The 56,260-nt window shown below is 62.7% G+C and carries 52 protein-coding genes and 1 pseudogene (1 of these 53 cut by a window edge); 27 read left to right on the top strand and 26 right to left on the bottom strand.

Going from position 1 to position 56,260, the window contains the following annotated elements; translation table 11 throughout:
- On the top strand, positions 1-6,588 hold the 3' portion of the coding sequence (locus MNBBLIKP_RS14520) for a LysM peptidoglycan-binding domain-containing protein (protein ID WP_088310984.1). The gene continues 5,898 nt to the left of window position 1, outside the view; only the last 6,588 of its 12,486 coding nucleotides appear in the window; its start codon lies off the left edge, out of view; it ends in the stop codon at positions 6,586-6,588.
- Between the two features lie 5 nt (positions 6,589-6,593).
- Positions 6,594-7,103 carry a hypothetical protein gene (locus MNBBLIKP_RS17805; protein ID WP_140420616.1) on the top strand — a complete coding sequence of 170 codons (510 nt, stop codon included), beginning with the start codon at positions 6,594-6,596 and terminating at the stop codon, positions 7,101-7,103.
- A 333-nt stretch (positions 7,104-7,436) separates the two neighbouring features.
- Here MNBBLIKP_RS17805 and MNBBLIKP_RS14515 read toward each other — a convergent pair whose 3' ends face one another.
- From MNBBLIKP_RS14515 to wecB, 5 genes are all read right to left on the bottom strand, one after another.
- Complete coding sequence (locus MNBBLIKP_RS14515; RefSeq protein WP_088310983.1) at positions 7,437-7,775, bottom strand: hypothetical protein; 339 nt, start codon at positions 7,773-7,775, stop codon at positions 7,437-7,439.
- Between the two features lie 22 nt (positions 7,776-7,797).
- On the bottom strand, positions 7,798-8,109 hold the full coding sequence (locus tag MNBBLIKP_RS14510) for an REDY-like protein HapK (protein WP_088310982.1): 312 nt from the start codon (positions 8,107-8,109) through the stop codon (positions 7,798-7,800).
- A 72-nt stretch (positions 8,110-8,181) separates the two neighbouring features.
- Complete coding sequence (locus tag MNBBLIKP_RS14505) at positions 8,182-8,571, bottom strand: DUF3592 domain-containing protein (RefSeq protein WP_088310981.1); 390 nt, start codon at positions 8,569-8,571, stop codon at positions 8,182-8,184.
- Positions 8,572-8,582: 11 nt separating this feature from the next.
- Positions 8,583-9,884 (bottom strand): UDP-N-acetyl-D-mannosamine dehydrogenase, encoded by a 1,302-nt coding sequence (gene wecC / locus MNBBLIKP_RS14500; protein WP_088310980.1) that lies wholly within the window; start codon positions 9,882-9,884, stop codon positions 8,583-8,585.
- Entirely contained in the window at positions 9,868-11,016 is a 1,149-nt protein-coding gene (wecB, locus tag MNBBLIKP_RS14495) for a non-hydrolyzing UDP-N-acetylglucosamine 2-epimerase (RefSeq protein WP_441339284.1), read from the bottom strand. Before wecB ends, wecC begins: the two co-directional genes overlap by 17 nt.
- An 80-nt stretch (positions 11,017-11,096) precedes the next feature.
- Here wecB and MNBBLIKP_RS14490 point away from each other — a divergent pair, with 80 nt between their 5' ends.
- The 6 genes from MNBBLIKP_RS14490 to MNBBLIKP_RS14465 all read left to right on the top strand — a co-directional run bounded on the left by MNBBLIKP_RS14490 (position 11,097) and on the right by MNBBLIKP_RS14465 (position 17,179).
- Positions 11,097-12,095 (top strand): GDP-mannose 4,6-dehydratase, encoded by a 999-nt coding sequence (locus MNBBLIKP_RS14490; protein ID WP_088310979.1) that lies wholly within the window; start codon positions 11,097-11,099, stop codon positions 12,093-12,095.
- 38 nt (positions 12,096-12,133) lie between these two features.
- The gene (gene dcd / locus MNBBLIKP_RS14485) at positions 12,134-12,688 is read left to right on the top strand and encodes a dCTP deaminase (RefSeq protein ID WP_088310978.1); all 555 of its coding nucleotides are present in this window, start codon (positions 12,134-12,136) and stop codon (positions 12,686-12,688) included.
- Between the two features lie 172 nt (positions 12,689-12,860).
- Positions 12,861-14,033, top strand: coding sequence for an acyl-CoA dehydrogenase family protein (locus MNBBLIKP_RS14480; protein ID WP_088310977.1), 1,173 nt, complete (start codon positions 12,861-12,863; stop codon positions 14,031-14,033).
- 354 nt (positions 14,034-14,387) lie between these two features.
- Positions 14,388-15,563 (top strand): saccharopine dehydrogenase family protein, encoded by a 1,176-nt coding sequence (locus MNBBLIKP_RS14475; RefSeq protein ID WP_088310976.1) that lies wholly within the window; start codon positions 14,388-14,390, stop codon positions 15,561-15,563.
- Between the two features lie 4 nt (positions 15,564-15,567).
- The gene (locus tag MNBBLIKP_RS14470; RefSeq protein WP_088310975.1) at positions 15,568-15,939 is read left to right on the top strand and encodes a nuclear transport factor 2 family protein; all 372 of its coding nucleotides are present in this window, start codon (positions 15,568-15,570) and stop codon (positions 15,937-15,939) included.
- Between the two features lie 4 nt (positions 15,940-15,943).
- Positions 15,944-17,179 (top strand): MFS transporter, encoded by a 1,236-nt coding sequence (locus tag MNBBLIKP_RS14465; RefSeq protein WP_088310974.1) that lies wholly within the window; start codon positions 15,944-15,946, stop codon positions 17,177-17,179.
- On the opposite strand, the gene MNBBLIKP_RS14460 is transcribed toward MNBBLIKP_RS14465, so the two are convergent.
- On the bottom strand, positions 17,139-17,795 hold the full coding sequence (locus tag MNBBLIKP_RS14460; RefSeq protein ID WP_088310973.1) for a TetR/AcrR family transcriptional regulator: 657 nt from the start codon (positions 17,793-17,795) through the stop codon (positions 17,139-17,141). The genes MNBBLIKP_RS14465 and MNBBLIKP_RS14460 overlap by 41 nt on opposite strands.
- A gap of 90 nt (positions 17,796-17,885) precedes the next feature.
- Here MNBBLIKP_RS14460 and MNBBLIKP_RS14455 point away from each other — a divergent pair, with 90 nt between their 5' ends.
- From MNBBLIKP_RS14455 to mhpA, 4 genes are read left to right on the top strand one after another with little or no spacing between them, the layout of a single operon-like run.
- On the top strand, positions 17,886-18,905 hold the full coding sequence (locus MNBBLIKP_RS14455; RefSeq protein ID WP_088310990.1) for a VOC family protein: 1,020 nt from the start codon (positions 17,886-17,888) through the stop codon (positions 18,903-18,905).
- A complete protein-coding gene (locus MNBBLIKP_RS14450) occupies positions 18,902-19,741 on the top strand; it encodes a fumarylacetoacetate hydrolase family protein (RefSeq protein ID WP_088310972.1) in 840 nt (279 codons plus the stop codon). Before MNBBLIKP_RS14455 ends, MNBBLIKP_RS14450 begins: the two co-directional genes overlap by 4 nt.
- 3 nt (positions 19,742-19,744) lie before the next feature.
- Positions 19,745-20,836 (top strand): NAD(P)/FAD-dependent oxidoreductase, encoded by a 1,092-nt coding sequence (locus MNBBLIKP_RS14445; protein ID WP_088310971.1) that lies wholly within the window; start codon positions 19,745-19,747, stop codon positions 20,834-20,836.
- Entirely contained in the window at positions 20,833-22,272 is a 1,440-nt protein-coding gene (gene mhpA, locus MNBBLIKP_RS14440) for a bifunctional 3-(3-hydroxy-phenyl)propionate/3-hydroxycinnamic acid hydroxylase MhpA (protein ID WP_088310970.1), read from the top strand. The genes MNBBLIKP_RS14445 and mhpA overlap by 4 nt, the downstream gene beginning before the upstream one ends.
- Here the strand turns inward: mhpA and MNBBLIKP_RS14435 are convergent.
- Complete coding sequence (locus MNBBLIKP_RS14435; RefSeq protein WP_088310969.1) at positions 22,269-23,051, bottom strand: SDR family oxidoreductase; 783 nt, start codon at positions 23,049-23,051, stop codon at positions 22,269-22,271. The two genes, mhpA and MNBBLIKP_RS14435, sit on opposite strands and share 4 nt — an antisense overlap.
- Positions 23,052-23,138: 87 nt before the next feature.
- Here MNBBLIKP_RS14435 and MNBBLIKP_RS14430 point away from each other — a divergent pair, with 87 nt between their 5' ends.
- A complete protein-coding gene (locus MNBBLIKP_RS14430; protein ID WP_088310968.1) occupies positions 23,139-23,882 on the top strand; it encodes an SDR family NAD(P)-dependent oxidoreductase in 744 nt (247 codons plus the stop codon).
- Here the strand turns inward: MNBBLIKP_RS14430 and MNBBLIKP_RS14425 are convergent.
- The 4 genes from MNBBLIKP_RS14425 to MNBBLIKP_RS14410 form a co-directional block, all read right to left on the bottom strand.
- Positions 23,879-24,766 (bottom strand): SMP-30/gluconolactonase/LRE family protein, encoded by an 888-nt coding sequence (locus tag MNBBLIKP_RS14425; protein ID WP_088310967.1) that lies wholly within the window; start codon positions 24,764-24,766, stop codon positions 23,879-23,881. The genes MNBBLIKP_RS14430 and MNBBLIKP_RS14425 overlap by 4 nt on opposite strands.
- Positions 24,767-24,781: 15 nt before the next feature.
- Entirely contained in the window at positions 24,782-25,597 is an 816-nt protein-coding gene (locus MNBBLIKP_RS14420) for an SDR family NAD(P)-dependent oxidoreductase (protein ID WP_088310966.1), read from the bottom strand.
- Between the two features lie 63 nt (positions 25,598-25,660).
- The gene (locus MNBBLIKP_RS14415; RefSeq protein ID WP_088310965.1) at positions 25,661-26,800 is read right to left on the bottom strand and encodes an acyl-CoA dehydrogenase family protein; all 1,140 of its coding nucleotides are present in this window, start codon (positions 26,798-26,800) and stop codon (positions 25,661-25,663) included.
- 3 nt (positions 26,801-26,803) lie between these two features.
- On the bottom strand, positions 26,804-27,964 hold the full coding sequence (locus MNBBLIKP_RS14410) for an acyl-CoA dehydrogenase family protein (RefSeq protein ID WP_088310964.1): 1,161 nt from the start codon (positions 27,962-27,964) through the stop codon (positions 26,804-26,806).
- Positions 27,965-28,134: 170 nt separating this feature from the next.
- Between MNBBLIKP_RS14410 and MNBBLIKP_RS14405 the strand changes: the two genes are divergently transcribed.
- The 5 genes from MNBBLIKP_RS14405 to MNBBLIKP_RS14385 all read left to right on the top strand — a co-directional run bounded on the left by MNBBLIKP_RS14405 (position 28,135) and on the right by MNBBLIKP_RS14385 (position 34,102).
- Positions 28,135-28,986 (top strand): SDR family NAD(P)-dependent oxidoreductase, encoded by an 852-nt coding sequence (locus tag MNBBLIKP_RS14405; RefSeq protein WP_088310963.1) that lies wholly within the window; start codon positions 28,135-28,137, stop codon positions 28,984-28,986.
- Positions 28,986-30,425, top strand: a complete 1,440-nt coding sequence (locus MNBBLIKP_RS14400) for an MFS transporter (protein ID WP_088310962.1) — start codon at positions 28,986-28,988, stop codon at positions 30,423-30,425. Before MNBBLIKP_RS14405 ends, MNBBLIKP_RS14400 begins: the two co-directional genes overlap by 1 nt.
- Before the next feature lie 83 nt (positions 30,426-30,508).
- The gene (locus tag MNBBLIKP_RS14395) at positions 30,509-31,792 is read left to right on the top strand and encodes an acyl-CoA dehydrogenase family protein (protein ID WP_088310961.1); all 1,284 of its coding nucleotides are present in this window, start codon (positions 30,509-30,511) and stop codon (positions 31,790-31,792) included.
- A 132-nt stretch (positions 31,793-31,924) separates the two neighbouring features.
- Complete coding sequence (locus MNBBLIKP_RS14390) at positions 31,925-33,013, top strand: Zn-dependent alcohol dehydrogenase (RefSeq protein WP_088310960.1); 1,089 nt, start codon at positions 31,925-31,927, stop codon at positions 33,011-33,013.
- 12 nt (positions 33,014-33,025) lie between these two features.
- The gene (locus MNBBLIKP_RS14385; RefSeq protein WP_088310959.1) at positions 33,026-34,102 is read left to right on the top strand and encodes a phosphotransferase family protein; all 1,077 of its coding nucleotides are present in this window, start codon (positions 33,026-33,028) and stop codon (positions 34,100-34,102) included.
- A 23-nt stretch (positions 34,103-34,125) separates the two neighbouring features.
- Here the strand turns inward: MNBBLIKP_RS14385 and MNBBLIKP_RS14380 are convergent, their stop codons facing one another.
- Positions 34,126-36,525 carry a S8 family peptidase gene (locus tag MNBBLIKP_RS14380; protein ID WP_140420615.1) on the bottom strand — a complete coding sequence of 800 codons (2,400 nt, stop codon included), beginning with the start codon at positions 36,523-36,525 and terminating at the stop codon, positions 34,126-34,128.
- 154 nt (positions 36,526-36,679) lie between these two features.
- Between MNBBLIKP_RS14380 and dapD the strand changes: the two genes are divergently transcribed.
- From dapD to MNBBLIKP_RS14365, 3 genes are read left to right on the top strand one after another with little or no spacing between them, the layout of a single operon-like run.
- On the top strand, positions 36,680-37,519 hold the full coding sequence (dapD, locus tag MNBBLIKP_RS14375) for a 2,3,4,5-tetrahydropyridine-2,6-dicarboxylate N-succinyltransferase (RefSeq protein WP_088310957.1): 840 nt from the start codon (positions 36,680-36,682) through the stop codon (positions 37,517-37,519).
- Positions 37,520-37,573: 54 nt separating this feature from the next.
- Positions 37,574-37,972, top strand: coding sequence for an ion channel (locus MNBBLIKP_RS14370; protein ID WP_088310956.1), 399 nt, complete (start codon positions 37,574-37,576; stop codon positions 37,970-37,972).
- 16 nt (positions 37,973-37,988) lie between these two features.
- Positions 37,989-39,239: an esterase-like activity of phytase family protein gene (locus tag MNBBLIKP_RS14365; protein ID WP_176399783.1), complete on the top strand. Its 1,251-nt coding sequence runs from the start codon at positions 37,989-37,991 to the stop codon at positions 39,237-39,239.
- Here MNBBLIKP_RS14365 and MNBBLIKP_RS14360 read toward each other — a convergent pair.
- From MNBBLIKP_RS14360 to MNBBLIKP_RS14335, 6 genes are all read right to left on the bottom strand, one after another.
- Positions 39,236-39,955 (bottom strand): sulfotransferase, encoded by a 720-nt coding sequence (locus MNBBLIKP_RS14360; RefSeq protein ID WP_217896695.1) that lies wholly within the window; start codon positions 39,953-39,955, stop codon positions 39,236-39,238. The genes MNBBLIKP_RS14365 and MNBBLIKP_RS14360 overlap by 4 nt on opposite strands.
- Positions 39,952-40,881 (bottom strand): aminotransferase class IV, encoded by a 930-nt coding sequence (locus tag MNBBLIKP_RS14355; RefSeq protein ID WP_088310954.1) that lies wholly within the window; start codon positions 40,879-40,881, stop codon positions 39,952-39,954. Before MNBBLIKP_RS14355 ends, MNBBLIKP_RS14360 begins: the two co-directional genes overlap by 4 nt.
- Positions 40,881-42,146: a dipeptidase gene (locus MNBBLIKP_RS14350; RefSeq protein WP_441339283.1), complete on the bottom strand. Its 1,266-nt coding sequence runs from the start codon at positions 42,144-42,146 to the stop codon at positions 40,881-40,883. Before MNBBLIKP_RS14350 ends, MNBBLIKP_RS14355 begins: the two co-directional genes overlap by 1 nt.
- Entirely contained in the window at positions 42,143-42,994 is an 852-nt protein-coding gene (locus MNBBLIKP_RS14345) for a hypothetical protein (protein ID WP_088310953.1), read from the bottom strand. Before MNBBLIKP_RS14345 ends, MNBBLIKP_RS14350 begins: the two co-directional genes overlap by 4 nt.
- Positions 42,995-43,076: 82 nt before the next feature.
- Positions 43,077-44,213 carry a hypothetical protein gene (locus MNBBLIKP_RS14340; RefSeq protein WP_140420614.1) on the bottom strand — a complete coding sequence of 379 codons (1,137 nt, stop codon included), beginning with the start codon at positions 44,211-44,213 and terminating at the stop codon, positions 43,077-43,079.
- 66 nt (positions 44,214-44,279) lie between these two features.
- Entirely contained in the window at positions 44,280-44,534 is a 255-nt protein-coding gene (locus tag MNBBLIKP_RS14335; protein ID WP_088310951.1) for a DUF5654 family protein, read from the bottom strand.
- A 116-nt stretch (positions 44,535-44,650) separates the two neighbouring features.
- Here MNBBLIKP_RS14335 and MNBBLIKP_RS14330 point away from each other — a divergent pair, with 116 nt between their 5' ends.
- Positions 44,651-45,406 (top strand): sulfite exporter TauE/SafE family protein, encoded by a 756-nt coding sequence (locus MNBBLIKP_RS14330; RefSeq protein WP_088310987.1) that lies wholly within the window; start codon positions 44,651-44,653, stop codon positions 45,404-45,406.
- Here MNBBLIKP_RS14330 and MNBBLIKP_RS14325 read toward each other — a convergent pair.
- From MNBBLIKP_RS14325 to MNBBLIKP_RS14310, 4 genes are read right to left on the bottom strand one after another with little or no spacing between them, the layout of a single operon-like run.
- Complete coding sequence (locus MNBBLIKP_RS14325) at positions 45,403-45,690, bottom strand: hypothetical protein (RefSeq protein ID WP_140420613.1); 288 nt, start codon at positions 45,688-45,690, stop codon at positions 45,403-45,405. The two genes, MNBBLIKP_RS14330 and MNBBLIKP_RS14325, sit on opposite strands and share 4 nt — an antisense overlap.
- A gap of 46 nt (positions 45,691-45,736) precedes the next feature.
- Positions 45,737-46,363 (bottom strand): hypothetical protein, encoded by a 627-nt coding sequence (locus tag MNBBLIKP_RS14320; protein WP_088310949.1) that lies wholly within the window; start codon positions 46,361-46,363, stop codon positions 45,737-45,739.
- 58 nt (positions 46,364-46,421) lie between these two features.
- Positions 46,422-47,627 carry an MFS transporter gene (locus MNBBLIKP_RS14315; RefSeq protein WP_088310948.1) on the bottom strand — a complete coding sequence of 402 codons (1,206 nt, stop codon included), beginning with the start codon at positions 47,625-47,627 and terminating at the stop codon, positions 46,422-46,424.
- Complete coding sequence (locus tag MNBBLIKP_RS14310) at positions 47,624-48,247, bottom strand: GNAT family N-acetyltransferase (protein ID WP_088310947.1); 624 nt, start codon at positions 48,245-48,247, stop codon at positions 47,624-47,626. The genes MNBBLIKP_RS14315 and MNBBLIKP_RS14310 overlap by 4 nt, the downstream gene beginning before the upstream one ends.
- A 55-nt stretch (positions 48,248-48,302) precedes the next feature.
- Here MNBBLIKP_RS14310 and MNBBLIKP_RS14305 point away from each other — a divergent pair, with 55 nt between their 5' ends.
- From MNBBLIKP_RS14305 to MNBBLIKP_RS14290, 4 genes are all read left to right on the top strand, one after another.
- Positions 48,303-48,797 (top strand): hypothetical protein, encoded by a 495-nt coding sequence (locus MNBBLIKP_RS14305; protein ID WP_088310946.1) that lies wholly within the window; start codon positions 48,303-48,305, stop codon positions 48,795-48,797.
- A 57-nt stretch (positions 48,798-48,854) separates the two neighbouring features.
- Positions 48,855-49,997, top strand: a complete 1,143-nt coding sequence (locus tag MNBBLIKP_RS14300) for a GGDEF domain-containing protein (RefSeq protein WP_088310945.1) — start codon at positions 48,855-48,857, stop codon at positions 49,995-49,997.
- 42 nt (positions 49,998-50,039) lie between these two features.
- Positions 50,040-50,345 carry an alkylphosphonate utilization protein gene (locus tag MNBBLIKP_RS14295; protein ID WP_088310986.1) on the top strand — a complete coding sequence of 102 codons (306 nt, stop codon included), beginning with the start codon at positions 50,040-50,042 and terminating at the stop codon, positions 50,343-50,345.
- A gap of 103 nt (positions 50,346-50,448) precedes the next feature.
- Positions 50,449-50,826, top strand: a complete 378-nt coding sequence (locus MNBBLIKP_RS14290) for a hypothetical protein (protein ID WP_088310944.1) — start codon at positions 50,449-50,451, stop codon at positions 50,824-50,826.
- A 1-nt stretch (position 50,827) separates the two neighbouring features.
- Here the strand turns inward: MNBBLIKP_RS14290 and MNBBLIKP_RS14285 are convergent, their stop codons facing one another.
- A complete protein-coding gene (locus MNBBLIKP_RS14285; protein WP_088310985.1) occupies positions 50,828-51,235 on the bottom strand; it encodes a RidA family protein in 408 nt (135 codons plus the stop codon).
- Between the two features lie 234 nt (positions 51,236-51,469).
- Here MNBBLIKP_RS14285 and MNBBLIKP_RS14280 point away from each other — a divergent pair, with 234 nt between their 5' ends.
- Positions 51,470-52,480, top strand: a complete 1,011-nt coding sequence (locus MNBBLIKP_RS14280) for a PAN domain-containing protein (RefSeq protein WP_176399782.1) — start codon at positions 51,470-51,472, stop codon at positions 52,478-52,480.
- On the opposite strand, the gene MNBBLIKP_RS14275 is transcribed toward MNBBLIKP_RS14280, so the two are convergent.
- From MNBBLIKP_RS14275 to MNBBLIKP_RS18095, 3 genes and pseudogenes are all read right to left on the bottom strand, one after another.
- Entirely contained in the window at positions 52,477-52,821 is a 345-nt protein-coding gene (locus MNBBLIKP_RS14275; RefSeq protein ID WP_088310942.1) for a hypothetical protein, read from the bottom strand. The two genes, MNBBLIKP_RS14280 and MNBBLIKP_RS14275, sit on opposite strands and share 4 nt — an antisense overlap.
- 48 nt (positions 52,822-52,869) lie before the next feature.
- Positions 52,870-55,296 carry an alkaline phosphatase family protein gene (locus tag MNBBLIKP_RS14270; RefSeq protein ID WP_088310941.1) on the bottom strand — a complete coding sequence of 809 codons (2,427 nt, stop codon included), beginning with the start codon at positions 55,294-55,296 and terminating at the stop codon, positions 52,870-52,872.
- 410 nt (positions 55,297-55,706) lie between these two features.
- Positions 55,707-56,260 (bottom strand): annotated as a pseudogene (locus tag MNBBLIKP_RS18095) (hypothetical protein); the annotation flags it as partial.

Raw genomic sequence — 56,260 nt, 5'->3', positions numbered from 1 at the left:
CAGGTCGATCCGGAAGGCTATGTCGTCAAGACCGAATACGGGCTGAATTCGGAAGTTGCCAAAGTCACCCGCTATGCCAATGCGGCGACCAATCTGGCCAGCATTTCGGCCACGGTCCTGCCCACCTGGGCCGCAAATGCGGCGGCCGATGCGGTTACCGAATTCACTTATGACAAAGTGGGCCGCGTCAAGACCGCGAAGGACGCTGAACTCTTCACCGAAAGCTTCAGCTATGACGCGCTGGGCAATCGCACCAGCGTGACCAACAAGCTGGGCGGGGTCACCAGCTATGCGTATGACAAGCGCGGGCTGATGACGTCGGAAACGCGCAACCAGTCGGTCTATGACTATGCCGGAACCCTGGTGCTGTCGCAGGTCGTCACCACCTACAGCTACGATTCGCGCGGCAATCTGGTGCAGAAGTTCGAAGGTTCGAACATCCCGGTCAGCGGCACCAACATCACCTATGGCCGGCTGATCACCGCCTATGAATATGACAAGCTCGACCGGCTGACCAAGCAGACCGACCCGGCCTTCATGGGTCAGACCCCCGTTACCCAGTGGCAGTATGACCGGCGCGGCAACGTGGTGCTGCAAACCGCGGCGGACGGCGGCAAGACCTATAGCTATTACGATCGCAACAACCGCAAGATCGCAGAGATCAACCCGGTCCTCACGCAGACCGCCTGGGCCTATGATGGCAACGGCAACGTCACGTCGCAAAAGGTCTATTCCGGACAGGCCGCCGCGCCGACAGCGGCAGGCGGCACCGCAGCGACGGGGATTGGCACTTTCCGCGAAACCCAGCTGAGCTATGACCGCAGCAATCGTCTGGTGCAGACCAGCGTGATCGGGGTGCGCACCGGGGCCTACAACGGCACCGCCTATGCCACCAGCGCCGGGCAGAACCTCAACAGCTACAACCAGTATGACGCCGCCGGGAACCTGATCAAGGAAACCGACGCCAACGGCAACGCGATCTACCACTGGTACGACAAGCGCGGCAAGGAAGTGGCCAAGGTTGACCAGGAAGGCTACCTCACCACCTGGACGCGTGATGCGGATGGCAATGTGCTGTGGGATCAGCGCTATGCCACCAAGGTGGCGGGCACGCCCAATCCGCTGGGCGCATCGCCGGGCGTGGCAGCTTCGGCCGATGATCGCCACACCAGCTTCACCTATGACAAGATGGGCCGCCGCCTGACCGAGACTCGTCACAATGTGGCCATGGCCACGGTGGGCGCGGCCGGTGCGCTGACCACCGGGACCGGCGCCGCCAATATCGTCTACACCTACAACGGCCTGGGCGAAGTCAAGAGCAAGGTCGAAGCGACCGGCGACAAGATCGAATACCAGTATGACAACCAGGGCCGGCTTGAACGCCAGCTCGATGCCGTCACGCTGGATGTCGGCACCAATGGCACCGCGCAGGTCCGCCACGTCAGCTATTTCTATTACGACGCCAACAACAACCTGGCCCGCACCGTCGAACGCGCCGAAGCAGGCACCTCGGTCGGCGGCGCGGCGGGCACCATCGGCAGCTATGCCGCGGGCTATTCCGCCGCCGATGACCGTGTGAACATGTTCGGCTATAACGGCAACAAGCTGCAGTGGACGCAGGATCCGCTGGGGAACCAGCGCAACTCCTGGTACGACATCATGGGCCGCAAGACCCATGACTATTACCAGCGCGCCAATTCCGCAGGCGTGGTCGATACGGCCAATGCCAGTTACGAAGGCAGCCTGACCAGCTATGACACCGCGGGCCGCGTCGTGTCGCAATGGCAGGCCACCCAGACCAACACCGGGGTGTGGAACACCCAGGGCCCGGTCACCCAGTTCACCTACAACACCTATGGCGAAGTCACCACGCGCGTGGTCGGCGGCTATACCCAGGAATCGTTCGGCTATGACAATGCCGGCCGCGTGGTCAAAACCACCGGCGGCGATGGCGTGGCGAAATTCGTGGTCTATGATGCCAACGGCAACGCCACCTTGATGATCCAGTCAAACGGCAAGGATCTGACCGGCGACAGCGTCGATACCGTGCTGACCTATATCGGCGCGATCGATACGATGAGCGTGACCGATGTGGTCGCCACCGTGACCACTTATGACAAGCGCAACATGGCGCTCGCCACGCGCGAACCCAGCCGCACCATCGCCAATTCGGCCGATGTCGCGCTGACCACCACCGCAACCCTGGTCCGCAGCCGCAGCTACACCGCATTCGGCGAAGTCGCGAGCGAGACCGATGCGCGCGGCAACACCACCAATTATGCCTACAACACCATGGGCCGCCTGACGCAAAAGATGGCCCCCACGGTCAACGTGACCAACGAAGCGGGCGTCACCTCGGCCCTGCGGCCGACCGAAAACTACGTCTATGACCTGTCCGGCCGCGCGGTCGGATCGCAGAACGCCAATGGCTTCTGGACCACCCGCACCCTGCAGGCCGGGACCGGCTATGGCGGGAACGAGGCGGTGGCGCTCAAGGAATTCCGGCCCGACAATTCGGTGTGGGAAGCCCGCTTCAACGCCTTCGGCAACACCGTGGAAACCTATGACGGCCTGGGCCGCAAGACCACCAATGTCTATGACAAGGCCAACCGTCTGACCCAGGTGACCAAGGCTTCGGGCCTGGTCGAAAACTTCGGCTACGACATTCTCGGCCAGCGCGTGACGCACTGGAACAACGTGTTCCAGACCCCGATCTATGGCACCCCGGTGTGGGTCGTGGATGGGTACTGGGATTACGGCGAGCCGCAATCTGAGTGGCAAGAAATTTCGCCCGATGCGGTCTGGATCGATACCTCACATTGGGAATATCCGATAATCGGGTACACCCCGATCAAGGAAACCACCGATTACGACGTGCAGGGCCGCGTGACCAAGCAGGTCAATTTCGCGGGCGATATCACCACCTACACCTACAGCTGGACCGGGGTGGCCAATGCCGCGCTGGGGCTGAACGGCGGGTGGACCAAGGCGGGCAGCTATGCCAACGGCCACACCACCAGCGAAACGACCGATTTCTTCGGCCGCATGCTCAGCCGCACCGATCTGGGCGGGCACGTCTATACCTATACCTACAACAAGGCAGGGCAGCTGATCACGCAGACCTCGGTCGCACCGGTGACCGGCGCCGCACTGCAATCGCTCAGCTACACCTATTTCAACACCGGCCGCATGGCCGCGATGAATGACAATTCGGCCGCGATCAACGGCTATTCCAACGCCAATATCGACGCCACCTATACCTATGACGCCGATGGCAACCGCACCTATGAAAAGCTCGCGGGGACCTATTACTACTACTATTACGGCGGTTACGCCGGCAGCTACACCCAGACCATGCAGGAAGGGCGCGGCACCTATGATGCGCTGAACCGGCTGCTGACCTTCACCGATCCGGGCACGTCGGGCAACGGCGGTGCCAGCATCACCAATTCTTATGACGCGGCAGGCAACGTCCGCCGCACCGTGGCCACCCACGCCACTTATACCGCCAATCAGGCACTCGGCGCCAATGTGACCGAAGATTACTGGTACAAGTATGACAGCTTGAACCGGATGACCACGGTCAAGGGCGTGCTGCTGAACGGGGCAATCACCACCACCACCGTGCAAGGGCTGGAGATTACCTACAACCTCGCCAGCGAACGCGCGACGCAAAGCCGCAAGGTCTATGTCCAGTCCGGCTATACCGGCTACGAAAGCACCAGCCAGGAGGTTTACACCTATAACGCCGATGGCCTCGTCGCCACGGTCAGCATCAACCAGGGTTACGGCAACCTGCTGCGCGCGCAGAACACCTATGACCTGCTCGGCCGCGTGACTGACTACCGCGAATTCGCGACCGACGGCACCACGGTGCAGTTCAACCGCTATGGCATCAGTTACGACTATCGCAACGCCGTACTCTATGAAACCACGTCGCTGCGCCGCGTCGAAAGTGACAATATCCTCTATGTCACAGTCGCCAGCGTGACCAACAACTACCTTGCTGGAGGCGTCCTTAACTCGGTAACTTCCGCAAACTACCGGATGAAATACGGGACCACCTACAACGATACCCCCGATACCTTCACCCAGTATTCCTACACCTGGTGGGACAGCGCGCAGCAGGCCGGGGTCAGCTTTGATTCCGATACCGGTTCCGCGACGAACACCATATTCACCAACCAGTTCCAGTATGACGTCAACGGCCACCTCACCTCGGTCAACATCAGCGATGGCCGCCCGCGCAACGTGACCTATATCACCGATGCATCGGGCCAGATCATCAAGCGGACCGAGGCGGACAACATCGCCTACAACGCCTCCACCCAAAAGGGCGGCGATCCGATCCAGGCCTGGTGGTTCTTCGATGGCAAGCAGGTCGGCACCACCGGCAACAACGGCAACGACGATCCCGAATACGAAACCGCGCTGACCGAACGCGTAGCGACCCCGACCACGGCCACCAACACGCCGTTCCGGATGAGCAGCGAATTCGCCAGCCAGTATTCGGACTTCGATCAGGCCTACAACAGCCTCAGCCCCGGCGAAGGTGGCGGTGCGGGCTTTGCCTATACGGTGCGGGGCGGTGATACGCTGGAAGGAATTGCCCAAGCGATCTACGGCGATTCCAGCCTGTGGTACCTGATCGCCGATGCCAACAGTCTCGGGGCCAGCTCGCAGCTGGTAGCGGGCCAGGTTCTGCGTGTACCCAGCAACCTTGCGAACGTGCACAACACCAGCAGCACCTTCCGCACTTATGATCAGGGACGTGGCATTGGCGACGTCCAGCCGACCACTCCGCAGCCCCCCAAGAATTCCAACAACAAGAAGTGCGGCGTCTTCGGCTCGATCATGCGGTGGATCATTTCCACTGTTGTGAACGCATTCTTCCGCGTGATCCTTGCGCCGATCTACGGCATTCCGATCATTGGCAAGGCCATCGTCAACGGCATTTCGAATGTTGTGTCGCAGGGGATCAGCACGCTGGTTGGCCTGCAAGACCACATCGACTGGAAGGAAATCGGCAGAAGCTTCGTTTCTGACGTTGTCAGCGGATTCTTCGATTATGCCAAGCTTGGCGGCAAGAGCATTGTCGGCAAGGCCATCAGCAAGGTCGCGCAGAATACCATAACTCAGGGCATCAACGTTGCCACCGGGCTCCAGGATAAAATGAACTGGGGCGGTGTTGCGGCCGCTGGTGTGACGAGCGTTGTTGGTGACAAGCTGAATATCGGCGGCAAGTTTGGCGACCTGGCCGAAAAGGTCGTCAAGCGGATCGCGGGCATTGCGGCTGAAAGTCTGGTCAATGGAACCGATTTCGGGGACAATATCATCTCCTCGCTACCGGGATTCCTCGATGATGCAATCGGCGAAAAAATTGAAGATGCTATTACGCGGTTTGCAGAGAAGATTGTACCACCACAACCGCCCGAGGAGACAGTTGAAATAATCGGAATGGCTGCGGTGCCCGCCCCTGGAGGAACTTTGCCACCTGCTGCACCAGGAACTGCTACTACACCGGCTGCAGGCACCTCTGCGGCTGTGCCAGGAACAACACCAGCAGCAGGTACCTCTGCGCCAGTTCCACCAGTCACAGCAGCTGAAATTCAGGATTGGAAGTCGCACGATCTGGTTGCAATTCGGGATAGAGATCTCCCCCAAGCTCAGTTCAGATTGCAGCAAGAAGAAGCAAGAACAGCAAAGGAGATGAAGAAGGCAGACGAACGAGTGGCCAAGGCAGAGCGGAAGCTCGCTGATGCACAGGCCAAGGGCGCTAAGCCAGAGAAGATTGCCAAACTCGAAGCCGCTGCAGTCCAAGCAAGAGACCAGCGCGAGCAAACTAGGGCAACTCGCGCGAGCGTTGAGACAACTGCTCGAACTAATGTAAAGGATCTTTCCGATTCAGTTACCCGCCTTAGTGATATTGATCAGAGAATGCGCGTACAACTGCGTGGGCAAGCGGTCGACCTAACAATAAAAACTACGACTCCTAGTGGAGTAGTTACAACCTCAACTGTAAGAATCACACTTCAAACAGAGGACTATGAGTTTGCTAATTTGCGGGATGCGCAACTTAATGCTGTAGCTTTTGGATTTGCTCATAAAAACGCGTTTGGCGATAACCGCGAACGAGCTGGGGTAATCAATGAAACTACCCCAGGTAGCGGAAAATTCGTATACACCATGAACGTCGGGTCGGTGGGGCTAAATGGTAAAGATCGTTATGAGCTTGTCGGTAAAAAGTTAATTGGCTACGATGTTGCTGAAGACAAACAGCCTTATGTCCCTTCACCAGATATCGATCACACGCGAATCAAGAGCTATTGGCATATTCATCCACAAGGAAATAGCGCCGATGATATAAACTTTTCCAAAGGAAGCCCCTCAGACGAAGCGGCTTTCAAGCAAATAAATGAATACCGTGTAAAACATGGAATGCAGCCAATCTCATTTGTTCTTGGTGGGATTGACGGAAGTTTTGATACGATGTCGTACATCAATCAAAACGCGAGTAATCCAAGTAAAAAACCGAAATGGAAAGTTTCAACTGATGATGGTTATCGAGGATTTTTTCCTCATCCATAATGTGATTGGGTGCATTTATGAAATTTAGCGCTATACTTTGCGTTATAATTGCGTATGCATCAGTTATGTCATGCGGTACAAATGCACTCATATCATTGCCAAACCACCTAGATTCGAATTATATTGAAACTACATTTCAAGAAATTGAAAAAAATCCGTCAATTTATGATAAAAATGATATTGCATTAAATTCATGTATATCCATTGCCAATACAAAGAACTTTGTCTTAGAATTGACCGACGGAAATTACCCCACCGAGCCAAAAACTAAAAAAAATAACGACAGATGCCAAACATATCAAAAGTATAAAATTGCAGCAATGTCAAATAATGTTAAGCATTCAAGGGAATATAGGGATATTTTAGAGAATAGCTATTGCACTTATGATGCCGTTATTATTGGGACTTTTTATAATCGAAAATTCAATTCTCCAAATTATGCAATTGGAAATTCATTTGACGGAATAATTTTAGTTAAAAAGATTTCTAAACTAAATAAACTTTCATGCAAGTAAACAAGCGATTTTAGCTTGCGGTGGCGAATACTGCTCTCGGTGAAGTGCTCATACTTGCCTAAATCCCGATAGCTGCGCCCCTAACTCGCCCGGCCGCACAAACCACCCCAAACCCAAACTTTCCTACAACCCCCAACTGTGCCATAACCGCCCCCGGCCAGTCCGTCGGGGCAGGTTCTCTTTGACATCGTCGGCACCCCCTCCCCTGTTGGGCCCGCGCCGGGTCGTCTGAAAACGTTTTGCGCGCCAAACGCGCCGCGGATGTGTTTCATCAACTAACGCCGCCCGCCGCTACCCTCCCGCACGGCGCGCAGGTCGGTCTAGTCTGGTCGGTTACGCGGCGCGGACGCCCAGCAGGACGCGCCGCATGTCGCCATTTTCGCGGTGGAGCAGGATCAGCAGGTAGGCCATCAGGAACCCTCCGCCGAGGAAGAAGGCGGCCACGGCGAGGAGCCAGCCGAGCACAGTCCAGCCGTTGCGCCAGCCGGTCCACAGCGCCGACAGTGCCAGGAAGGACAGGAAATCGGCATTGAACTGCCCCGGCCAGTGCCCAGCGGCGATATCGCCGAAGAACACTGGCAGCAGGTTCAGCCCGTCACGGCCGATGACAAAGGCGGTGAAGGCGATCAGGGCCGTCCAGGCCAGGATCAGGTACAGGCGCAGTGCAGTCATCGGCGGGTCGCTCCTTTGGTGGTTACAGCTTGTCGGCGAGCAGGAATTCCGGCGCATCGGCAAAGCCCATGAACTGGCCCATGATCCCCTGCACCGTATCGCCGGGCATGTCGGTGCCGGTGAAGGCCGCCAGATCGGCAATGTCGAACAGTTCGACATATTCCACCGACGGCGCGCCTTCGCCCATCAGCAGGCCGGTGACGCGGTAGGTATCGAAGGCGGCAACGCTGCTCAGCCCGCGCATTACCGGGTGGTCGGTGGTCTTGACCCAGGTCTCGAACTCGTCACGCGAGACGCCGTGCTTGAGGCGGTATTTGAGGATGATGGTGGCCATGGCAAAAAGGTCCCTCCAGGGCGCGCGCCCAGGCAGAGACTGCCCGGAACCGGCGGCGCTGGCAAGGTCGTCTCAGCCCTGCAGCCACCCGGTCGCCTTGCCGATCAATACGGCAAGCCCGTAAAGCAGCACGGCATAGACCCCCAGCCACAGCCACGGGCGGGGCACCCGCGCAAGGTCGGGGCGGCCATGGGGGTAGGACAGGGTGACGCGGGTGCCCACTGGCGGATACTCCCGCCCGCTGTAGACCTGATCGGTCACCTCATGGGTCCGCCCCTCGGCCCCGAAGCGATAGACCGGGGCGTAAGAGCGGGTGTTGTCATGGACCGAGGAGTGGTGGCCGATCACTTCGGCATCGACCCGGCGCTCCATCCCCAGCCAGCGCGGCAGATCACTGCGCAGCAACAGGGCCAGCGTCAGCAGCACCAGCGCCATCGCGGCATAGAGAACGAAGCTCTCCACCGCCGCGCTCCTCAGCTGGCGAGCTTGAGCCCCGGTGCGGCCTGGCCCGACGGCTTGGGCTGATCGAGCCAGATGCCGCGCGTGTCATAGACCACGTGGCGCGCGCGTTCGGCGAGCGGGACGGCCTTGAACTGGTCATGATCGACCAGCACGATCAGCACTTGCGCCTGTTCCAGCGCGGTGTCGATGTCGATCAGACCTGCATCAGTCCCGGCGAATTCCTTGGGCAACTCGCTGGCATAGGGTTCGACCACCTTGACCCGGGCGCCATACTTGCGCGCGAGAGTCACCGCGACCAGCCGGGCCGGGCTTTCGCGGAAATCATCGATGTTGGCCTTGAAGGCCAGGCCAAGGCAGGCGATCTGCGCCCCCGGGTTGGCCTCGATCAGGGCCTCGGCATGGGCGATGACGTGGTGGATCTTGCCGTCGTTGACGCCGCGGGCGGTGCGGATCAGCGGGGTGTGTTCGGGCGCGCCGTGGACGATGAACCACGGGTCGACCGCGATGCAATGCCCGCCCACGCCCGGCCCCGGGGTGAGGATGTTGACGCGCGGATGGCGGTTGGCCAGCCGGATCACTTCCCACACATCAAGCCCCATCTGGTCGGAGACGATGCTGAGTTCGTTGGCGAAAGCGATGTTGACGTCGCGGTAGGCATTTTCGACCAGCTTGGTCATTTCGGCGCTGCGGCTGTCGGTTACCACGCATTCGCCGCGCACGAACAGCTTGTAGAAGGTCAGCGCCTTGCGCGCACAGCGCGGCGTGATCCCGCCGATCGAGCGATCATTGTTGGTCAGCTCTTCCAGGATTTTCCCCGGAAGCACACGTTCGGGGCAATAGGCGATCGAGAGATCCGGGGTCTCGCTGGTCAGGCCGGGGCATTTGAGGTCCGGACGGCGCGCCGCGATCAGATCGCGCAGCTGTTCGGTCGTGCCAACGGGCGAAGTCGATTCAAGGATCACCGTATCGCCGCTTTTCAGCACCTTGGCCACGGCTTCCCCGGCGGCGAGGACATAGGAAATGTCGGGAGCGTGGTCCTTGTCGAACGGGGTCGGTACCGCGATCACGAACACGTCAGAGGGGGCAACCTCGGTCGAGGCTTTCAGCAACCCGCGCGAAACAACGCCGTGGACCAGCCCGTCCAGATCGACTTCCTCGATATGGATTTCGCCGCGATTGATCGTATCGACCACGTGGGCCGAGACGTCCACCCCGTGGACCTGGCAGCCCGACCGCGCGACAATCGCCGCAGTGGGCAGGCCGATATAACCCAGACCAACAACACAAACCGAGGGCTTAACGTCCGATTTCATTCCCAAGTCGCTCCACGATACGGCGCGCGGTCTGTCCGTCCCCAAACGGATTGTGCGCGCGCGCCATGCTTTCGTAGGCGGCCTTATCGTCGAGCAAGGTGAAGATTTCGGTAACGATAGTAGCGGTTTCGGTGCCGACCAGCCGGGCGGTTCCAGCGGTGACGCCTTCGGGGCGTTCGGTGGTTTCGCGCATCACCAGCACCGGCTTGCCCAGCGCAGGCGCTTCTTCCTGCACCCCGCCGCTGTCGGTCAGCATGATGTCCGCAATCGAAAGGAGACGGGCGAAGTGCGGGTAATCGAGCGGTTCGATCATCGCGACGTTGTCCAGCCCGGCCAGCGCGCTGTTCATCACCGCGCGGACATTGGGGTTGAGGTGGACCGGGAAGATCACCGCCACATCCGGGCGAGCCGCAATCTGGCGGATCGCTTCGGCGATCGCCTCCATCCCGCCGCCAAAGTTTTCGCGGCGGTGGGTGGTCACGCCGATGATCCGTTTGCCGGCAAAGCGCGCCTCCAGTTCGGCCAGCCCGCCCGCCAGAGAGGGATCGGCCGCGATCCGCGCCGTGACCCAATGCAGTGCGTCGATCACCGTATTGCCGGTCACCAGCACGCGGTCGGCGGGCACGTTTTCGCGCAGCAAGGCCGCCTCGCTCACCTCGGTCGGGGCGAAGTGCAGGCTGGCGATCGAGCCGATGATCTTGCGGTTCACCTCTTCGGGCCAGGGGTGATAGATGTTGCCGCTGCGCAGCCCGGCCTCGACATGATCGACCGGAATCTTGCGGTAATAGGCGGCGAGCGCCCCGGCCATCGCGGTGGCCGTATCGCCCTGCACCATCACCCGGGCGGGCTGGACCTGGTCCATCACTTTGCCCAGTTCGGTCAACAGCGCGGCAGTCAGACCGTCAAGCGTCTGGTCAGGCTTCATCAGGTCCAGATCGTGGTCGGGCACGATCCCGGCGATCTCCAGCACCTGATCGAGCATCTGGCGGTGTTGTGCGGACACGCAGACCACGGGGGTAAAGCGCGGATCGGCCTGCAAGGCGGCGACCACGGGGAACAGCTTGATCGCTTCGGGGCGGGTCCCGAACACGACCATGATCTTTTGCGGCATGATCTTTTGCGGCTCTGTCATGCAGTTGCCCCTACCAGCCATGGGTTAACCATGAAATAAGGCCGCCGGTATATCGCCCGCTACGGGTTACAGGAGATTGCATGCGCGTTCTGGTTACCGGCGTTGCCGGATTCATTGGTTACACCCTGTCGCAGCGCCTGCTGGCGCGCGGGGATGAAGTGGTCGGGATCGACAACGTCAACGATTATTACCAGGTCAGCCTGAAGCGCGACCGGGTGGCCGGGCTGGTCGCAGCGGGCGGCAACCGCTTTTCCTTTCACGAGGTCGATTTCGCCGACAATGCAGCGCTGACCAAGGCGCTGGACGGAATCCAGATCGATCGCGTGGTCCATCTGGGCGCGCAGGCCGGGGTGCGGTATTCGATCGAAAACCCGCACGCCTATGTCCAGTCCAACCTGGTCGGCCACGTCAACCTGCTGGAACTGTCGCGCCACCGGGGGGTGGAGCACATGGTCTATGCCAGCTCAAGCTCGGTCTATGGCGGCAACACCAAGCTGCCGTTCGCGGTCGAGGATCGCTGTGATCACCCGGTTTCGCTCTATGCCGCAACCAAGAAGGCGGATGAGCTGATGAGCGAGACCTATGCCCATCTCTATCGCCTGCCGCTGACCGGCCTGCGCTTTTTCACGGTCTATGGCCCGTGGGGGCGGCCCGACATGATGATGTGGATTTTCACCAAGGCGATTCTGGCGGGCAAACCGATCCCGGTGTTCAACCAGGGCGAGATGTACCGCGACTTCACCTATGTCGACGATATCGTCAGCGGCGTGATCGCCTGCCTCGACAATCCCCCGCCCGACGACGGGCTGGAAAAGGCCGGGGGCTCATTGAAGCCGCACCGGCTCTACAACATCGGCAACAACAAGAGCGAGCACTTGATGAAAGTGGTCGGCCTGCTGGAACAGGAATGCGGGCGCAAGGCGGAAATCGATTTCCAGCCGATGCAGCCCGGCGACGTTCCGGCCACCTATGCCGACATTACCGCAATCCAGAACGACCTTGGCTATGCCCCCACCACCTCGATCGAAGTGGGTGTCCCCAACTTTGTGCGGTGGTACAAGGAATACCACGGGGTCTGACCCTTGAAGCGCAGAGCGGCATGGGCAATCACACCCCCATGCCGATTCTCTCAGACAAATGGATCCGTAACGAAGCCCGCCACGCCGGGATGATCGAACCCTTCGTCGAACGCCAGCAGGCGGGCGATTGCATCTCCTATGGCCTTTCCAGCTATGGCTATGATGCGCGGGTGGCGGACGAATTCAAGATCTTCACCAACGTCCATTCGGCGGTGGTTGATCCCAAGAACTTCGACGACAAGAGCTTCGTCGACATCAAGAGCGACGTCTGCGTGATCCCGCCCAACAGCTTTGTGCTGGCCCGCACGGTCGAATATTTCCGGATCCCGCGCGATGTGCTGGTGATCTGCCTGGGCAAGAGCACCTATGCCCGCTGCGGAATCATCGTCAACGTCACCCCGCTGGAACCAGAATGGGAAGGCCACGTGACGCTGGAATTTTCCAACACCACCCCGCTTCCGGCCAAGATCTATGCCAACGAAGGCGCGTGCCAGTTCCTGTTCCTGCAAGGCAATGAACCCTGCGAAGTCAGCTATGGCGACCGCGCGGGCAAATACATGGGCCAGCGCGGAGTGACGTTGCCCAGGCTTTAGTCGATTCCATACCAGCTTCGTCACCCCGGGCTTGACCTGGGGTCCAGCTGCCTTGTCGGCGCTTGCAGCGAGCCGCAACCTGGTCGAAGAAAAGCTGGCCCCCGGATCAAGTCCGGGGCGACGGCTTATTCTGGCGGGGAGGTCCCTGTCGCAGGCACAAGGAAGCTAGCCCATGGACGCCCCTCTGTTCGACCAATGGCGCGCGCGTTCGCCGTTCTATGACGAGAGCCACGAGGCGGTTTGCGATACCGTGCGCAAATTCGTCGCGCGCGAAATCACCCCGCATGTCGATGCGTGGGAAGCTGCGGGCGAATTGCCGCGCGAGCTGCACCGCAAAGCGGCCGAGGCAGGGGTGCTGGCGCTCAACTACCCGGAGGAATTCGGCGGCACCGGCAGCGCGTTCAACCTGCTGCACGGCCTCGTCCAGACCGAGGAACTGGCCCGGCCCGGCGCGGGCGGGATCTGTGCCTCGCTGATGACCCACGGGATCGGCCTGCCGCCGATCCTGGCGATGGGCAGCGAGCATATGAAGCGCCGGATTGCCCCGGCGGTGCTGGCGGGTGAAAAGCTGATCTGCCTTGGCATTACCGAACCCGGCGGCGGGTCGGACGTGGCCAATCTGAAGACCAAAGCAGAGCGCAAGGGCGCAAGCTATGTGGTCAACGGGGCCAAGACGCTGATCACTTCGGGCGTGCGGGCCGACTACATCACGCTGGCGGTGCGCACTGGCGGGCCCGGGATCGGCGGGATCTCACTGTTGCTGGTTGAACTGGACAGTCCCGGCGTGTCGCGCACCCCGCTTGCCAAGATGGGCTGGCACGCCAGCGACACCGCAACGATCCATTTCGATAATGTTGAAGTCCCCGCCGAAAACCTGATTGGCCCAGAGAACGGGGGCTTCGCCGGAATCATGCGCAATTTCAACGGCGAGCGGCTGGGGATGAGCCAGCAGGCCGCCGCGTTTGCCCGGATCTGCTTTGAAGATGCGCTCGATTGGGCGCGGAGCCGCGAGACTTTCGGCCAGCCGCTGATCCGCAATCAGGTGATCCGCCACAAGCTGGCCGACATGCTGCGCCGGATCAATGCCACCCAGGCCTGGATCGATCAGAGCGCGTGGGCCGTGCTCAACGACAAGGCCTTTCCCGGCGATTTCGCGCTGCTGAAAGTGCAGGCGACCCAGACCATGGAAGTGTGCGCGCGCGAGGCCTGCCAGATTCTGGGCGGGGCCAGTTTCGTGCGCGGCAGCCGGATCGAACGGATCTACCGCGAAGTCCGCGTCATGGCGATCGGCGGCGGCAGCGAGGAGATCATGTTCGATTTGGCGAGCCGCCAGTACCGGTTCTGACGTTTGCCGATCGAGCCTGTGCGTTTGGGGCAGATGTTGAATGGGTTCACGCAGAGGCACAGAGGAAGCAAAGAGGCGCAGAGGGGTGGCGCTTGCGGCGAAGCCGCGCTGTTCATCAGACCGTGCGGTTGGCGCAGCCTTCGATTGATTTGGTGAGCCTGCGGCTCAGCGCGAGTCCTCCGCGTCTCCCTTTCTTCCTCTGCGCCTCTGCGTGAACCCCCTTTCTTTTTTTCTTCCCCGTCATCCTCTTACGGATGCCGTAACGTCAGGCGAAATCAGTTCGACATTGCCACCGATCTGTGCAGTTCTGGGGTCATAAGCCCCGCGCAGATTCGGGGGCAATGGAGAGCTTGCATGACTGCCAAGGCAGACCGTCCGTTCGATCTGATCGTCTATGGTGCCACCGGCTATACCGGGCGGCTGGTGGCTGAATATCTGGCGCATCACTATCAGGGCAAAGGCCCGAAATGGGCCATGGCCGGGCGCAGCGCGGATAAACTGGCTGAAGTGCGCGATGAAATCGGCGCACCCGCCGACACGCCGCTGGTGGTGGCCAATTCGGACGATCCTGCCAGCATGAAAGCACTGGCTGAAAGCACCCGCGTGGTAGTGACCACGGTGGGGCCCTATCAGCTCTATGGCGAACCGTTGCTGGCGGCCTGCGTGGCGGCGGGAACCGACTATGCCGACCTGTGCGGTGAACCGGTGTGGATGCGGCAGATGGCCGACAAGTATCACGCCCAGGCCCAGGCCAGCGGCGCGCGGATCGCCTTTTCCAGCGGGTTCGATTCGATCCCGTTCGATCTGGGCGTGCTGATGCTGCAGCAGGAAGCCATGGCCCGGTTCGGGGCCCCGTTGCCGCGCATCAAGTGCCGGGTGCGGGCGATGCAGGGCAAGTTTTCGGGCGGCACCGCCTATAGCCTGCGCGCAACGATGGAGGCGCTGGGCAAGGATCCGACCTTGGTCAAATACATGGTCAGCCCGTTCGGCCTGACCCCCGGTTTCGAAGGCCCAGCCCAGCCCCGCGCCGATCAGCCTGAATATGATGAAACGCTGGGATCGTGGTGCGCGCCGTTTGTGATGGCAGTGATCAACACCAAGAACGTCCACCGCACCAACCTGCTGCTGGGCCACCCCTATGGCACCGACTTCGTCTATGACGAAATGGTGCTGACCGGGCCGGGCGAACAGGGTGAAGGCGTGGCCAAATACATGGCCACCACTCCGATGATCGGCACTCCCAACGATCCCAAGCCCGGCGAAGGCCCGACCAAGGAAGAGCGCGACAACGGCCACTATGACGTGCTGTTCACCGGCCAGCTGGCTGACGGGCGCAAGCTGAACTATGGGGTCAAGGGCCGCTACGATCCGGGCTATGGCTCGACCAGCCGGATGCTGGCTGAAACCGGCATCGCGCTGCTCAGCTGCCCGGCAGCGGGAGCGATCGCTACCCCCGGCGCGCTGCTGGGCGAAGCGCTGGTCGAGCGGCTGCGCGATCACGCCGAAATCAGCTTCGCGGTCGAGGATTGACGCGATGAGCGACAATCTTGCCGTGGTGCAGGACTTCATCGCCGCCTGGTCGCGGCTGGATGTCGATGAACTGGTGAGCTTCTTCACCGAAGACGGGATCTACCACAACATGCCGATCGCCCCGGTCCAGGGCCACGCCGCGCTGCACCAGTTCATCGCCGGATTTGCCGGGGGCTGGTCGGGCACGGAATGGGAAGTGCGGCATATCGTGGCTGCTGGCGACGTGGTTATCGCCGAACGGACCGACCGCACCATGGCGGGCGGCAAGGAAGTGGTCCTGCCCTGCTGCGGCGTGTTCGAGCTGCGCGGCGGCAAGATCGCGGTATGGCGCGACTATTTCGACATGGCGACCTATACCGCAGCCCTGGCCGGTTAGATCGATGACTGACACAACCCGGCCAGCTGCGCCGCAGGACAGCGAATGGACGGTCGGCTGGCGGATCGCGCTGGCCGCCGCCATCGCCAATGGCACCGGCGTCTCGCTGATGTTCTATGTCTTTTCGATGTTCCTGATCCCGATGTCGGCCGAACTGGGCATGACCCGGTCCGAGACCGGGATCATCCAGTCCCTGGTAGTCACCGCCGCGCTGGGGGCGCCGCTGATCGGGCGACTGACCGATACGCTTGGTTTCCGGACCGTCTATGTCACTACCGCGCTGATCCTGGGCCTGACCGCGATTGCGCAGGGCACGGTGATCAACAATGCCACACTGCTTGGCATCAGCGTTGCCGCCGCGGCCTTTTTCGGTTCCGGCAATTCCTCGATCACCCTGACCCGGCCCATCACCGCACACTTCAGCAAGCACCGCGGCCTGGCGCTTGGTCTGGTCGGGATCGGGGTCTCGATCACCGCAATCATTTTTCCGCCGCTGCTGCATTTCATCATCGAGGACTATGGCTGGCGAGCAGGCTTTCTGACCCTGGCCGGCTTCGGGCTTGGCATTGGCCTGCCGCTTACTCTGTTGATCATGCCACGAACCGCCGCGACCGCGCGGATCGATCGCCATGTGGCGCTGGCCGGGGTTGATCTGTCCTTCCTGAAAACGCGCGATTTCTGGCTATTGGCCGGGGCCAACATGCTGATCGGCATCGCCACCAGTGGGGCGATCAGTCAGATGTCACCGATGATCCAGGAGCGCGGGCTAAGCGCTGCCGTCGCCGCACTTGCCGTCTCAGCCTTTGCAGCCGGGCAGTTCATCGGCAAGCTGGTTGGCGGCTGGTTTCTTGACCGGTTCGAGCCACGCCGGGTGGCCGCGCTGCTGATCATGGTCCCTGCCACCGGTTATGTAGTGCTCTTGGCTGGCGGTTCGATGGCCTGGCTGGCGGTCTTTGCCGCCGGGCTGATCGGGCTGTTGCAAGGCGCGGACATCGACATCTTCGCCTACCTCACTTCGCGGCGCTTCGGCTTCCAGAACTACGGCACCATCTTTGGCTCACTCCATGCGCTGGGGTGGATCGGCAATGTCGGCGGGATTCTGGTTTTTTCAGCGAGCTTTGACCGGTTGGGGAGCTATGCCCCGGCGCAGGCTTTGGCGCTGGTTACGCTGTTGCTCGGTTCCTTGCTGTTCTGGCCGCTCAGGCTTGCGCCTGACCCGGTGCCGGACACAACAAGCTAGCACTGGCCTCGGCGACTTCGCGCGCCTTGCCTTCGCCCACGCCCAAACCGCAGAGCCCCAGCACCAGCATGTCACGCAGCCGCCGCGCGGCCTCGGAGCGGTCATGCCCGCGTTCGAGCACGTTGAGCATGGCCATATGGCACAGCCCCAGCCAGTAACGCACTCCACTACCCGCGGCTTCATTCCGGGCCAGTCCCGCGCAAACCAGCCGGTCGATATCGGCCCGGATCCCGCGGTTCAGTTCGTGATCGCTCCGACTGCTTTCCTGCATGCCCCGCAACATGATGGTCGCCCGCACCCGGTCTTCAAGCGCGAATTCGATCCCCACCCGCATCCCGCTGGCAAGGCGCATCGCGGGATCGACTACCCCGGCATTGCCCGCACCGATCCGCTGCTCCAGTGCGGCACGGACTTGCTGCGCAATGGCAGCCGCAAAGCCCTGCTTGTCGGAAAAGTGGTTGAAGAAGCTACCTTTGGCCACACCCGCACGGACCACAATATCATCAATCGCGATCGCATCGATCGGACGTTCGGCCAGCAGCGCGAACCCGGCATCGAGCAAGGCGGCGCGGGTGCGCGCAGCGCGGGGATTTTCGGTGGTCGGCTGGCTCGCCATAGCCCCATCATAGTACACTTGACTATTTGGTCAACTGAGTTAATTTGACCAAATAGTCAAGTGCGAATCGGCGCATTGGGGAGAGTGGCCGTGGCCGTGATCAATGTCGAAGACATCGCGCATGTCCGCTACAGCGCGCCCGATTTGGCCGCGATGCGCGCCTTTCTTAAGGATTTCGGATTCACCACGTTCGAAGCGGAAGGCAAGCTGTTTGCCAGGGGCAGCGATGGCCGCCCTTTTCTGCATGTGACCGAACCCGGTCCGGCAGTGTTCCTCGCACTGGGTTTGCGCGCTGAATCCGTTGACGACCTTGCGTTGCTCGCCGCGCACCAAGGCGTCGCGGTAGAAGATCTGAATGAACCGGGCGGCGGCAAAGTGGTGCGCCTGACCGACCCCGATGGCTACCGTGTGGAAGTGGTCGCGGGCCAGGCCAGGGAAGCCCCAGGCCCCGTGCCCGACGATCTTCCGCGCAACACCGCAGCCGCCAAACCGCGCCAGCGCGCCACGGTCCGCCTCGACCCCACGCCTTCGCACATCCGCCGGATTGGCCATGCGGTGCTCAAGGTCAGCGACTTTCGCCGCTCGGAGGAATGGTACAAGGCGCGCTTCGGGTTCCTCACCTCGGACGAGGTTGAGGCGGCCAAGGACGTCCCGCTGGGTGCCTTCATGCGGTGCAACCGGGGCGACAAACCCGCCGATCACCACACTCTGTTCCTTGCCCAGCTACCGGGCAAGCTCGGCATCCTGCACGCCGCCTTCGAAGTGTCGAACCTTGATGACCTGATGCTCGGCCACCAGCATCTCAAGGCGCAAAAGCGTACCCAGGCCTGGGGTGTCGGCCGCCACATCATGGGCAGCCAGGTGTTCGATTACTGGAAAGACCCGTTCGGCAACGAACTGGAACACTGGACTGACGGTGACTTGTTCACCGCCAAGGATCCGCCGCAAAAAATGCCCTTGTCAGCCCTGCTCGCTGTGCAATGGGGCAGCCCCAACCCGATGTTCGCGGGCAAATACCCGCCGCCGCAAGGCATCGTCTCGTTCTTCCTCGCCCTCAACCTGCGCATCAGGCGCCTGTTCAAACGTAATCCCAAGGAGTCTGTCACATGAAACTTTGCACCTACACCGCCCAGGACCAGACCCGCACCGGCATTGTCGTTGGCGATAGCGTGATCGATAGCGGCGTGCCGGGCACCATGATCGACCTGATCCGCGACTGGGATAACCTGAAGGCCGGACTCGAGGCAAAGGCGGCGGCGGGCGGCGGGGTGCCGATTGCTTCGGTCAAACTGGAGGCCCCGGTGCAGCGTCCAGGCAAGATTTTTGCGATCGGACTCAACTATGCCGACCATATCGAGGAATCGAAGATGGGTACGCCCGAACGGCAGGTCTGGTTCACCAAAGCCCAGACCAGCGTCAACGCACCCTTCGATCCCATCGAGATCGCGCGTGGCACCATGGCCAACGACTATGAAGTAGAGCTGGTCGCCGTCATTGGCGCGGGGGGCAAACACATTGCCGAAGCCGACGCGCAGGCAGCCGTGTTCGGTTATTGCGTTGGCAACGACATGACCGAACGGATGTGGCAACACGCCAGCCCGCAGTGGTCACTGGGCAAGAGCTTTGATACTCACGCGCCGATGGGTCCGTGGATCGTCACGGCCGACGAATTGGGCGATCCCCACGGCCACAGCATCCGCTGCTACGTGAATGGCGAAAAGCGGCAGGATTCGAACACCGCCAACCTCGTGTTCAATATCTGGCAGCAGATCGAACATCTTTCCACCGGGATGACGCTGGAACCCGGCGATTGCCTGTTCACCGGCACCCCCGGCGGGGTCGGCGCGGCGATGGACCCGCGCCAATTCCTGCAGCCCGGCGACGTCGTTCGCTGCGAGATCGATGGCTTGGGCCATATCGAAGCCACGATGCGGGCGGAGGGCTGACACTTGCCGGGCGGATTCAGGGTCGCGATTATTGGTGGCGGTTATGCGGGGTTCGAACTGGCCAAGCTGCTCGATCCACATCTCGACGTATCTCTCATCGAAGCGCGCGAGGCATTCGTCCACAATGTTGGTGCACCGCGATCGGTGGCCGAACCGGGCCTGATCGAACAGCTTGTTTTTCCCTATGACCGGCTGCTCAAGCGCGGGCGAGTAGTCCGTGCACGGGTCGCCTCCGTCGATGCCGGCGGCGCGGTCCTGACCGACGGAACGAGGGTAGACGCCGACGCGATCGTGGTGGCAACCGGATCGAGCTATGCCGCGCCGTTCAAACCGCAAGGCGATAGCACTGCCGAATTCGTAGCCGCGCTGCATGAATGTGCGGCGCAAGTGGCCGCGGCAGCACGCATCGTGATCGTCGGCGCAGGCGCGGTCGGGGTCGAGCTTGCGGGAGAGATCAAGGCGATTTACCGGGACAAGCCGGTGACGCTCGTATCGGCACCGGCGCAGCTGTTCCCGATGTACCGGGCAGAACTCCACGCGGCTCTGGCCAGCCGACTTGCCGGGCTGGGAGTGGAACTGCACCTTGGTCAGACTGCCAACGGCCTGACCCGGACCGACCGGCCTTATCAGGGCGAAATCACCCTGGCCAACGGCACTCGCCTTGCCGGGCTGATCTTCCCCGCAATCGGCGCGCGTGTCACGGATAGCCCGGCCCACGCCTTGCCAAACGCACAGCGGCAGCCGAATGGGCAGTTGCAGGTTGACCCTTGGCTCCGGCCGTCCAGTCTGGCGAACATCTTCGCGATCGGCGATCTGGCCGCAACCGGCGAAGGCATGACGGTGGTTTCCGCATCGCGCCATGCGCCCTGGCTGGCGGGAACCCTGCGCAAGCTGGCCAGCGGCAAGGCGCTGGAAGCCTTGCCGGCTTACAAGCCCTGGAAAGTCCCGCCGATCCTGATCCCGCTCGGACCCGGCAGCGGCGCCAGTGTGTTGCCGCTCGGCGCGCGCGGAATGGTCGTAGGTGACTGGCTGACTGGCGCGATCAAGGGGAAAAAGCTGTTCATTCCGCGCTATGAAAAGGAGTTTGGCCAGTGATCTGTGACTGCGACGTCCTGATCGTCGGCGGTGGGCCCAGCGGGGTTACGCTAGGCTTGCTTTTGGCCCAGCGCGGAATCAGCGTGATCGTGGTCGAAAAGGAAGCGGAGATCTATCCGTTGCCGCGCGCCGCGCATCTCGATCACGAGATCTTGCGAATCCTGCAAGAATGCGGTGTCGCCGATGCAGTCATGCGCACCAGTCGGACTACCGGGCGCTATGACTTCCTGACTGCGGATCGCCAAATCCTGCTGCGCTTTGAAGGCACCGACCGGCTTGGTCCTGGCGGCTGGCCCGGCGGGAACATGATCCATCAACCCAGCGTCGAACAGGCGCTGCGGAGTGAATTGGCGCGCTATCCGCAGGCGCAACTGCTCACCCACTGCGAATTCGTTGCGCTGGACGAGCAGGCCGATGGCATAACCGCCACGATCACCACGCCCGATGGTGAGCGCAATATTCGCGCGCGCTATCTGGTGGGTGCAGACGGCGCGCGCAGCCCCGTTCGCCACGCCGCCGGGATTGCGATGGAGGATCTGGGGTTCGAGGAACCCTGGCTGGTGATCGACACGATCGTTCACGACTATGCGCGGCTGCCCGATTGCAACCTGCAGATCTGCGATCCGGCCCGCCCCACCACTTGCGTGCTGATGGGCGAAGGAAGGCACCGGTGGGAATTTATGATCCTGCCGGGCGAAGATCCCGAAGTAGTGGCCAGTGACTCCTCGATCGAACGGCTGCTCGAACCGTGGGATGTCTCGGGCGCTGTCACGCTGGAGCGCAAGGCGGTCTATACGTTTCGGGCGCGGATAGCAGCGCAGTGGCGCAAGGGCCGAGTGCTGCTGGCAGGCGATGCCGCGCACCAGACCCCGCCATTCGCCGGCCAGGGCATGGGTTCGGGGCTGCGCGATGCAGCCAATCTGGCCTGGAAGCTGGCGCTGATTGTCGGTCAGAACGCCTCTGATACCCTGCTCGACAGTTACCAGAGCGAGCGTGAACCCAACCTTCGCGCGATGATCCAGATGGCGATCATGATGGGGCAGACAGTGTGCATCACTGATCCTGCTGCGGCCGAGGCGCGAAACCAAAAGATGCTTGCTGCGCGGGCGGCCGGGCAATCGCCTGATGGCAACATCGCCTATCCGCCGATCTCCAGCGGGCTGATCCTGGCAGGAAGCGCCGGGGCCGGCAGCTATTTCCCACAGCCGGTCGTCGATGGCCAGCGCCTCGACGATGTCACCGGCATCGGCGCATGGCTGTTGACCCGCGCCGGACTGGACGAGCCGAAGATCGCCCCGTTCCGCACCGCGCTTGAGCAGTGGCTGGACGTCCAGCAAGCCGAGGCCGTGCTGATCCGTCCGGACCGCCACGTATTCGGCACCGGCAATGCCGCCATGCTGACCGAGCAGTGGGAAGCGGTTTTACGGGCAAGTTAGCGCGGAGCCATGCGGATCGCCCCGTCAAGTCGGATGCACTGCCCATTGAAATAACTGTTGCGCGCCAGCTCCAATGCCAGCGAGGCAAATTCCTCGGGCTTGCCGAGCCGCTTGGGGAAAGGCACTGATGCGGCCAGGCTGTCCAGCACTTGCGGCTTCGCACCAAGCATCAGCGGGGTGGCAAAGATCCCGGGCATGATCGAATTGACCCGGATGCCAATATCCGACAGGTCACGCGCCATCGGCAGGACCAACCCGTTGACTCCGGCTTTGGCCGACCCATAGATGATCTGACCGATCTGCCCGTCCTGCGCGGCGACCGATGCGGTCAGCGTGATGCAGCCGCGCTCGCCATCTGCAAGCGGTTCGAGGCTGGCCATCCCTTCTGCCGAAAGTGAGGCAATACGGTAAGACGCGACCAGGATGCCGTTGACACCGTAGATATAGTCCTCGGTCGACAGCCGCTTCAGCTTGCCGGCCTCCTTGTCAAAGGCCAGCGTCTTGCCGCGGCGGCTGGTCATGGCGCAATGGACGGTGATCCGTTCCTGCCCGTGCGCGGCGCGGGCCTTGGCGAACCCGGCGACAACCGATTCCTCGCTGGTAATATCGACATTGCAGAAGATCCCGCCGATTGCCGCAGCCACCTGTTCACCGGCTTCGGCATTGACGTCGAAAATCGCCACCTTGATCCCGGCCTGCGCCAGGGCTTCGGCGGTGGCACGCCCCAGACCGGATGCTCCACCGGTGACAACTGCGGCTGTGGTCTTGTCGAATTGCATGGAATTCACTCCTCGATTGCCATTAGCTTAATCGTTCGATTAAACTCTCCCGGCCAAACCGGCAAGCACACGAAGCGAGGCAAGACCATGTTGGATCCGCTGTTCGATTTTACCGGCAAGGTGGTGCTGGTTACCGGCGGCAGTCGCGGACTGGGCTATCAGATGGTCAAGGCCTTTGCGACGCGCGGGGCAGATGTGATCATTGCCAGCCGCAAGCTGGAAAACTGCGAAAAGGTGGCGCAGGAATGCCGCGACCTGGGCCGCCGAGCCATGGCCTTTTCGTTCCACGCCGGGCGCTGGGACGATTGTGATGCGCTGATCGAGGCCGCCTATGCCGAGTTTGGCCGGGTCGACATCCTGGTCAACAATGCTGGCATGTCGCCCGCCTGTCCTAGCCATGAATTGGCCGAAAACCTGTTCGATTCGGTGCTCAACCTGAACTTCAAGGGCCCGTTCCGGCTGGCCAGCCAGATCGCCCACCGGATGAGCCAGGGCGATGGCGGCTGCATTATCAATATCAGTTCGTCGGGTTCGCTGATGGCGCTGCCGATGGTGGTGCCCTATGGCGCGGCCAAGGCGGCGCTCAACGCGATGTCTGTTTCGCTGGCGCGCGAATATGCGCCCTTGGTGCGGGTCAACACACTGGTGCCCGGTCCGTTCCTGACCGACATCGCCGAAGCCTGGACTTCTGACCGCCGCAAGAGCCAGCCGGTCGCGCTGGGCCGCCCAGGCCGTCCCGAGGAAATCGTGACCGCCGCGCTGATGCTGGCCAGTCCAGCCAGTTCCTATACCACTGGTGCGCTGCTGCAGGTTGACGGGGGTCCGCGTTAGGGCAATCCGGCGCGGCCCACATCGACCTGCGTCACCAGGACCTTCCCCTTGGGCGCTTTGGCCGCTTCACCCGCGTCCGAACTCGGCGCAACCAGCATGAACAGATGTTTGCCTTCTGGCCCGCCAAGCATGCAGGCATAGCAAGGCAAGCCGCCGGTCTCGATCACTTCAAGCACCGCGCCGCCCGCGCCAATCCGGCGGCATTCGGGGGCGAGCGGGTTGGCGATCCACACGGCGCCTGCGCTGTCCTGTGCGATGCCATCGGGAATGGCCGGCCAGGTCGGCGCCCATTCGCGGCGGTTTGAGAGGGTGCCGTCTGCCCCGATATCGAGTGCGGTCAGCCGCCCGGCCAAAGTCTCACCCACGATCAGCGTCTGGCCATCGGGCGTAATCACCATGCCGTTGGGAAAGCTGAACCGCTGCCCCGGCGCAGCATCGCTGACCGTGCCGTCCGGACGGACCAGGGCCAGCAAAGTGGTAGGGTGATCGGCCAGCACGCTTTCCGCGCCGCGAGCGTGGATCTCACTATCAAGGTCGAACCCGAAATTGCCAACATAGGCTCGGCCCTGACCGTCCACGACCAGATCGTTGCACAGGAATTCCGAGTGATCCGCCAGATCTGCGTGACACACAAACCGCCCGTCCGGCCAGCGTCGCCACACTTGGCACAGCTCCATCCGCACCACCAGCAGCGAGCCATCGGGCATCCAACCAAGTCCGGATGGACGGCCTTCCAGTTCCAGCTCGGTGCGCAGATCTCCTGCCAGATCCACCGAGCAGACCCGCTGCGCATAAAAGTCTGAAAACCACAGCCGTCCATTGCGCCAGCGCGGCCCCTCGCCAAAGAAAATACTTCCGACGAGGGTGCGGATCTGACGGTTCATGGTTTCATTTTCAGTTCAATGCCCAGACGGATCATTGAATTCATCCGGGAGCCAGGCGTTAACGATCCCGCCATCGATCGGGATGGTCGTGCCGACTACGTAATCGCCCGCCCGGCTGGCGAGATAGATCGCGCCGCCAGCAATATCCTCGGCCACCCCGACCCGCTTGAAAGGGATACCCCTTGCGCTGCCTTCGGGGTTCTTGGCCGCTGCCTTGTTCATCTCGCTGGGGTAGGCCCCCGGCGCGATGCAACTGACAACAATATTGTCCTTGATCAGCCGTGCAGCCATTCGCTTGGTCAAGTGAATCACCGCCGCCTTGCTGGCCTGATAGGAGTAGGTTTCCCAAGGGTTAGGTCGCAGCCCGTCGATCGAGGCAATGTTGATCACTTTGGCCGGACGATCGAAACTGGCTGCTGCAGTCAACAGCGGGTGCAGCTTCTGGGTCAAGAAGAACAGTGACTTGACGTTGAGGTCCATCACCTTGTCCCAACCCACTTCCGGGAACTGCTCATAGTCTGCGCCCCACGCCGCCCCGGCATTATTGACCAGAATGTCGAGCCGGCTTTCGCGGGCCGACAGTTCTGTGACCAACCGCATCAAGTCATCCATCTGGCTTAGGTCGCCAGGCAGACCGACCACCTTACCCGGGTACTGGGCTTCGAATTCGGCGAGGGTTTCCGCGATCTGCTCACGCTTCCGGGCGGTAATGTAAACGCGTTCACACCCGGCGGCGAGATAGCCTTCGAGCAACATCTTGCCGATCCCGCGCGACCCGCCGGTGATCAGGGCGATTTTGCCTTCAAGGCTGAACAGTTTGGTGAAATCCATTTTGCTTCTCCTTAAGGGCAAGGTCACGCCTGAGCCTGTCGAAAGCCCAAGCGCAACGCTTGCTCAATACCCGCTCAGCCGCGCTACGCGGTCGGCGTGATAGTACTGGTCGCCCATGAATTCCGCCAAGGCACGGTCGCGTTTCATGTAAAGGCCGATGTCGTATTCGTCGGTCATGCCGATCCCGCCATGCATTTGCACGCCTTCCTTGACCGCGAGACTGGCGGCTTTGCCAGCCTTGGCCTTGGCGACCGAGACCATCAGGTCAGCGCGTACGCTGCCGCCATCGAGCAGTTGCTGTGCCTTGATCGTTGCGGCGCGGGCGATTTCCACTTCGGAATAGAGGTGCGCAGCGCGGTGCTGGAGCGACTGGAATTCGCCGATCAGCCGCCCGAACTGCTTGCGCTGCTTGAGGTAAGTGGTGGTCATATCAAACGCCCCCGCGGCCACCCCGACGCTTTCCGCCGCCGCGCCAACCCGGCCCGCCTGCAGCATCCGGTTCAGCACTTCGCGCCCGCCATCGACTTCACCGATCACCGCATCGGCATCAAGCGTGACATTGTCGAGCTTCACATGCGTTGCCATCGACGAATCGACCAGCCGGACCTTGTCTTGGCTCAGCCCGGCAACGTCCTTGGGCACGGCGAACAGGGTGATCCCGGCATCGTCATCGTCCAAACCGGCAGTGCGCGCGGCGACCACCAGCATGTCGGCGCTGCCGCCGTGGAGCACGAAAGCCTTTGCACCATTGAGCTTGAAGCCGTTTCCGGCACGTTCGGCGCGAGTCTTGATCCGTTCGGGGCGATGCTTGGGGCCTTCATCAACGGCGACTGCAAACACCGAATCGCCCGTCAACAGCCCAGGCAACCAACGCCCGCGCAAATCTGCACTGGCGCTGCCCAAGGCAGTTGCCGCCATGACCGAGCTGGTCAGAAACGGCGACGGGGTCAGATTGCGGCCGATCTCTTCAAGCACGATCCCGGCTTCGACATGGCCCATGCCCAGACCGCCATCGGCTTCGCCTACCAGGATCCCGGTAAAGCCGAGTTCGGCGAACTGCTTCCACAAGCCGTGGCCGAAGCCGTCCTTGCAATTGGTGTCGCGCCAGTGGCGCAGCTGCTTGGCGATGGCGCCTTCCTCGCCCATGAACTGGCGCGCGGTATCGGCGAGCATCGCCTGATCTTCGGTGTGATAAAGCGGCATCGATCAGGCTCCCGGCAGGTCGAGAATGCGTTTGGAAATGACGTTGAGCATCACCTCGCTGGTGCCGCCCTCGATCGAATTGGCCTTGGTGCGCAGCCATGTGCGGGCTCGCGCGCCGCCATCGCTAGCTTCGCTTTCCCATTCCAGACTGGCACTGCCTCCGCCCGCCATTAGCAGCTCGTAACGCCGCTTGTTGAGCTCAGTCCCGGCGTATTTCATCATGTTGGGCTGGGCAGGGTGCGCCTTGCCGACCTTGATCTCGTCGAGGAATTTTTCGCCCATCGCGCTGAAGGCCAGCGCATCGACGTCGAACTGCGCCAGGTCGGCGCGCAAAAGCGGGTCTTCCAGGCCTGCACGATTCAGCACGGCACCAATGGTGTTGAGCCGGTCGTTCCCGCCCGCACCCGAAATCATCTCGCGCTCATGCCCCAAAAGGTACTTGGCCACGTCCCAGCCGCAGTTGAGTTCGCCGACGATCTGGTCCTTGGGCACCACGACATTATCGAAGAAAGTTTCGCAGAACGGCGAGCTGCCGCTGATCAGCAGGATCGGCTTGGTCGAGACCCCCGGCGTGGTCATGTCGAACAGCAGGAACGAAATCCCCTGATACTTGTTGCCCTTGTCAGTCCGGACCAGACAAAAGATCCAGTCAGCCTTGTTGGCGTAGCTGGTCCAGATTTTCTGACCATTGACCACCCAGTGATCGCCCTTGTCTTCGCCAAAGGTCTGCAGTGAAACAAGGTCCGAGCCCGAACCCGGTTCGGAATAACCCTGGCACCAGCGGATTTCACCGCGGGCGATCTGGCCGAGGTAATGGACCTTCTGTTCCTCGGTCCCGAACTTGAGCAGCGCCGGGCCGAGCATCCAGATCCCGAAGCTGGACAACGGCGCGCGCGCATTGATGCGGTGCATTTCCTCGCGCCAGACCTTGGCCTGCGCTGCGTTCATGCCCGCGCCGCCATAGGCTTTGGGCCAGTCGGGCACGGTGTAGCCCTTAGCAGCGCAACGTTCCAGCCATTGCTTTTGTGCTTCGTTCTTGAACTTGAAGTTGCGGCCGCCCCAGCAGGCGTCATCCTCTTCCCGCGCGGGTTCACGCATTTCTGGGGGGCAGTTTTCTTCCAGCCAGGCGCGGATTTCCGCGCGGAAGGCATCAAGGTCGGACATGGGCAAGCGCTCCTCTCTTAATCGGGAGGTTAAAGTGAGTCGGGCCGCACAAGCAAGCGCGGATTTCCGCAATTTCGGCCAGTGACGCTTGCCGTAGCGTCAAGCGCAGGAGCGTTGACCAAGGGCCATTCGCGCCTAAGCTGGTGGCAAATCGAAACGGAGAGGTCATCATGCGATTCACGGGCAAATGCGTTGTCATCACTGGTGCGGCATCAGGCATCGGGCGGGCTGCAACCCTGCTGTTTGCCCGCGAAGGGGCGACGGTGTTCGCCGCCGATCTGGATCTGGAGGGAGCCAAGGCGGTATCGCTGCTGGCCGAAAACATCGTCCCCGTAGCCTGCGACGTATGCGATCCGGCCCAGATCAAGGCACTGATGGATCAAGCTGCGACACAGTGCGGCGGGATCGACGCGGTGTTCAACAACGCAGGAGCGGGGGGCGCGCGAGAACCTATTGATGAGATCGAGCCCGGAGGCTGGGACTTCACCTTCAACCTGCTGATGCGCTCGGTCGCGATGGGCATCCGGTATGCCGCGCCGCACATGAAGCACCGCAAAGGCGCGGCGATCGTCAACACGTCAAGCGTTGCCGCCGTGGGCCCGGGTTATAGCCCTACGGCCTATGCCGTGGCCAAGGCCGGGGTGCTGCACCTGACCAAGTGCGCCGCCACCGACCTGGCACAGTACGGCATCCGCGTGAACGCGGTGCAGCCCGGCTTCATCAACACCAACATCTTCACTGCCAGCATGGAAATGCCAGCCGAACTGGTCGATCAGGCCAAGGCCGTGATCCTGCAGATGTCGAGCCAGGCCCAGCCGGTTTCCCGCCCAGGCCAGCCCGATGATATCGCCAATGCGGTGGCCTTTCTTTGCAGTGACGCCGCCAGCTTCGTTACCGGCACTTCGCTGATCGTCGATGGTGGGATCACCGTCGGTCCGCGCCACAGCTGGGACCCCGAAGCGCCGGGGCTATTCGACGCTTTGCAAGCCATGGCGGAGGCGGCTGGCGCGGGTCAGCCTTGATGCAACCCGAAAAAGGCCCGCTCACCACCCGCCTCGCTTTTTTCCATGGGCTCGGCTCGATTGCCTATGGGATCAAGGACAACGGGTTCGCGACATTCCTGATGCTTTACTACAATCAAGTGCTGGGGATGGATTCGCGCCTGGTTGGGCTTGCCCTGCTGATTGCGTTGGTGATTGATGGATTGATCGATCCAGTGATCGGCTACATGTCTGACCGGACCTATACTGCCTGGGGGCGGCGCCTGCCCTGGCTCTATCTCGCGCCGGTTCCGCTGGGCTTGGCCTGGGCGCTGATCTGGTCGCAGACCGAAGCTCCGGACTTTTGGGCACTGGTCGGCATGGCTGTGCTGGTGCGGGCGCTGGTTTCGTGCTGCGAACTGCCATCGGTTGCGCTCGTGCCCGAGCTGACCCAGGACTACGATGAACGTTCCACCCTGATGCGCTATCGCTTTCTGTTCGGCTGGACCGGCGGGCTGCTGGTAGCGATGATGGCCTATACGGTATTCTTGGCCAAGCACGAGGACGGCACCGGCGGCATGTTGAGCGCCCAAGGTTACCAGAATTACGGGTTGTTCGGTGCCGTTTTGATGACTTTGGCGGTGCTGGTTTCAGCGTGGGGGCAACACCGCCGGGTAGCGGTCTACCCCGACCGGCCCAAGAGTCGCTTTGGCTTGGCCACCGCATTTTCCGAGCTGGCGCAGTGCTTTTCCAATCGCGCCTTCCTGGTCTTGCTGGGCGGCGGGGCGCTGGCCTATATCAGCCAAGGCATCACTTTTTCGATCAGCAACTACCTTTACCTGTTCATCTGGCGTTTTTCAGGTGGTGACCTGATTGCTTATCCAATCGTACTGTTCCTCAGCGTGCTCGCCTGCTTTGTGCTGTTGCCCACTTGGCACAGACGTTGGGGCAAGCGTGACACTGCCACCGCCACCGCAGTGCTAGGCATGGTATTCTGGGTGATCCCGTTTCTCGCTCGTGCGGCAGGGCTTTGGCCTACCGAAGGTACGCCAGCATCAACCATTCCGGTGTTCGGCTTCTTCTTTGTCTGCAACATCTTTTCGGTCGCAGCGATGATCTCGGTCTATTCAATGATGTCTGACGTGGTTGAAGCATCGGAGGAAGTGACCGGACGAAGAGATGAAGGAGCGTTCTTTTCCGGCAATCTGTTTGTCCAGAAATGCGGCACCGGGCTGGGTATTTTCGTGACCGGTTACATCCTGTCGATGGTCGGCATGCCGGACAAGGCGGTCCCCGGTGAAGTGCCGATTGCGGTAATAGACCGCCTCTCCCTGACCTACATCTCGTTGGTCGTAGTGTTGGCCGTGTTGATGGCGCTGGTGATCCGCCGCTTCCCGATTACCCGCGCCGACCACGAAGCACGGCTGGCGGCGCTGGCCGCGGCGCGGCTTAACCCCGATGCCGAAGGGATGCACCCTTAATCGATCACTTAAACACCTTGGCGCGGCGCTTCGCCTCTGGCAGTGATGCGCGCGAGATTCGACAGCATAAGGAGGACTGACCCATGGATTTCGATCTGACTGAACGGCAAGGCTATTGGCGCGACCGCGTGCGCCAGTTCATCGAAAACCACGTCCGCCCCCGCGTTGGCGACTACAAGAAGGAGGACGCACAGGGCGATCGCTGGAAAGTCCTGCAGGTGGTCGAAGAGGAAAAGGCTCGCGCCAAGGCGCAGGGGATCTGGAACCTGTTCATGCCGCCGCAGTCAGGTCGCGCCCATGTGGATGATACCTTCGAATTCGAAGGCCCGGGCCTGACCAACCTCGAATATGCCCTCTGCGCCGAGGAAATGGGCCGCGTCGGCTTTGCCAGCGAAGTGTTTAACTGCTCCGCCCCTGACACAGGCAACATGGAAGTGCTGCACCGCTATGGTACGCGCGAACAAAAGGACCGCTGGCTGAAGCCGCTGATGAACGGCGAAATCCGGTCCGCATTCCTGATGACCGAACCGCAGGTCGCTTCGTCTGACGCGACCAACATCGAATGCTCGATCCGCCGCGAAGGTGATGAATACGTGCTCAACGGCACCAAGTGGTGGTCGTCGGGCGCGGGCGATCCGCGCTGCAAGATCGCGATCGTAATGGGCAAGACCGATTTCGAAGCGAAGAAGCACGCCCAGCAATCGATGGTGCTGATGGAACTCGATGCCCCTGGCGTCGAAATCCTCCGCCACCTGCCGGTGTTCGGCTATGACGATGCGCCGCACGGACACATGGAAATCCGGCTCAACAATGTTCGCATCCCTGCCAGCAATATGCTGCTGGGCGAAGGCCGCGGATTCGAGATTGCACAAGGCCGCCTCGGGCCGGGTCGAATTCACCACTGCATGCGCACTATCGGCGTGGCTGAAGAGGCGCTGGAACGCATGGTCCGCCGTTTGTCGGGCCGCGTTGCCTTCGGCAAGCCGATCTCCAGTCACTCGATCTGGGAACAACGTATCGCCGAAGCCCGGATCGAGATCGAATGCTCGCGGCTGCTTTGCCTTAAGGCGGCGGATATGATGGACAAGGTCGGCAACAAGGCCGCCCAGGCCGAAATCGCGATGATCAAAGTCAAGGCGCCGAACATGGCACTCAAGATCATCGACGATGCGATCCAGGCCCACGGCGGCGGCGGCGTTTCGGAAGACTTCGGTCTTGCAAAAATGTACGCCGGTCAGCGTACGCTGCGCATCGCCGACGGTCCGGATGAAGTTCACAACCGTTCGATCGCACGACTGGAATTCGGCAAATACGCCCCGCAGGGCGACCGTGGAATTAGCTCGGGCGATCTTGGGGTTACCCGCTAGCGAAGCAACGCGGTCCTTGCTCTCCCCTCCCGCTCAGCGGGAGGGGCCGGGGAAGGGACTGTTACGGGAGGGGCGATAACACACCCTCCCCTAACCCTCCCGCCAGCGGGAGGGGAATCCGGAGAGAATGACATGAAAGCCGCCGTCCTCGTCGCCCCGAACCAGCCGCTCGAGATCGAACAGCTGCAGATCAGCAAGCCCGGTCCGCATGAAGTGCTGATCCGCACCGCCGCCTGCGGCCTGTGCCATTCGGACCTGCACTTTATCGAAGGCACCTATCCCCATGCCCTACCGGCCGTGCCCGGCCACGAGGCGGCCGGGATCGTGGAGGCGGTGGGCAGCGAAGTGCGCACGGTGAAGGTGGGCGATGCGGTGGTGACGTGTCTGTCGGCCTTCTGCGGCCACTGCGAATTCTGCGTCACGGGCCGGATGGCGCTGTGCCTTGGGGCCGATACCCGCCGCGCGCCCGGCAGTGAATCGCGTCTGTCGCGCGGCGATGGCAGTCCGGTCGCGCAGATGCTCAACCTGTCGGCCTTTGCCGAAATGATGCTGATCCACGAACATGCCTGCACCCGGATCGATCCCGAAATGCCGCTTGACCGCGCATCGGTGATCGGTTGCGCGGTGACCACTGGCGCGGGGACAATCTTCAACGCCTGCAAAGTAACGCCTGGTGAAACCGTAGCCGTGGTCGGCTGCGGTGGGGTTGGCCTGGCCGCAATCAACGCCGCCAAGATTGCCGGAGCGGGCAAGATCATCGCAGCCGATCCGATGCCGGAAAAGCGCGAACTGGCGATGAAGCTGGGCGCAACCCACACGGTTGATGCCCTGGCCGATGATGCCGCCGCTCAAATCCTTGAAATGACCAAGGGCGGGGTCGATCACGCGGTTGAGGCTGTCGGCCGTCCTGCTTCGGGCGAACTAGCAGTCAAGTCGCTGCGCCGCGGCGGCACCGCGACGATCCTGGGGATGATGCCGTTAAACCACTCGGTTGGGCTCAGCGCGATGGACCTGCTTTCGGGCAAAAAGCTGCAAGGCGCGATCATGGGGATGAACCACTTCCCGGTCGACATGCCGCGACTGGTCGATTTCTACATGCGCGGGCTGCTCGACCTCGACACGATCATTGCCGAGCGGATCCCGCTGGAAAAGATCAACGAAGGGTTTGAAACGATGAAGAGCGGCGCATCGGCGCGCAGCGTCATCGTGTTCGATCAGTAAGCGAGAGAGCCCATGACGGAAGCGATCAATGCAGACGAAGCCTTTGTCGGCACGGTTGAACCCGAAGGTGCAGACAAGCTCGACGAAGTCAGGCTGACGGAATGGATGCAGGCCAACGTCGCGGGCTTTGAAGGCCCGCTGCACATGACCAAGTTCAAGGGCGGGCAATCGAACCCGACCTACAAGGTCGAAGCAAAAAGCGGCAATTACGTGTTGCGCCGCAAGCCGTTCGGCCCGCTTCTGCCTAGCGCCCATGCCGTGGATCGCGAATACAAGGTCCAGAACGCGCTCAACCGTGCAGGCTTCCCGGCGGCAAAGCAATTCGGCCTGTGCACCGACGACAGCGTGGTCGGGTCGTGGTTCTACATCATGGACATGGTCGATGGAAAAACGATCTGGGACGGCGCCATGCCCGGCGCGGCCCCGGAATGCCGCCGGCAAACCTACTTGGCCATGATCGATACTCTGGCCCATCTACACAGCGTTGACGTTGATGCCGTCGGCCTGACGGACTTCGGCAAGCCGGGCAACTACTTCGGCCGGCAGGTTGATCGCTGGACCAAACAATACAAGCTCTCCGAAACCGAACACATGCCCGCAATGGAACGGCTGATCGAATGGCTGCCGACTACGCTGCCCGAACAGACTCGGACCAGCGTAGTGCATGGCGACTATCGGATCGACAACATGATTTGGGCCAAGGACCAGCCCGAAGTACTGGCTGTGCTTGACTGGGAACTGTCCACACTGGGCGATCCCCTCGGGGATTTCTCCTATGTTTGCATGGCCTATGTCACTGACAACGGCGGACGCAGTGGGGTACAGGACCTTGATCGCAAGGCGCTGGGTATTCCCGAACTTGAAGAAGTGGTCGAACGCTATTGCCAAGCCACCGGGCGAGATTCTCTGCCCGACATGAACTGGCTCTTCGCTTACAACTTCTTCCGTCTGGCAGGCATCCTGCAAGGGATCAAGAAGCGGGTGATTGATGGTACCGCCAGTTCGGCCCATGCCAAGGCCCAGTCCGACCGGGTCCAGCCGCTGGTTGACCGGGCTTGGGAGTTTGCAGTGAAGGCGGGAGCGGCCTGAACAAGGACGCCACTAGCAATAGCTCAGAATTGCCTGCTCCAGCTCAGCGCCATCCCCCGATCATGGGGCAGGCTGGCATAGTGCCCTGGGTCCTTGCGCCAGAACAGACTGGCCGTAGCGCCGCCGCCTAGCAGTGCGCCGCGCCACGCCAGTTCGACATCCAGCTCGCGCCCCTTGGGGCTCAGCGACAGCTGACGCAGGCCCATGCCGGGGGCGAGGTTGGCATAGGAGTAATCGACCGGCAGGTTCAGGTTCAGCGCACCGCGCTCCACCCGTAACGGCTGGGCCAGCCGCAGCGACAGCGCATCATCCGGCTGGAACAAGCCAGAGCGGCTGAGATCGAGCGCCCAGGCCGAGGTCAGCAAGTGCGATCCCGCCGCTACCGTGCCGCGCTGCTTTGCCCAGGTCATGCCCCCGCGCCACGCCGCCGATAGCCGCCAATGTGCTCCGGGCTGCCAGCCGAGCGCCGCATCTGCAAACACACTGTCCGCCCCGCCCCGCCCCAGCGCACCATGCAGCCGCGCGCCCAGGATCGAACCACTTTCGCCCAGCCAGCTGGCCCCCAGGGCTGCATCCATCGCGCCAAACCGGCGATCGAGCGCGACGCCCATGCGGTTGGCGGGGACATTGGCCAGCCGTGTGGTCGCGCTTTGCGCCAGTTGAGCGGTGGCGGCGGCGACAGCCTTAATGTTCTCACTGCTCAGGGTCAGCCCCCAAGGGCCGAACTGTTGGCGAAGCGCCAGACCAATCTGCCCGCTTTCGCCAAAGCCCAAGCTGTCCTGAGGCCCTTGAGCGATCACGAAGGCAGGCTGCTGACGTCCTTGCAGCTGCGCGACCAGCCCGTCCGCGCCCTGGCGGAACACGAAGCCAAGTTGCCGCCCCGGCGCGATCCGTGCCACCACCCGCGCCGCGAGCACGCGTGCCTGATCGGCATCGTGTGCGGTCAGATGTAGCGCGCCTTGCCACGGCAGCCGGCTGGTCCGCCCGCTGGCATCGACCGAAAAGGCCAGGCTGAGTTGGCCCTGGCCCATTGTCAGGCTGCGGCGATCGGCCCTCAGTGCGCTTTCCAGTCTGGGCGCGATTCCGGCCGAGCGCAGCCCCTGCGCGACATCGTACTGATAAGCGCGGCCATAGGCGTCTAGCACAATCGCATTGACCGCACCTGCCTGCCCGGCCGCATCGCCCATCGGCGCGGAAGTGACCAGCGTGGTATCGCTGCCCGGCAGCACCTGTGCGCTTCCCGCCAGGCTGGTGACGCCCTGCGCAGAAAAGGCCGCGGCGATGTCCATGATCCCCCGGCCGAAGGTGCTGTCAGTCCCGGTCGCGCCCGCGTCTTTCGCGGTCTTGAGCAGAATATCGACCACTTGCGCCCCGGTCAGGTTGGGAAAGGCCTGCCGCAGCAGCGCCGCCGCCCCGGCGATCTGAGGCGCGGAAAAACTTGTGCCCGAAAACACGAAGACCGAGCGGGTGCCGTCGGCATTATCGATCACTTTCATCACGCCGTTTTCATAGACGCAGCAGACCCGTTCCCCCCGCGCTGACAGGAACCATTGCTGCCCCGTCCCGGCCTTGTTGCTGAAGGCAGAGAAATTGCCGTCCTTGTCGACCGACCCGGCGATAATCACCGCACCGCCGCCCACCGCCTGAAGTCCGCTGGCAAAGGGATCGGGGTTGGCGGGATCGACATCGGGATCAGTCGAATCCCCGTCATTCCCGGCCGAAACCACCACGACTACCCCCGCCGATGTAGCGCGCGACACGGCGCTGCGCAGCGCCGCATTGGGAGCCGATCCGCCAAGCGAGAGGTTGATCACCTTGGCTCCGGCCGCCACCGCACCATCGATGCCCTTGGTGATGTCAGAATCCAGAAAATCGCAGCCGCTGTCCTTGACGTTGGGATCATAGGTGGCGCAGCTGCCCGGCTTGTCGGCGCGAAACATGGCGATGGTCGCATTGAACGCGATCCCGACCACCCCGGTATTATCGCGCGCGGCGGCGGCGACCAACGCGACATTTGTGCCGTGATCATCCTCGGCCTGCACCCCCCGGCTGCCCGCGACATCGGCGGACTGGCTGGCGATGCGGCCGGTGAATTCGTGGCTGGTGGTGTCGATCCCGGTATCAACGATCCCGATCGTCACTCCTTGCCCGCTGTATCCGGCGGCCCAGGCGCTGATCGCTCCGTGCTGCACCGCGCCGTTGGAGCGGTTGTACTCGCTGGTTTGGAACGAAGCGATCGGGGTAGGAGTGACGGTTGGTGTCGGCGTAGGCGCGGGGGTTGGCGTGGGTGTTGGAGTCGGCGCCGGAGTGGGGGTCGAGGCGACTGAGCCACCGCCACCGCCGCCACATCCCGCGACCAGCGCCAACGAACCCAACGCTGCGCACAGGTTCCAACGTGCCTGCAAATAGAATGGTTTAGCCATCGGACACGACCCCTCAGCCGATCAAGCCATGCATAGTGCCAGCAAAAGTGTGAACCTTGAATTTATTTGATGAAAGCAGGTCTGCGCTTGCTCCCTTTGCGGCAGGGCGATAGGCGCAAGCCCAATAGAGCCCGTGACCCAGAGGATTTCCGCCATGTCCGCCAATCTTGCCGCTGCCATTGAACAGGCCTGGGAAGGCCGCGACACCGTTACCCCCGCCAGCGCTGATGTTCGCGAAGTGGTCGAAGCCGCGCTCGCCATGCTCGACAATGGCCAGGCCCGCGTGGCCGAGCCCGACGGACAGGGCGGCTGGCAGGTCAACCAGTGGCTCAAGAAGGCCGTGCTGCTGAGCTTCCGGCTGAACGACAACGCCGTGGTCCCGAACGGCGCCGCCGGCGCGCCGGCATTCGACAAGGTGCCGAGCAAGTTCGAAGGCTGGGGCGAAAACCGTTTTCGCGAAGCCGGCTTCCGGATCGTGCCGGGCGCGGTGGTGCGGCGCGGATCGCACATCGGCAAGGGCGTGGTGGTGATGCCCAGCTTCGTCAACATCGGCGCTTTCGTGGGCGATGGCACCATGGTCGATACCTGGGCCACGGTCGGTTCCTGCGCGCAGATCGGCAAGAACGTGCACCTGTCCGGCGGGGTCGGGATTGGCGGCGTGCTTGAACCGCTGCAGGCCGGGCCGGTGGTGATCGAGGACAACTGCTTCATCGGCGCGCGCAGTGAAGTGGTGGAAGGCGTGCGGGTCTGTGAAGGCGCGGTGCTGTCGATGGGCGTGTTCATCGGCGCATCGACCAAGATCGTCGATCGCCAGACCGGCGAGGTCCACATTGGCCGTGTCCCGCCCTACAGCGTGGTCGTACCGGGATCGATGCCGGGCAAGCCCTTGCCCGATGGCAGCCCTGGCCCGTCGCTGTACTGCGCAGTGATCGTCAAGACAGTCGATGCGCAGACCCGGTCCAAGACCGCGATCAACGAACTGCTGCGCGACTAGGCCTGGCTGCGCTTCGTGGACAGCCACCTCCTCACGCAGTTTGCCATCTCAACCATGATGGTGGTGCTTTGCGTGGCAATCCACGGCGCAGGCCTGTTCGGACTCAACCGCGCGCTGCGGAGCGAGCTGGCGCTTGAACGGATCAAGCACATTCGCCCGCTCAGCCCGCGCGGCGCGCTGTTCACGCTGGGAATTGTGCTGGCTACCTTTGCGCTGCACGGGCTGGAAATCTGGGCCTTCGCAGCGGTCTATCTGGCCACCGGGGCGATCCACGGGCTGGAAGACGCGCTGTATTTCTCGACTATCAGCTATTCCACCGTGGGTTATAACGATACCCATATCGCTGCCGAATGGCGGCTGCTGGGCGCGTTCGAAAGCATCATGGGGGTGTTCCTGCTTGGCTGGTCAACCGCGTTCTTCTTTCGCATGATCGGGCGGATCGACCCGCATTAGGATGGGGCAGCACAGCATGGCAGCGCCAGGTAAAATCCGGATCGAGCGGCTCGCCTGGAGCGATCCGCCGCTTGCGGACCTGGCCATGACCAAGGGCACGATGCGGCTGACCCGCAGCCTGACTTCCGGCCTGTCGCGCGGGGCGCTGGACCCACCCGGAACCTTCTGGGGCGTGGGAGACCGCGGCCCCAACATCAAGCCGAAAGATGCGGTCGCGCGCTATGGTTTGACCGCGCTGGCGGCGGCAACCGCGATCGATGGGGCCAAGGTCATGCCGCTGCCTACTGCCGGACCGTCGGTCGCGCGGTTCCGGATCGACGGCGACGCGGTGGTGCTGGAAGAAGCCCTGCCGCTGCGTACACCAGACGGCGCAGCGATCAGCGGACTACCCTTGCCGCTGGCCGAACAGGAAAACGAACCCGCGCTCGCGCTCGATGGCCAGCCGCTGGGCTGCAATCCACGCGGGGCGGACAGCGAAGGGATCGCCTGTCTGCCGGACGGGCGGATGTGGATCGCCGAAGAATATGGCCCGTCGCTGCTGCTGGTTGACCGCAGCGGCACAGTCCTGCGCCGCTGCGTGCCCCACGGCACAAGTGCAGCGTTTGCCGGGTCGGGCATGGAAATTGCCGAAACGATCGATCCGCTGGCTCTGGTGCGCAAACTCAACCGCGGGTTCGAAGCTTTGGCGCTGAGCCCCGATGGCACCACGCTCTACACCGCGTTCCAGAGCCCGCTGAGCCACCCCGATCGCGCGGCCCACCAGCAATCGGATCTGGTGCGGATCTGGGCGCTCGACCCGGCCGATGGCAGTCTTCAGGCCGAGTATGCCTATCCGCTCGATCCGCCCGAGACATTCCAGCGCGACTGTGAGCTGGGGCCAGTGGCGCGCGACGATGTCAAAGTCAGCGAGCTGGCCATGCTGGGCGATGGCAGCATGCTGGTGCTGGAACGGGTTACCCAATCGACCAAACTCTACCACGTGCGCCCCGACGCCGGAAGGGCGCTGCCCCCCGAATGGCGCGATCCTGCGCGGCGCCCCACGCTGGAGCAATTGGGCGCGGCAGGGCTGCGCGCTGCAGGTGTGCCGGTGCTGGCCAAGCACCTGGTCCTCAGCACCGACGATCACTCCGAAATCGGCTGCGATCTGGAAGGCCTGATTGCGCTTGATCCCACGACCCTGCTGCTGGCCAGCGACAGCGACTATGGCACCGAAGGCGCAGTCACCGGGTTCTGGCGCGTAGTCCTGCCCGAACCGCTCTGGGCCTAAAGCGCGAAAGCCTTCATCGCCTCGTAATAGGGGCGGCACTGGTCCGCGAGCCGCGCCGCATCGCCATCAAGCTCAGGCAACGACCCAGCGGGCGGGCCGAAGCCGGTTGAAGCAGCAACCTTGTCATACCAATGGCTTGCCCAGATGCCGTCTCCAGGATGCACGCCGGATTGCCAATGCAGCATCGCCGGATCCCAGCCGATACCCAGCCGCTCGCACAGCTTTGCCAGTCCGCGCGCCGGGTCGGCCAGCAGGCTGGTGGTATCGACCACCGCCGGGTCCAGCCCTGCGCCGCGCGCCCATTCGAAATATTCAAGCAGCCGCGCATAACCCAGGTCCTCAAACCGCGCCTCGCCCCGCTTGACCCCGTAGCTGGCGATCACCCGTTCGGGCTCGCGGATCAGGAAGGCATGAACGTGGCCGGGAAAATCGCGGATCGAGACCGGGCCTTCCATGTGGTGCGGCATGTGTTTCTGATACCACACCGGCGCGTCCCCCGGCGCGGGACCGCGCAGCGCTGCGGCCACGCTCTGCCAGTCGCAATCCATGTCCGCGATCACTTCGTCCGCCATCGGGTGATCGGCCCCGGTATCTTTCAGGAAGCAACCATAGAACGGCTCGTCACTCACCGCGCAATCGGCGCGCGCGCTGAAGCTGCGCATCATCGTGGTCGAGATGTTGCGCGGGCCGGACCACATCGCGATTGCGATGGTCACGCCGCGACGTCCCGGTCCATCAGCGCACGGTAAAGGCCCTGCAGGCGATCGACCATCGGCCCGCGCGCTTCGGTCAGCTTGCGGCCGTCGATCTCGGTCACCGGCACGACCCCGGCGAAAGTGCCGGTCACGAAGGCCTCATCCGCGCCGTGGACTTCGGTCAGCGAGAAGTTCTTCTCATAGACCGGAATCCCCGCTTCGCGGCAGACCCTGATCACATTCGATCTGGTGATCCCAGCCAGGCAATAGTCCCCGCTTGAGGTCCAAACCTCGCCCTTGCGGACGATGAAGAAATGGGTCGAATTGCAGGTGGCAACGAACCCGTGCGGATCGAGCATCAAGGCTTCGTCCGTCCCGGCCTGCGCGGCCTGGATGCAGGCGGTGATGCAGTTCAATTTACTGTGCGAATTGAGCTTGGGGTCCTGCACTGCCGGATCGCCGCGCCGGACGTGGACGGTGAACAGGCGAATCCCGCGTTCGATCGTGCTGGGCAGCGGGGTCTTGTATTCGGGGATAATCACAATCGTGGCGGGCGAGATCACCACACGCGGGTCCTGATAGGGGGTTGAGCGGATCCCCCGCGTCACCATCAGGCGAATGTGGACGCCCTGCTGATTGCGCATGCCATTGGCATCGATCACCGCATCGAGCCGCGAAGTCAGCTCCTCGCGGGTCAGGCCCACGTCGAGCATGATCGCCTTGGCGCCTTCATAGAGCCGGTCGAGATGGGCTTCAAGGAAAGCGAAGCGCCCCCGATGCAGCCGCAGTCCTTCCCACACCCCGTCGCCCAGCATGAACCCGGAATCGAACACCGAGACCACCGCCTGCGGACGCGGCACCAGATCGCCGTTGACGCTGATCAGGACGCTGTCATTGCGCGGATCGGCGTTGAAATCGTGGGTGCCAAGCGAGGTCTGCTGCGTCATCAGAAGGTCGTCGCGTTTTCAATCGGCGCGTCGCCCTGATGCGCCTTGGCATAGGCTTCCGCCCCCTTCATCACCCGCAGCATGTTGCGGCTGGCAATCTTTTCCAGGTCGGCCTGGCTATAGCCGCGCCTTGCCAGTTCGGTGAACAACACCGGGTATTTGGAGACATCCTCCATCCCCTTCACCGTGTTGTCGATCCCGTCCATGTCACCACCCAGGCCAACATGATCGATCCCGATCCGCTGGGCGATATGGTCAATGTGGGCAACCACATCGGCAAGGCCGCCGGTGGGCAACGGGTTATCCTTGTCCCACTGCGCCATGGCGGCTTTCACCGCATCGGGATTGCCAGTGCCCAGCGCCTTCTGGCGCGCTTCCTCACCGGAACGGCGAGCGTTGTACTGGCGGGTGTCCTCGACCACATAGGCCGGGAAAAAGTTGATCATGACGATCCCGCCGTTAGCTTTGATTGCGTCAAGCGCGCTGTCAGGCACATTGCGTGGGTGGTGATTGACCGCGCGGGCGTTGGAGTGGCTGACGATCACCGGAGCTTTAGCCACTGCGAGGACTTCGAGCATGGCCTTTTCGCTGACATGCGCCAGATCGACCAGCACCCCCAGCCGCTGCATTTCGCGCACCACGTCCTTACCAAGCGGGGTCAGCCCTTGCGCCATTGGCACATCGGTAGCGCTTTCGGCCCAGGCGAGGTTCTTGAAATGGGTCAAGGTCATGTAGCGCGCGCCGAGCGCATGCATCTGGCGCAGCACGGCGAGCGAACCGCCGATCGAATGCCCGCCTTCCATGCCAAGCAGTGAGGCGATCTTGCCCGCTTTCCACGCAGCTTCCACGCAGGTGCTGTCAGTGCAAAGCTGCAAGTCCGCCGGATAGCGCGCGATCACCCGCTTCATCACGTCGATCTGTTCCAGCGTCGCCTGCACCGCTTGCGGTTCGGGCAGGCTGGCCGAGACATAGACCGACCAGAACTGCGCCCCCACCTTGCCAGCCCGCAGCCGGTTGAGGTCAGTCATCATCGCGCCGATGCCCGTGGCCGGATCGCCGGTTTTGGTGGTATCGCGGAAGTCGAAGTCCCCCAGCACGTTTTTGCGCCGGTCGCGCAGCTGTTCGGGCACATCGTTGTGGCCATCGAACACCGGCGCGGCGGCAAGGGCTGCCGCGGCGATCTGTTCAGGGGTCTTCGCACAGACCGGACCAGCCGCCAGAAGGGCAATCCCGGTGGCGAGCAGCAGCTTGGTTCGCATCATCATTTTCCTTGGGCGGGGGTGCAATCCTTGAACCAGACAACGTCCTTGAATTCGTTGAATTCGTGGAACGTGCCAGTCAACTTTACTGATTTGCCCGGCTTGAGCTGCAAGGTAAAGACCGATGTTCCTGGCGCCATAAGGCAGCTTACGGCAGACAGGGTGCTGGCCATGTTCGGCAGGCGCAGGGCCAGTTCGTGCGGCTGCAGGATCTTGAAGGCAATCCGGTTGGTATTGCCGTCCTTGATCACATAGTCAACCGTGCCAGACAAGGTGAACTTCTTGCCAGCATAGCGCGACGGGATGATCGCCGAATTGCGTTCAGCATCCTTGGAAATCTGCTGCGAGAATTCCTGCGCGCTGAGCGCCACGGGAGCAGCCTGCTGGGTGACCGCATTGGCCCCGCTGGCAGCAGCAAGCCGACCGGCCTTGCCCCCTTTCAGCTCGGCCAGCATCGCGCACATTTCGGTCTTGGCTCCATCGGCCCCGGCGGCCATTCCGGCGGGAAGCTTGGCTTCCATTCGCACCGTGCCCACACCGCCCTCGCTCACCGCCTGGATCTCGATCGGGAAGGCACGCGAATTGCCGGTCCGGCCTTGCTCGATTAGCAGTGCGCCGCTCTCTGGTTCAGAGGCGATGATGTCATATCCGCGCCGCGCCGAAATGCCGCGCATCTGCTTGATGGCAATATCTGCAGGCAGATCGGCAACTGCCCCGCTGGCAATGAAGCGCAGGCCGGTAACGGGATTGCCCTTTTTGACGAAACCGTCCTCGCAGGCTCCGGCATGGGCGGCGGTTGGCACGGCGGCGATCGCCAGTACGGCTGGCGCCAGAATTCGAATAGAGTGTTGCATGGAAACGGGATCTCCGAACTGTAATAGAGCAGCAATACAGTTCGTCTGCCTACTTGCGAAGGACAAAAAATGTGTGCCGCACTCAAGCGGACAGTTCGCCCGCGTCAGCAAGCACTTTCAGCATCACTGCTGCGCCGCACTGGTGCGAGCGGGCATTGGGATCGAACCGGCCATCGGCGACGTATTTGCCCCGTTCGTAAAGCGTCGAGAACGACCACAGATAGGGCGTCGCCCGGCCCATCCGGCGATAACCAAAGCCGTTGAACGCCTCCAACCTGTAGAGCGTGCGTGGCAGGCTCCAGTCAGCCTCGCCGGTGAAGCCCATCAGCCGCAAGGCGTCGATCGCGCTCGATTCCCAGTCGCTCGGCGGCAGCCACACGCGCGGGCGTCCGGCCGGAACCTGGCGGGTACGCGCGGCGAGCGGGAAGTCTCCGTTGTGCAGGTGCGCGCGAAAATTGAAGCTCGCTTCAAGCCCGTGGATCGCGGCGATGAAGTGCCACGGGATGCCCAGCCGCTTGCCCACCGCCTCGTAACGCGGCCGTGCCTCGCGCATCATGGTCAGGTGCCACCGGGCGTGATCGGCATTCTTCGGACGGATCTTCGCGGCCTTGAACCAGTCTTCGTATTCGCGCCCGATCTCGTCATACTTGAGCGAGGTTCTGGGCGCGCCCAGCACCGGATCGGGCTCTGGCTCCTGCGGCACGGTAACCACTGCATCGGGCAGCTTGATCGCTTCGCCATCCGGGGCAACCTGCGCCAGTGGCAGGCGCAGCAGCGGTGCGTCTCCGCTATCGAGCCGGGCCAGCGCCTCTGCGACGACATGCTGGGTCGCGTGCAATTTGGCGAGCAGCCCGCCGGCCTGCTCGGCCAGCCCCGGCGCAGCGCGTTCGGCCCGGTCGATCAGCGCGACGAGGCGCGGCATGGCCGTTTCGTAAAGCCGCTCTGGATCAGCTGCAATGCCGCCTTCGCCGATGCCCAGCTTTGACCCCGGCAGGCGCAGCGCCTTGGCCTTGCCTTCCAGCCCCAGCAGCTCGCCAATCACGTCGGCGGCCTGCAAGGCCTCAGCTGGAAGCGCCGCCTTCAGCTGCGATGGCATCTGGCCAAGCAGGCGCGAGATGTCCTTGGGATCGATCAAGGCCAATGCTGACGCGGAACTGCCCAGCATGGCCAGGTCAGCCCCGCCCCGCAACAATTGCCGTCTGGTCAAGGATGGGTCCATGCGACTCACCTCCTTGCTGAAAAGCTTAGCCCTTTCAGCAGACTAGGCAATGCGCAATGGGCCGTATCAGCCCTCGGCTTCGCGCTCGAACGCGGCGTCGCCGCCAATCTTGGCGGCCAGCTTGCCAAGCAGGGCCAGCACCACCACCGCGATCACCGTGGCCAGGATTGCATAAGTGTACAGCCCGGCCAGATCGTCGCTCAACCCCAGCTTGGCCAATGTGGCCTTGATCGCTTCGTTCCAGGCCAGCGCAGCGACCAGGCCAAGCGAGGCAGAGGCAAGTGTGATCATGGTCTGCACCATGGCGCGCGGATTGGTCATGTTTGAATGCTCCCCAGTTTACAGTGCAAAAGCGGCGCGGAATTTAGCCGATGTGCGGCTGCGGACAAGCGCCCATGCACACTTGCACACAGGCCGCCACAGTGCTGACTGGCGCAATGGAGCTGTTGTCCGATCCCAAAGTGCTGGTGCTGGCCGTGGTTGCGGTGCTGATCCTTGGCATGGCCAAGGGCGGCTTTTCGGGCGTCGGCGCGCTGGCCACACCCTTGCTGGCGCTGGCTTTGGCCCCGGCGCAAGCGGCGGCGCTGCTCATGCCAGTGCTGCTGGTCCAGGACGTGGTTTCCGTCTGGTCGTTTCGCAAGACCTGGGATCGCTGGATCGTCGCCTGGATGGCACCGGGCGCGCTGGCCGGAATTCTCATCGCCTCGCTGCTGGCCGCCGCCGTGCCGGAAGCGCGCCTGCTGCTGGTGCTGGGCCTGATTACTCTGGCCTTCGGGCTCTACCGCTTGTGGATCGAGCGCGGCGGGCGGATCGTTGCCGCGAGCGCCTCGCCGGGCTGGATCGGCGCACTGTTTGGTGTGGCGACCGGGTTCACCAGCCAGATCGCCCATGCCGGCGGCCCGCCGTTCCAGATGTGGGTCACCCCGCGGCGGCTGGAGCACCAGACCTATGTCGGAACCAGTTCGATCCTGTTCGCCATGGTCAACTGGATGAAAGTCCCCAGCTATTTCGCGCTCGGCAACCTTAACCACCAGACGCTGAGCGCCGGGGCCCTGCTGATCCCGCTGGCGGTGGTCAGCACGCTGGTTGCAGTTCGGCTGATCCGGCGGATGAGTTCACACCGGTTCTATACCGTGATCTATCTGCTGATGGTGCTGCTGGGGCTGAAACTTACGCTCGACGGGTTGTTCTAGTCCCGTTTGAAGCGGGTCAGTTCCATCGTCCCGTCCAGCTTCTTCCACACCTGCATCCGCCACTTTGCGCCGCCTTTCAGCACCACCAGCATGCGGTAATTCATCCCCGCAACGACTTGCCGTTCAGCCCCGACAATCCGCACCAGCGCGCCGTGAGGTTTGGGCAGATGTGCCACGCCAAAGCGCGCAGCCGCACCGACTTCGGCCTGGAGCTGCGCCCCCGGCACTTCGCTCCAACCGCCGACCACGGGCGGGGCGGCCAGCGCGGCAACGGGGGTAATCAATACAGCAGCGAGAGCGGCAAAGCGGCGCATGGCAATCCCTTTACAGTCAGCGGATCACCCCGATCGCATCGGGCGAAGGATCGGAGGCGGAGCCCGGAATCGGCCCCCCGCTAAGCCATATTGCCAGCCGGTCCGACCGCTTGTCCATGGTCGATGGCAGTTTGATCAGCAGCCAGGCATAATCCCCGAAAGCGCGCGGTGCGGGGCCAAAGGTGGCCTTGAATTCGGCATTGGTCATGGTTCCGGTCTTGAAGGTCCAGCCAGGACCAGTGCCAGGGGCTGCCATGCGGGTCTTGCCGTCATAGACCACCGAGGCGATCCGGTTCAGATCGCTGACCATCCACATCGAACTGTCGAACCCCGGCAGGGCCGGATCGATCGTCTTGCTTTCAAAGGCAATCACGTCCCATTTCGCCAGTTCCCCGGCGGGCAGTTTCAACGCCTTTTCGATGGCCGCGCCGCTGACCTTGCCGGGCTGAAAATCGCGAACATAGCTGGCGGCGTAGAACGAGATCGAGGTGGCGAGCCCGTCAGGCTGACCCAGCACGGCGGCCGTGGTCGGTCCGGCCGGGCCATCGGCGGGCTTGCTCGCCCACTGCACGCTTTGCGCGGTGGCGGGCATGGTCAGCAGGGCGGCGGCAAGGGTCAGGACAGACTTGGCAAAGGGGTTCATTGAGTGGCCTTCCGAAAGATTGAACGCCAACGATAGGCCCTTGCGACCATGCCTGGCGCTACCCGTTCGGGGAGGGACGGTGCAGCAGCGGCAGTGCGGCCAGCGCGATAAGCGCGGCGATCAGATAGGGCACGCCCGGAAAATGGACCGGAGCGCCCGGTGCAGTGAGCCAGGCCATCGGCTTGACCAGCACCAGCGGGCCAATGATCGATCCCAGCCCCATGGTCATCGCGGCGATGCCTTGCACTTCACCCTGGGTTTGCGGTGTCGCCCCGCGTGACAGCATGGCCATCAGGCTTGGCTGGACCAGCGACTGGATCGCCACGGCAACCAGCAGGACAAAGGCGATCACAGTGGAATTGGTAAAGGCATAACCCAGAAAGCCCGCCGAAGCGCCCAGTATCCCCACTGTCGCTGCGCCGCGCTCACCCAGCCGCCGCACTACCGGGCCCGTCATGAAAGTCTGGCTGAGTGCAATCACCACCCCCACGCCGGCCAGGCTCAGCCCGATCATCCTGTCCGACCAGCCAAGCTGCGCGATCCCGTAAAAACTCCAGGTCAAAGGATAGACCAGACTGGCGACTTGCCACATCAGCAGCACTGTGGCCGAGCGCAGCAAGCGCGGTTCAGCCCGCAGCACGCGCCAGGCTCCGAACGGGTTGGCGCGGGCCAGAGTGAACGGGCGGCGGTTCTCTCTGGCCAGGGTTTCAGGAAACAGGGTCAGGCCATAGATCAGGTTGGCCAGTGCCAGTGCAAAGGCCACCAGGAACGGCGCACGATCCCCGAACTGGCTGAGCAGGCCGCCCAGGGCCGGACCCGCCACAAAGCCGACACCAAAGGCCGCGCTGACTGTGGCAAAGCTTTTCGCGCGGCTTTCCGCCGTTGTAATGTCCGCCAGCGCTGCCTGCGCCGGGCCATAAGAGCCGCCAAACAGCCCGGTCAGAACCCGCCCGGCGATCACCAGCGCCAGCGAATTGGCCATGGCCAGCATCAGATAATTGGCCGCCAGCCCGGCCAGCGCGATCAGCAGCACCGGGCGGCGTCCCACAGCGTCCGACAGATTGCCCAGCACCGGCGCGGCCAGAAAGGTTGCCACGGCCATCAACAGGCTCATCCACGCGCCCACGTCAATCGCGGCATCCAGCCCGATCCCGCCAACCCGCATCAGCAGGCGCGGCAGCACTGGCATGATCAGCCCGAACCCCATGGCGTCCAGGAAGATGGTGATCAGCACGAACAGGCTCGTGCGGCGCTCAACGCTCATGCAGCAGAGTCCGCGCCCGGGGTCGCCCCTGGGGTCGCCATGGTCCAGAAATGCGGCGCACCGCGCCCGCGCACATCCCATTCCTCGACAATGGCAAAGCCGAGCCGCTGATAGAGCCCGACATTACTCTGCGTCGCGGTTTCGAGACAGGCCGGCACCCCCAGCCGCGCCGCTTCGGCCAGCCCGGCGCGGATCGTTTGCCCGCCCAGCCCCTTGCCCTGCAGGTCTGGCCGCACCCCGGCATAGCGCAGATACAGCGCCGCCTCGCCGCGCGGCACGTGCGCGTCGATCGTATCGCCCACTTTGGCCCCGCGCAGCAGGTTCGGCCCGAACACCTGCACCATATGCAGCAAGTGGCGCGGGTAGAGCGGGGTACGGTAATGGACCTGACCGGGCGGGCGCCAGAACGTGACCGCGCCGCAATCAGGCGTGCCCAGCATCAGCCCGCGCTCCAGATGGTCATCGAACAGCCAGTCAAACATCAGTGGCAAGCGCCGTGCCCGCGCGGCGGGATCGGGGATGATCCAGCAGAGCGCCGGATCCTGAGCAAAGGCAGCGGCCAGGGTCGCCACGGCGGCGGCGCGGTGATCGGGGCCAAGCCGGATGATCGCAGGGTGCATTGCAGCCTCGTGCCAGTCTTGCAGGACGGGAGCAAGGCTCGTAAACCTGCCCGCGATGTCATTCCTCTCCTTCCGTGGCCGCCTGCGCGCTTTTCAGGCGATGCGCGGCGATCCGCCTGAACCGGGCTTCCTGGCCGACCTGGAGTTCCTGGAAAACCGGGATCTTGATTTGTCAGTCCGGTTGGGGGCGATGCTGGGTTTCAACGCCTTGCTGATCACGATCGGCACCCACCCGATTTCGGCCAGCCCGGGTGCGCCGCTCAGTCTTGACCTGCCCAGCCAGCCGGGCCTGGTCGTGGCCAGCCTGATCGGCCTGGCACCGTTGGTGGTATCTTGCTTCCTCGCGCTGCGGGCCCTGATGCTGGGCGAGGAGTTTGACAGCGAGGGCGTGGAATCAGACCGCGCCGCGCGCCAGCGCCTGTTCGCGGCCTTTGTCCATTCGATCGATGTTCAGGCCCGCTATCTGGGACTGGCGATCCGCTGGACCCTGGCCGGGGGCGCGCTGACCATGCTGGTCTGGGCCGCAATCCTGTTGAGCAAGGCATCTTAACCCGATCTTAGGCACAATTCCCCAGACTGTCGGCACAGGTTGGGGAACCATTTGGCCATGGCGTTTTCGCGGGCAGGATTGCGGCGCAAGGTAACGGGCTGGTGCTCGCCCTTTACCGCGCCAGTGCCGCCTCAGGTGCGCGGCGCGATGGTATCCTTACAGCACGAACGTCTGCTGGCCTCGTTGCCGCTGCTGTGCCTCGCGATTGCCGCCAATGCCGTGGCCATGGCCATGGCGGTGGTGGGTGACCTGCCGGTCTGGCAACAGCTCGCGCCGCCAGCGATCATCATTTCGGCCACCCTGCTGATCTTCTATCGCTTTCGCACCCGCCCCCAGGCGCATGACAGCGCCGCCGCGCTGCGCCAGTTGCGCCGCGCGCCGCTGGTCACCGTACCGCTGGGGCTGGTGGCCGGTCTGTGGTGCGTCAACGCCTTTATCGAGACCGAGAAATATTATTGCATGACCGCGCCGGTGTTCATCGGCATCGCCGGGCTGGTCAGCGCCACGTGCCTGCTGGCCGTGCCCCGTGCCGCGATCGGAGCGATGGTCGCCACCACGCTGCCGATCGTGATCAAGATGAGCTTGTATCACAATCTGGGGGTGCGGGCGATGGCGGCGATGATCGTGCTGATCACCCTGCTTCAGGCCAAGGTCGTGCTGGGCAAATTTGAAGAGACGGTGACCATGCTGACCTTGCAGCACAAGCTCAACCGGTTGGCCGCATCTGACCCGCTGACCGGGCTGGACAACCGTCTGGCCTTTGACACCACGCTGCGCGGCCTGCTGGATCGCGGCGAGCCGGTGCTGGTGGCCCTGTCCGACCTTGATGGATTCAAAGCCGCCAATGACAGCCACGGTCATCACGCCGGGGATGCGATCCTGACCGAAGTGGCGGCGCGGCTGCGCACCCATGCGCCGGGTGCGTTGTCGATCGCGCGGCTGGGCGGCGATGAGTTCGCGTTGCTCTATCCGGCCGCGCAAGGCACCGTCACGGCCGCTGCGGAACTGTCCGCCGCACGCGCCGCGATTGCCCGGCCGTTCGCCTGCGACGGGCAGAACCTGCTGGTTGGCATGTCGCTCGGCACCGCGCTGAGCCTGGCGGACGGGACCGATCACAAGCTGTTGCTGCGCCGTGCGGACGAACGGCTTTATGCCGACAAGGCCGCACGCAAGACCCTGCTGCCGGTGCGTGCCGCCTGAATTCCCTCGCCAAACCGCACCGCGCCTGCCATGGCCGCAGGCATGGCTGATGACGAAGACTATGTGTACGATGAGGACAGCGGTGAATGGCTGCCGGCCTCGGAACTCGCCGCCAAGCGCGCCGCCGCGGATGTGGTGGAAGTGCGGGATGCGGTGGGCAATCTGCTGGCTGACGGCGATGCCGTTACCCTGATCAAGGACCTGACCGTCAAGGGCGCGGGCCAGACGCTGAAGCAGGGCACGGTGATCCCCAGCATCCGGCTGACCGGAGACGCGCAGGAAATTGACTGCAAGTATCCCGGCATCAAGGGGCTGGTGCTGCGCGCGGAATTTGTGCGCAAGCGCTAAGACAAACCTGCAATTGCCCGCGACTTGGCCCGCGACCCGTGTTAGCCAAGCACCGGCGCAAACGGGCTGGGCATAGCGACCCGGCGCAGACTGGGGGGCAGGCATGACCGCTTTCAACTATTTCTCCAAGGCCAATTCCGATGGGTCGTATGACGTAAAGCTGTCGCTTGATGGCGACCCTTCAAACGGCAATCTGAACGGCACATTCATCTACAAAGGCGACCCATTCCGCGTGATCGGATACTGGGCTGCGGCGGGCTCAACCGACGATCGCAAATACAACGCCCTTTGCTTTTCCGGAGCGGATGCGGCCAGCGGCACAGTGTTCGTCGCGGCCACCGGCACTTTTACCATGAATTCGGACGGCTCATGGCAGATGCAGCTCAATTGCCTGCGGGTTTCGACCAATAACGACCACCAGTATGGCTGGGACGGCGAGCTTTATTCCGCTGCCCCGGATGATCCCGGAGACGATTTCTGATTCACCCGGCCCAGGCCAGGCATTCCAGTTCCACCCGCGCACCCAGCGCCAGTCCGGTAGTGCCAAAGGCTGATCGCGCCGGGTATCGGCCCGGCTTGAAATAGCTGACATAGACCGCGTTGAAAGCGGGCCATTCCTGAATGTCGGCGAGCATTACGGTGCATTTGAACACTGCATCAAGGCCAAGACCCCGGGCGCGCAGGGTTTGGCCCATGCGTTCCATGATCCGCCGCGTCTCCGACTCAAGCCCGCCGGGAACCAGGCCTTTGCCGTCCGGCGCCTCACCAATCTGGCCCGAAAGGTAAAGCACCCCGCCCAGTTCGACCGCCTCGGCAAAGGGCCGGTCATCACTGCGCGGATGGAACACCGGTGCGGCGGGCCGGGCTGCAGCGGGAACCGGAGCAGCCATGGCCAGCAAGGCCAGCGTCGCAGCAATGCTCGCCCGCGGACGACTGCAAACACGCTTCCCGGACCTGTCGTTACGCATCACCCGATCGCTCCATTGCCGATCCCGCAAAGTGCGCCCCGCACTGCCACGGGTCAAGCGCGGGACCCGGCAAAGGGGGCGTGCTACCCGTATGGGCAGTGCGGCGGCGGACGGGGCGCGGCACCATGGCGTCCTTGCAACCGAAAGGATCCGCTCGTGCCCGCCCAGTTCTGCCGCCTGGCCGCCGCCGCACTCGCCCTGTGCGCTGCCTCGCTTGCCTTGCCGCTGGCGGCTCAGCAAAGTCCCAAGCTGCCCCGGCTGGACGCCCCGACGATCCGCCTTGCTCCCAAGGCCGAACTGATGGGCGAGCTGACACTCGCGCTGACCGAACAACAGCGTTTTGACCTTACCGGCCAGGTCGAAGGCCGCTTGCGTCCGGTCCCGGGGCGCTATCTGTTTCGCCATGTCGCATCGGGCTTGTGCATGGAGGCCAGTCGCAACACTCCGCTGATCCTCACGCCTTTCATCCAGCTTGCCCCCTGCGCACCCACTTCAACCGCGCAGCGCTTTGCCATTCTGCCCACCACCCGGCTCAACTCCGTGCGGCAGAGCGGCGGCGGGTTTCCCTGGGCCTGTGCCGATCTGGCCCAAGGCGTGGTGTTCGGGCCGCCCCGGATCGATTGGCACTTGTGCACCACGATCTATGGCCAGGCCTATGAACTGCACAAATTCGTCCCTTCCCAAACCCCGGGCAGTGTCACCATCCGCATCAATTCCGGACCGGTCGAGGCCGAGTGCTGGACCGTGCGCGACGGGCGGGGCGTGGCCGGCAACGACATTGTCGGCCAGCGCTGCACCGGAGGTCCCGAGCAGGAATTCATGCTGGACTGGCAAGTCCAGATCGACCCCGGCGCTTTCCGGACGCTGCTGGAGCGCGAGCGGTGGTTCGCGGCCGCAGACGGGCACAAGTGGGGCGGCAAGGGCATGGGGGTCGATCTGATCGGCCCGGCCCTGAAAACCTTTGCCACCGCAGCGGATGACGGCGAAGAATGCCTGCGGACCTGCCTTGGCGATACTTCGTGCCGCAGCTGGACCTGGCAAGCCGCCGGTTATCCGCGCGGCGGCACTGCCCCGCAATGTACTCTCAAAGGCGCCGGGGTGACGCCCGTGAACCGAGGCGATGCAGCGCGCTGGCTGGTGATCAGCGGGATCCCCCGCCCCGCCTAACCACCGCCGGTTTCCCCCGCTTCCGGTCCCGGCCCGTCGCGATCGTCCGAGGGCGCATAGCGCGTTACCCAGCGCGGCTGGCCTTCTGGGGAAAGCTCTACATCCGGGCTTGGCACCAGATCGTCCCCGGTCTCGATCCAGCCGCGTCCGTCGCACTTGTCGCACAGGCAGCGCTTGGATCGCTGGCTGGCCAGATCGAACTCCCGGTTCCACTGCCCGCGTCCGAGACACAGCGGGCAAGGCCGATCAAGGTCACCCCGGCGCGGCTGGATCGTGATGCCATCGAAGGCATGCGGATCGTGCGGACCGGAGCAGAGGACGATGCGGCTGTCGTGGGCCATGGCCTATGCCTAGGCAACTGCATCGGCCCAGACAAGGCCTTCGCCGGATCAACCGGGCGGCGCCGTCCCTGCTGCCTGTTCAAAGGCAAGCGTTTTTGCCTGCACCTCAAGACCATAGGCGCGGCCATCGCCTTTGGTCCTGATCTGGGCGAGCCGCGCGCGGATGGCATCGCGCGCGGCATCCGATCGGTCGGAAATTTCGAAATCCTGCTTGGCCAGCAGCAGCACGAACCCCCAGTGATTGCCGGTCGGTTCAAGCACCTCATCATCGTCGGTGGGGGCCGGTCGGTCCACCTGCACGACCGGCCGCGGCTCTGGCAGCTCAACCAGGTCCGTCCGCAACGGCCCGGTCAGCAGATGGTCCAGACGGTTCGCCACTTTGTCCCGGTCGGTCAGGTTGGACATGCCGAAAAAGCTTTCAACCGTGCTCAGGATCGAGGTGTGGTCATAAAGCGTGTGGTCAATCGTATTGGGCTTTATCAGCGGCGATACGATCACCGCCGGAACCCGCACGCCCAATTGGTCAAAATTGAACCCGAAGCTGTTGAGCGGGCTCCCGCTGCCCAGGCCGTCGCCAGGGCTTGGCGCCGGGGGCGGCGCGACGTGATCATAAAAGCCGCCGTGCTCGTCATAGGTGATGATGAGCAGCGAATTATTCCAGACCGGCGACTTGCGGATCTTGCTATAGACATCGTGGATCAGTCGCTCGCCCGCATCCAGCCCGTCAACCGGATGCTGCGATGATCCGCCCTTGAAATTGCTGTCCCAGGCATCGCCGTAATTCGGTTCGATGAAGGTGAATTTATAGGGATATCCACCCGGGCGGTTCAGGTCCGCCGCAAATTGGGTGAGCGATACCGGCCGGTGCATGTTCTTGAGGAAATAGGCGATCGCCAGGCTGCCAAAGATGGTTGGCGGCACCCCGGCATAGGCATTGGTCTTGTCATTATAGAGCTGCCAGGGAACCCCCTTCGCGCCGAGGTGATCGAAGATCGAACCTTTGGCATAGGCGAACCCAAACAGATCGAACGAAGCCTTGTCTTCGGTGGTCGGGGTCCGGTCCAGCCCGCCCGACGATCCGCCCATGGCAAAGAAGCGGTTCGGCCAGGTCGGCCCCGGCATCGATGAAAACCAGTTGTCGCAAAGCGCAAATTCGCGGGCCAGCTGGGTCAGGATCGGCACCTGATCCTCTGCCGCGCAGCAGATCGTGTCCCCGGCATGCAGGGGGCTGGCCGGATAGTCCTCGTCATTGGTGGTGGCATAGTTGGCGGCAAAGCCGGAATTGTTGATCGGCGGATAGACGTTGCCATCGAACGGCCCCGGGGTCATTTCGTGCCACGTACGACTGTCATAGCTGTCCATCACCGCCACGCGGTTGCCGTGATAGACCGCAACACCGTTGTGGTTATCGCCGACCATGCCCTGAATCGGGAACGGCGCGTTGGGAAACTGATACCACTTCTTGTCGTCATAACTGTTCATCACGGCGAACTGGCTGCCGTTGTAGATTGCCACCCCGGTGCGGTTGTTGCCGATCATGCCTTCGATTTCGAACGGCGCGTCGGGGAATGGAATCCATTGCCGTGAATCGTAATTGTTCATCACGGCGAAGCGCTTGCCGTTAAAGATCGCAACCCCGCTCGAATTTTCGCCAACCATGCCCTGGATCGGGAATGGCGCATTCGGGAAGCTGTACCACTTGCGATCATCATAGCTGTTCATCACCGCGAACTGGCTGCCGTTATAGATGGCTACCCCGACGCGGTTGTTGCCGACCATGCCCTGGATCGCGAAGGGGGCATTGGGAAAGCTGTACCACTTGTTCGCATCATAGTCGTTCATCACGGCAAACCGGTTGCCATTGTAAATCGCCACGCCGCCCCAATTGTCGCCAACCATGCCCTGGATCGCGAACGGGGCAGGCTGCATGTTCTGCCAGGCTTTGGCCGAATAGTTCTTCAGCACCGCGAACTGGGTGCCGTTGCACACCGCCAGCCCTTGTGCGCCCGGTGCCATCATGTCGGTCGGGTTGCTGCCAACCATGTGCCCGATCGCAAAGGGAGCCGGCGGAAGTTCGCCCCAGACATTGCTGTAACCGCTCCCCGGAATGGCGAGCATCGCGGCGGCAAATTGCGCGTTGTAAACCGCCACGCCGGTGCGGTTGTCCCCCACCATGCCCTCGATCACCAGCGGGTTGTACTTGCTGCCCGTCAACTGTTCGAGCGTATCGGGAAATTCGTGTCCGGGATCGGTCAGCATCGGATCGACCGCGCGGCCCTGGGGCGGATAGGATTTGCCGTTGTAGCTATTCTGGAAGTTGGCAGGCAGCGGCTTTAACCCGTTGATCTGCGTCGGATTTCCCGTCAGGTCCTGGCCAGTAAAAGTCTGCATGCCAAACAGATGATCGAACGAACGGTTTTCCAGCATCAGCACGAACACGTGCATATCGGGCCTGGTAGGGGTCGGATCACTCATCGTCGCAGTCTCCTGGCTTGATCAGGCGCGACCCGTTCAAAACCGTGGCGACGCGCCAGTCCCCAGCCGCGCCCGATCCGGGCGATGGACAAGCTGGAACTGCTGCCGCCTATGCAGAGTGCTTCATTCACCGCGGGATTGTCCGCCACGGAATACGGTCTGATTGAAGGATCGGCACTGTGCCGGAATGCGTGCGAGAGTGCGGCTGCCGGGCGGTGCTGTCAATTGCGATCACCGGTAATTCGTCACAAATGAAACCACCGCCAACGCGCAGCGGCAAAGTGACACGGCAAGCGGACAAGGTGACACCAGGGTGACACCCTGTCCGGGGCATTTTTCGAAACCATTCAAAAGCTTGCGCTGAAAAAGGTGACACATTGCGCATTTCAGGGTGCATTTCAGGGCGAATTTCAGGCCGTTTCGCCCCTTTCCGCGCCCGGCAAATCGCCCGGTTCCTCACCCAGTTCACGCTCCATATGATCGGCCAAAGCCTCGATCGCGGCTTCGCGTTCGTCTGCCATCCGGGGCAGCGCCGCGCCGCTGCGGACCTTGATCAGCAGGTCGGAAAAATAGCCCGACCACTGCAGCCGCGCCGCCTGGCTGGTGCCATCCAGCGGGACAGTGTGGTGGTTGCGGGACGATAGCAGGAACACCGTCAGCCGTTCATCGAATGCGCGGCGCGTGCCGACCAGTTCGCCGCGGTGATAGACCGGCACTTCCACTCCGTTGAGCGCCCGGTCGAGCGCGGCCTGATGCAAGGCATCATAGCCCGATTGCACCGCTGCCTCCCACGCCAGATCAAACGGATCATCCCGCAGCCGCGCTTTCAGGCGATAGGCCGATTGCCGGCTCATCCCCACCACCCGCGCGGCGGCAGAGACGGAATGCGTAGCCGCCAATTCCGCCAAAAACCGCGCCATCTTGGCGCGCGACCAGCGGGTGGCGTGAGTGGGAGGGATCAGGG

Origin of the sequence: Novosphingobium sp. B 225 (assembly GCF_002198665.1) — a bacterium.
In the GTDB taxonomy this organism is placed as follows: domain Bacteria; phylum Pseudomonadota; class Alphaproteobacteria; order Sphingomonadales; family Sphingomonadaceae; genus Novosphingobium.
This window is presented reverse-complemented; position numbering and strand designations above follow the sequence as displayed.

What these genes read in the sequence shown, in the direction of transcription:
- MNBBLIKP_RS14515 (WP_088310983.1), bottom strand. Translation starts at nt 7,775, where the DNA reads ATGACTGCACTGCGCCTGTACCTGATCCTGGCCTGGACGGCCCTGATC.
- MNBBLIKP_RS14510 (WP_088310982.1), bottom strand. Translation starts at nt 8,109, where the DNA reads ATGGCCACCATCATCCTCAAATACCGCCTCAAGCACGGCGTCTCGCGT.
- wecC (WP_088310980.1), bottom strand. Translation starts at nt 9,884, where the DNA reads ATGAAATCGGACGTTAAGCCCTCGGTTTGTGTTGTTGGTCTGGGTTAT.
- wecB (WP_441339284.1), bottom strand. Translation starts at nt 11,016, where the DNA reads ATGACAGAGCCGCAAAAGATCATGCCGCAAAAGATCATGGTCGTGTTC.
- MNBBLIKP_RS14490 (WP_088310979.1), top strand. Translation starts at nt 11,097, where the DNA reads ATGCGCGTTCTGGTTACCGGCGTTGCCGGATTCATTGGTTACACCCTG.
- dcd (WP_088310978.1), top strand. Translation starts at nt 12,134, where the DNA reads ATGCCGATTCTCTCAGACAAATGGATCCGTAACGAAGCCCGCCACGCC.
- MNBBLIKP_RS14480 (WP_088310977.1), top strand. Translation starts at nt 12,861, where the DNA reads ATGGACGCCCCTCTGTTCGACCAATGGCGCGCGCGTTCGCCGTTCTAT.
- MNBBLIKP_RS14475 (WP_088310976.1), top strand. Translation starts at nt 14,388, where the DNA reads ATGACTGCCAAGGCAGACCGTCCGTTCGATCTGATCGTCTATGGTGCC.
- MNBBLIKP_RS14470 (WP_088310975.1), top strand. Translation starts at nt 15,568, where the DNA reads ATGAGCGACAATCTTGCCGTGGTGCAGGACTTCATCGCCGCCTGGTCG.
- MNBBLIKP_RS14465 (WP_088310974.1), top strand. Translation starts at nt 15,944, where the DNA reads ATGACTGACACAACCCGGCCAGCTGCGCCGCAGGACAGCGAATGGACG.
- MNBBLIKP_RS14460 (WP_088310973.1), bottom strand. Translation starts at nt 17,795, where the DNA reads ATGGCGAGCCAGCCGACCACCGAAAATCCCCGCGCTGCGCGCACCCGC.
- MNBBLIKP_RS14450 (WP_088310972.1), top strand. Translation starts at nt 18,902, where the DNA reads ATGAAACTTTGCACCTACACCGCCCAGGACCAGACCCGCACCGGCATT.
- MNBBLIKP_RS14435 (WP_088310969.1), bottom strand. Translation starts at nt 23,051, where the DNA reads ATGCAATTCGACAAGACCACAGCCGCAGTTGTCACCGGTGGAGCATCC.
- MNBBLIKP_RS14430 (WP_088310968.1), top strand. Translation starts at nt 23,139, where the DNA reads ATGTTGGATCCGCTGTTCGATTTTACCGGCAAGGTGGTGCTGGTTACC.
- MNBBLIKP_RS14425 (WP_088310967.1), bottom strand. Translation starts at nt 24,766, where the DNA reads ATGAACCGTCAGATCCGCACCCTCGTCGGAAGTATTTTCTTTGGCGAG.
- MNBBLIKP_RS14420 (WP_088310966.1), bottom strand. Translation starts at nt 25,597, where the DNA reads ATGGATTTCACCAAACTGTTCAGCCTTGAAGGCAAAATCGCCCTGATC.
- MNBBLIKP_RS14415 (WP_088310965.1), bottom strand. Translation starts at nt 26,800, where the DNA reads ATGCCGCTTTATCACACCGAAGATCAGGCGATGCTCGCCGATACCGCG.
- MNBBLIKP_RS14410 (WP_088310964.1), bottom strand. Translation starts at nt 27,964, where the DNA reads ATGTCCGACCTTGATGCCTTCCGCGCGGAAATCCGCGCCTGGCTGGAA.
- MNBBLIKP_RS14405 (WP_088310963.1), top strand. Translation starts at nt 28,135, where the DNA reads ATGCGATTCACGGGCAAATGCGTTGTCATCACTGGTGCGGCATCAGGC.
- MNBBLIKP_RS14400 (WP_088310962.1), top strand. Translation starts at nt 28,986, where the DNA reads ATGCAACCCGAAAAAGGCCCGCTCACCACCCGCCTCGCTTTTTTCCAT.
- MNBBLIKP_RS14395 (WP_088310961.1), top strand. Translation starts at nt 30,509, where the DNA reads ATGGATTTCGATCTGACTGAACGGCAAGGCTATTGGCGCGACCGCGTG.
- MNBBLIKP_RS14390 (WP_088310960.1), top strand. Translation starts at nt 31,925, where the DNA reads ATGAAAGCCGCCGTCCTCGTCGCCCCGAACCAGCCGCTCGAGATCGAA.
- MNBBLIKP_RS14385 (WP_088310959.1), top strand. Translation starts at nt 33,026, where the DNA reads ATGACGGAAGCGATCAATGCAGACGAAGCCTTTGTCGGCACGGTTGAA.
- MNBBLIKP_RS14380 (WP_140420615.1), bottom strand. Translation starts at nt 36,525, where the DNA reads ATGGCTAAACCATTCTATTTGCAGGCACGTTGGAACCTGTGCGCAGCG.
- dapD (WP_088310957.1), top strand. Translation starts at nt 36,680, where the DNA reads ATGTCCGCCAATCTTGCCGCTGCCATTGAACAGGCCTGGGAAGGCCGC.
- MNBBLIKP_RS14370 (WP_088310956.1), top strand. Translation starts at nt 37,574, where the DNA reads ATGATGGTGGTGCTTTGCGTGGCAATCCACGGCGCAGGCCTGTTCGGA.
- MNBBLIKP_RS14365 (WP_176399783.1), top strand. Translation starts at nt 37,989, where the DNA reads ATGGCAGCGCCAGGTAAAATCCGGATCGAGCGGCTCGCCTGGAGCGAT.
- MNBBLIKP_RS14355 (WP_088310954.1), bottom strand. Translation starts at nt 40,881, where the DNA reads ATGACGCAGCAGACCTCGCTTGGCACCCACGATTTCAACGCCGATCCG.
- MNBBLIKP_RS14350 (WP_441339283.1), bottom strand. Translation starts at nt 42,146, where the DNA reads ATGATGATGCGAACCAAGCTGCTGCTCGCCACCGGGATTGCCCTTCTG.
- MNBBLIKP_RS14345 (WP_088310953.1), bottom strand. Translation starts at nt 42,994, where the DNA reads ATGCAACACTCTATTCGAATTCTGGCGCCAGCCGTACTGGCGATCGCC.
- MNBBLIKP_RS14340 (WP_140420614.1), bottom strand. Translation starts at nt 44,213, where the DNA reads ATGGACCCATCCTTGACCAGACGGCAATTGTTGCGGGGCGGGGCTGAC.
- MNBBLIKP_RS14335 (WP_088310951.1), bottom strand. Translation starts at nt 44,534, where the DNA reads ATGACCAATCCGCGCGCCATGGTGCAGACCATGATCACACTTGCCTCT.
- MNBBLIKP_RS14330 (WP_088310987.1), top strand. Translation starts at nt 44,651, where the DNA reads ATGGAGCTGTTGTCCGATCCCAAAGTGCTGGTGCTGGCCGTGGTTGCG.
- MNBBLIKP_RS14320 (WP_088310949.1), bottom strand. Translation starts at nt 46,363, where the DNA reads ATGAACCCCTTTGCCAAGTCTGTCCTGACCCTTGCCGCCGCCCTGCTG.
- MNBBLIKP_RS14315 (WP_088310948.1), bottom strand. Translation starts at nt 47,627, where the DNA reads ATGAGCGTTGAGCGCCGCACGAGCCTGTTCGTGCTGATCACCATCTTC.
- MNBBLIKP_RS14310 (WP_088310947.1), bottom strand. Translation starts at nt 48,247, where the DNA reads ATGCACCCTGCGATCATCCGGCTTGGCCCCGATCACCGCGCCGCCGCC.
- MNBBLIKP_RS14305 (WP_088310946.1), top strand. Translation starts at nt 48,303, where the DNA reads ATGTCATTCCTCTCCTTCCGTGGCCGCCTGCGCGCTTTTCAGGCGATG.
- MNBBLIKP_RS14300 (WP_088310945.1), top strand. Translation starts at nt 48,855, where the DNA reads ATGGCGTTTTCGCGGGCAGGATTGCGGCGCAAGGTAACGGGCTGGTGC.
- MNBBLIKP_RS14295 (WP_088310986.1), top strand. Translation starts at nt 50,040, where the DNA reads ATGGCTGATGACGAAGACTATGTGTACGATGAGGACAGCGGTGAATGG.
- MNBBLIKP_RS14290 (WP_088310944.1), top strand. Translation starts at nt 50,449, where the DNA reads ATGACCGCTTTCAACTATTTCTCCAAGGCCAATTCCGATGGGTCGTAT.
- MNBBLIKP_RS14285 (WP_088310985.1), bottom strand. Translation starts at nt 51,235, where the DNA reads ATGGCTGCTCCGGTTCCCGCTGCAGCCCGGCCCGCCGCACCGGTGTTC.
- MNBBLIKP_RS14275 (WP_088310942.1), bottom strand. Translation starts at nt 52,821, where the DNA reads ATGGCCCACGACAGCCGCATCGTCCTCTGCTCCGGTCCGCACGATCCG.
- MNBBLIKP_RS14270 (WP_088310941.1), bottom strand. Translation starts at nt 55,296, where the DNA reads ATGAGTGATCCGACCCCTACCAGGCCCGATATGCACGTGTTCGTGCTG.